44 protein-coding genes and 1 pseudogene (2 of these 45 running past the window's edge) are annotated in these 57,671 nt (G+C 73.2%); 18 read left to right on the top strand and 27 right to left on the bottom strand.

All coding sequences use genetic code 11. The features are described from left to right. Both SM573_RS28965 and SM573_RS28960 read left to right on the top strand, forming a co-directional pair. Positions 1 to 570 carry the 3' portion of a response regulator transcription factor gene (locus tag SM573_RS28965; RefSeq protein ID WP_474614904.1) on the top strand. The gene continues 87 nt to the left of window position 1, outside the view, so only the last 570 of its 657 coding nucleotides appear in the window; the start codon falls outside the window, past its left edge; its stop codon occupies positions 568 to 570. Between the two features lie 9 nt (positions 571 to 579). Then, entirely contained in the window at positions 580 to 2,016 is a 1,437-nt protein-coding gene (locus SM573_RS28960; protein WP_474614905.1) for a sensor histidine kinase, read from the top strand. 16 nt (positions 2,017 to 2,032) lie between these two features. Here the strand turns inward: SM573_RS28960 and SM573_RS28955 are convergent, their stop codons facing one another. Further along, complete coding sequence (locus SM573_RS28955) at positions 2,033 to 2,941, bottom strand: TAXI family TRAP transporter solute-binding subunit (protein ID WP_474614931.1); 909 nt, start codon at positions 2,939 to 2,941, stop codon at positions 2,033 to 2,035. A 168-nt stretch (positions 2,942 to 3,109) separates the two neighbouring features. Next, positions 3,110 to 4,021 (bottom strand): cupin domain-containing protein, encoded by a 912-nt coding sequence (locus SM573_RS28950; protein ID WP_474614906.1) that lies wholly within the window; start codon positions 4,019 to 4,021, stop codon positions 3,110 to 3,112. 84 nt (positions 4,022 to 4,105) lie between these two features. Here SM573_RS28950 and SM573_RS28945 point away from each other — a divergent pair, with 84 nt between their 5' ends. Next, entirely contained in the window at positions 4,106 to 5,071 is a 966-nt protein-coding gene (locus SM573_RS28945) for an SDR family NAD(P)-dependent oxidoreductase (protein ID WP_474614907.1), read from the top strand. 18 nt (positions 5,072 to 5,089) lie between these two features. On the opposite strand, the gene SM573_RS28940 is transcribed toward SM573_RS28945, so the two are convergent. The 3 genes from SM573_RS28940 to SM573_RS28930 form a co-directional block, all read right to left on the bottom strand. After that, positions 5,090 to 5,764 carry a hypothetical protein gene (locus SM573_RS28940; protein WP_474614908.1) on the bottom strand — a complete coding sequence of 225 codons (675 nt, stop codon included), beginning with the start codon at positions 5,762 to 5,764 and terminating at the stop codon, positions 5,090 to 5,092. A 103-nt stretch (positions 5,765 to 5,867) separates the two neighbouring features. Then, positions 5,868 to 6,665, bottom strand: coding sequence for a peroxide stress protein YaaA (gene yaaA / locus SM573_RS28935; protein ID WP_474614909.1), 798 nt, complete (start codon positions 6,663 to 6,665; stop codon positions 5,868 to 5,870). 10 nt (positions 6,666 to 6,675) lie between these two features. Continuing rightward, positions 6,676 to 8,295, bottom strand: coding sequence for a hypothetical protein (locus tag SM573_RS28930; RefSeq protein WP_474617496.1), 1,620 nt, complete (start codon positions 8,293 to 8,295; stop codon positions 6,676 to 6,678). A gap of 133 nt (positions 8,296 to 8,428) precedes the next feature. Between SM573_RS28930 and SM573_RS28925 the strand changes: the two genes are divergently transcribed. Then, positions 8,429 to 9,469, top strand: coding sequence for an App1 family protein (locus SM573_RS28925; protein WP_474617495.1), 1,041 nt, complete (start codon positions 8,429 to 8,431; stop codon positions 9,467 to 9,469). A gap of 150 nt (positions 9,470 to 9,619) precedes the next feature. On the opposite strand, the gene glgB is transcribed toward SM573_RS28925, so the two are convergent. From glgB to glgA, 3 genes are read right to left on the bottom strand one after another with little or no spacing between them, the layout of a single operon-like run. Beyond that, positions 9,620 to 11,737 (bottom strand): 1,4-alpha-glucan branching protein GlgB, encoded by a 2,118-nt coding sequence (gene glgB / locus SM573_RS28920; RefSeq protein ID WP_474617494.1) that lies wholly within the window; start codon positions 11,735 to 11,737, stop codon positions 9,620 to 9,622. After that, positions 11,725 to 13,821 carry an alpha-1,4-glucan--maltose-1-phosphate maltosyltransferase gene (locus tag SM573_RS28915; protein ID WP_474617493.1) on the bottom strand — a complete coding sequence of 699 codons (2,097 nt, stop codon included), beginning with the start codon at positions 13,819 to 13,821 and terminating at the stop codon, positions 11,725 to 11,727. Before SM573_RS28915 ends, glgB begins: the two co-directional genes overlap by 13 nt. A gap of 37 nt (positions 13,822 to 13,858) precedes the next feature. Beyond that, a complete protein-coding gene (gene glgA / locus SM573_RS28910) occupies positions 13,859 to 15,079 on the bottom strand; it encodes a glycogen synthase (protein WP_474617492.1) in 1,221 nt (406 codons plus the stop codon). A gap of 70 nt (positions 15,080 to 15,149) precedes the next feature. Between glgA and glgC the strand changes: the two genes are divergently transcribed. Both glgC and pgm read left to right on the top strand, forming a co-directional pair. After that, positions 15,150 to 16,382 carry a glucose-1-phosphate adenylyltransferase gene (gene glgC / locus SM573_RS28905; protein WP_474614915.1) on the top strand — a complete coding sequence of 411 codons (1,233 nt, stop codon included), beginning with the start codon at positions 15,150 to 15,152 and terminating at the stop codon, positions 16,380 to 16,382. Between the two features lie 79 nt (positions 16,383 to 16,461). Beyond that, complete coding sequence (gene pgm / locus SM573_RS28900) at positions 16,462 to 18,105, top strand: phosphoglucomutase (alpha-D-glucose-1,6-bisphosphate-dependent) (protein ID WP_474614916.1); 1,644 nt, start codon at positions 16,462 to 16,464, stop codon at positions 18,103 to 18,105. Positions 18,106 to 18,177: 72 nt separating this feature from the next. Here the strand turns inward: pgm and SM573_RS28895 are convergent, their stop codons facing one another. Beyond that, positions 18,178 to 19,107: an NAD(+)/NADH kinase gene (locus tag SM573_RS28895; RefSeq protein ID WP_474614917.1), complete on the bottom strand. Its 930-nt coding sequence runs from the start codon at positions 19,105 to 19,107 to the stop codon at positions 18,178 to 18,180. A 138-nt stretch (positions 19,108 to 19,245) separates the two neighbouring features. Between SM573_RS28895 and SM573_RS28890 the strand changes: the two genes are divergently transcribed. Next, a complete protein-coding gene (locus SM573_RS28890) occupies positions 19,246 to 20,556 on the top strand; it encodes a phenylacetate--CoA ligase family protein (RefSeq protein ID WP_474614918.1) in 1,311 nt (436 codons plus the stop codon). An 86-nt stretch (positions 20,557 to 20,642) separates the two neighbouring features. Here the strand turns inward: SM573_RS28890 and SM573_RS28885 are convergent, their stop codons facing one another. Beyond that, complete coding sequence (locus SM573_RS28885; RefSeq protein WP_474614919.1) at positions 20,643 to 21,911, bottom strand: hypothetical protein; 1,269 nt, start codon at positions 21,909 to 21,911, stop codon at positions 20,643 to 20,645. Between the two features lie 132 nt (positions 21,912 to 22,043). After that, positions 22,044 to 23,177, bottom strand: a complete 1,134-nt coding sequence (locus SM573_RS28880; RefSeq protein ID WP_474617491.1) for a glycosyltransferase family 4 protein — start codon at positions 23,175 to 23,177, stop codon at positions 22,044 to 22,046. Positions 23,178 to 23,462: 285 nt separating this feature from the next. Here SM573_RS28880 and SM573_RS28875 point away from each other — a divergent pair, with 285 nt between their 5' ends. From SM573_RS28875 to wecB, 5 genes are all read left to right on the top strand, one after another. Next, on the top strand, positions 23,463 to 24,938 hold the full coding sequence (locus SM573_RS28875) for a hypothetical protein (RefSeq protein ID WP_474617490.1): 1,476 nt from the start codon (positions 23,463 to 23,465) through the stop codon (positions 24,936 to 24,938). A gap of 206 nt (positions 24,939 to 25,144) precedes the next feature. After that, positions 25,145 to 26,185, top strand: coding sequence for an SDR family NAD(P)-dependent oxidoreductase (locus SM573_RS28870; protein ID WP_474617489.1), 1,041 nt, complete (start codon positions 25,145 to 25,147; stop codon positions 26,183 to 26,185). Beyond that, positions 26,179 to 27,306 (top strand): polysaccharide biosynthesis C-terminal domain-containing protein, encoded by a 1,128-nt coding sequence (locus SM573_RS28865; protein ID WP_474617488.1) that lies wholly within the window; start codon positions 26,179 to 26,181, stop codon positions 27,304 to 27,306. Before SM573_RS28870 ends, SM573_RS28865 begins: the two co-directional genes overlap by 7 nt. Beyond that, on the top strand, positions 27,303 to 28,541 hold the full coding sequence (locus SM573_RS28860; RefSeq protein ID WP_474617487.1) for a glycosyltransferase family 4 protein: 1,239 nt from the start codon (positions 27,303 to 27,305) through the stop codon (positions 28,539 to 28,541). Before SM573_RS28865 ends, SM573_RS28860 begins: the two co-directional genes overlap by 4 nt. After that, positions 28,538 to 29,662, top strand: a complete 1,125-nt coding sequence (gene wecB, locus SM573_RS28855) for a non-hydrolyzing UDP-N-acetylglucosamine 2-epimerase (RefSeq protein ID WP_474614925.1) — start codon at positions 28,538 to 28,540, stop codon at positions 29,660 to 29,662. The genes SM573_RS28860 and wecB overlap by 4 nt, the downstream gene beginning before the upstream one ends. A gap of 188 nt (positions 29,663 to 29,850) precedes the next feature. Here the strand turns inward: wecB and SM573_RS28850 are convergent, their stop codons facing one another. From SM573_RS28850 to SM573_RS28825, 6 genes are all read right to left on the bottom strand, one after another. Next, the gene (locus tag SM573_RS28850) at positions 29,851 to 31,725 is read right to left on the bottom strand and encodes a polysaccharide biosynthesis protein (protein WP_474617486.1); all 1,875 of its coding nucleotides are present in this window, start codon (positions 31,723 to 31,725) and stop codon (positions 29,851 to 29,853) included. Between the two features lie 148 nt (positions 31,726 to 31,873). After that, positions 31,874 to 32,518: an acetyltransferase gene (locus tag SM573_RS28845; RefSeq protein WP_474617485.1), complete on the bottom strand. Its 645-nt coding sequence runs from the start codon at positions 32,516 to 32,518 to the stop codon at positions 31,874 to 31,876. After that, the gene (locus tag SM573_RS28840) at positions 32,515 to 33,663 is read right to left on the bottom strand and encodes a DegT/DnrJ/EryC1/StrS family aminotransferase (protein WP_474614928.1); all 1,149 of its coding nucleotides are present in this window, start codon (positions 33,661 to 33,663) and stop codon (positions 32,515 to 32,517) included. The genes SM573_RS28845 and SM573_RS28840 overlap by 4 nt, the downstream gene beginning before the upstream one ends. 22 nt (positions 33,664 to 33,685) lie before the next feature. Then, positions 33,686 to 34,369 carry a sugar transferase gene (locus SM573_RS28835; RefSeq protein ID WP_474614929.1) on the bottom strand — a complete coding sequence of 228 codons (684 nt, stop codon included), beginning with the start codon at positions 34,367 to 34,369 and terminating at the stop codon, positions 33,686 to 33,688. A 242-nt stretch (positions 34,370 to 34,611) separates the two neighbouring features. After that, the gene (locus SM573_RS28830; protein WP_474617484.1) at positions 34,612 to 35,064 is read right to left on the bottom strand and encodes a hypothetical protein; all 453 of its coding nucleotides are present in this window, start codon (positions 35,062 to 35,064) and stop codon (positions 34,612 to 34,614) included. A gap of 842 nt (positions 35,065 to 35,906) precedes the next feature. Further along, entirely contained in the window at positions 35,907 to 38,387 is a 2,481-nt protein-coding gene (locus SM573_RS28825; RefSeq protein WP_474617483.1) for a Tex family protein, read from the bottom strand. A 62-nt stretch (positions 38,388 to 38,449) separates the two neighbouring features. On the opposite strand from SM573_RS28825, the gene SM573_RS28820 reads away from it, so the two are divergent. After that, positions 38,450 to 39,961 (top strand): deoxyguanosinetriphosphate triphosphohydrolase family protein, encoded by a 1,512-nt coding sequence (locus SM573_RS28820; RefSeq protein WP_474614932.1) that lies wholly within the window; start codon positions 38,450 to 38,452, stop codon positions 39,959 to 39,961. A 46-nt stretch (positions 39,962 to 40,007) separates the two neighbouring features. Here SM573_RS28820 and SM573_RS28815 read toward each other — a convergent pair whose 3' ends face one another. The 7 genes from SM573_RS28815 to SM573_RS28785 form a co-directional block, all read right to left on the bottom strand. Next, positions 40,008 to 41,153: an MBL fold metallo-hydrolase gene (locus SM573_RS28815; RefSeq protein WP_474614933.1), complete on the bottom strand. Its 1,146-nt coding sequence runs from the start codon at positions 41,151 to 41,153 to the stop codon at positions 40,008 to 40,010. 107 nt (positions 41,154 to 41,260) lie between these two features. After that, positions 41,261 to 42,292: a serine hydrolase gene (locus SM573_RS28810; protein WP_474617482.1), complete on the bottom strand. Its 1,032-nt coding sequence runs from the start codon at positions 42,290 to 42,292 to the stop codon at positions 41,261 to 41,263. Positions 42,293 to 42,378: 86 nt separating this feature from the next. Continuing rightward, positions 42,379 to 43,320 (bottom strand): SDR family NAD(P)-dependent oxidoreductase, encoded by a 942-nt coding sequence (locus tag SM573_RS28805; protein WP_474617481.1) that lies wholly within the window; start codon positions 43,318 to 43,320, stop codon positions 42,379 to 42,381. After that, on the bottom strand, positions 43,317 to 44,501 hold the full coding sequence (locus SM573_RS28800; protein ID WP_474617480.1) for a zinc-dependent alcohol dehydrogenase: 1,185 nt from the start codon (positions 44,499 to 44,501) through the stop codon (positions 43,317 to 43,319). The genes SM573_RS28805 and SM573_RS28800 overlap by 4 nt, the downstream gene beginning before the upstream one ends. Positions 44,502 to 44,627: 126 nt before the next feature. Continuing rightward, entirely contained in the window at positions 44,628 to 45,392 is a 765-nt protein-coding gene (locus SM573_RS28795; protein WP_474614937.1) for a succinate dehydrogenase/fumarate reductase iron-sulfur subunit, read from the bottom strand. Next, complete coding sequence (locus tag SM573_RS28790) at positions 45,389 to 47,326, bottom strand: fumarate reductase/succinate dehydrogenase flavoprotein subunit (RefSeq protein WP_474614938.1); 1,938 nt, start codon at positions 47,324 to 47,326, stop codon at positions 45,389 to 45,391. Before SM573_RS28790 ends, SM573_RS28795 begins: the two co-directional genes overlap by 4 nt. Before the next feature lies 1 nt (position 47,327). Continuing rightward, positions 47,328 to 48,059 carry a succinate dehydrogenase cytochrome b subunit gene (locus SM573_RS28785; protein ID WP_474617479.1) on the bottom strand — a complete coding sequence of 244 codons (732 nt, stop codon included), beginning with the start codon at positions 48,057 to 48,059 and terminating at the stop codon, positions 47,328 to 47,330. 29 nt (positions 48,060 to 48,088) lie between these two features. On the opposite strand from SM573_RS28785, the gene SM573_RS28780 reads away from it, so the two are divergent. After that, positions 48,089 to 49,024: a LysR family transcriptional regulator gene (locus SM573_RS28780; RefSeq protein ID WP_474617516.1), complete on the top strand. Its 936-nt coding sequence runs from the start codon at positions 48,089 to 48,091 to the stop codon at positions 49,022 to 49,024. Positions 49,025 to 49,101: 77 nt separating this feature from the next. Here the strand turns inward: SM573_RS28780 and SM573_RS28775 are convergent. Together SM573_RS28775 and hrpA are read right to left on the bottom strand one after the other, a co-directional pair. After that, positions 49,102 to 49,674 (bottom strand): annotated as a pseudogene (locus SM573_RS28775) (DUF998 domain-containing protein); the annotation flags it as partial. Positions 49,675 to 49,885: 211 nt separating this feature from the next. Next, the gene (gene hrpA / locus SM573_RS28770; RefSeq protein ID WP_474617478.1) at positions 49,886 to 53,920 is read right to left on the bottom strand and encodes an ATP-dependent RNA helicase HrpA; all 4,035 of its coding nucleotides are present in this window, start codon (positions 53,918 to 53,920) and stop codon (positions 49,886 to 49,888) included. Between the two features lie 126 nt (positions 53,921 to 54,046). Between hrpA and SM573_RS28765 the strand changes: the two genes are divergently transcribed. Then, complete coding sequence (locus SM573_RS28765) at positions 54,047 to 54,484, top strand: cytidine deaminase family protein (protein WP_474614941.1); 438 nt, start codon at positions 54,047 to 54,049, stop codon at positions 54,482 to 54,484. Between the two features lie 61 nt (positions 54,485 to 54,545). Here the strand turns inward: SM573_RS28765 and SM573_RS28760 are convergent, their stop codons facing one another. Next, the gene (locus tag SM573_RS28760) at positions 54,546 to 54,905 is read right to left on the bottom strand and encodes a YciI family protein (protein ID WP_474617477.1); all 360 of its coding nucleotides are present in this window, start codon (positions 54,903 to 54,905) and stop codon (positions 54,546 to 54,548) included. Between the two features lie 150 nt (positions 54,906 to 55,055). Here SM573_RS28760 and SM573_RS28755 point away from each other — a divergent pair, with 150 nt between their 5' ends. The 3 genes in view from SM573_RS28755 to SM573_RS28745 are tightly spaced (at most 43 nt apart) and all read left to right on the top strand, a layout consistent with a single transcriptional unit that may run on beyond the window. After that, positions 55,056 to 56,102, top strand: coding sequence for a FecCD family ABC transporter permease (locus tag SM573_RS28755; RefSeq protein ID WP_474614943.1), 1,047 nt, complete (start codon positions 55,056 to 55,058; stop codon positions 56,100 to 56,102). Beyond that, on the top strand, positions 56,099 to 57,193 hold the full coding sequence (locus SM573_RS28750; RefSeq protein WP_474614944.1) for a FecCD family ABC transporter permease: 1,095 nt from the start codon (positions 56,099 to 56,101) through the stop codon (positions 57,191 to 57,193). The genes SM573_RS28755 and SM573_RS28750 overlap by 4 nt, the downstream gene beginning before the upstream one ends. A gap of 43 nt (positions 57,194 to 57,236) precedes the next feature. Then, a protein-coding gene (locus SM573_RS28745; protein WP_474614945.1) for an ABC transporter ATP-binding protein crosses the window boundary here: on the top strand, positions 57,237 to 57,671 show its 5' portion. 513 nt of this gene lie beyond the right edge of the window; only the first 435 of its 948 coding nucleotides appear in the window; it begins with the start codon at positions 57,237 to 57,239; its stop codon lies beyond the right edge, outside the window.

Here is a 57,671-nt window from a genome sequence, read left to right as displayed (position 1 = left end):
GCCGCCACCGCGGAGGCCGCGCTCTCGGCCGCGCCCTGCGACCTGGTGCTGCTCGACCTGACCCTGCCGGACGGGGACGGCACCGACCTGTGCCGGGAGCTGCGTCGGCGCAGCAGTCAGCTGGGCATCATCGCGGTCACCGCCCGGGGTGAGGAGCGGGACCGGGTGCTCGGCCTTCGACTCGGCGCCGACGACTACGTGGTGAAGCCGTTCTCGATGGTCGAGTTGCAGGCCCGCATCGAGGCGGTGCTGCGTCGTACCGCGCAGGCCGTGCCGGAGCGGAACCTGATCGAGGCCGGGGCGGTCCGCATCGACGTCGCCGCGCGGACGGTGAGCGTCGCCGGCCGGGAGGTGACCCTCACCCGCAAGGAGTTCGACGTCCTGCTCTCCCTGGCCCGGCAGCCCGGGGTGGCGGTGCCGCGCGACCGCATCCTGCTCGACGCGTGGGGCACCACCTGGACCGACCGGCACACCGTCGAGGTGCACATCGGGTCGCTGCGCGGCAAGCTCGGCAACCCCGGGCTGGTGGAGACCGTGCGGGGCATCGGCTACCGGCTGCGGAGCGAGTGAGGTGGGTCGGTGCGTCGTCGGCTGGTGATCAGCTACCTGCTGCTCATGGTGCTGGTCCTCATCGCGCTGGAGACCCCGCTCGCGATCACCCTCACCACCCGGGAGACCGACCGCGTCCGGGCCGACCGGCTCGCCGACGCCACCCGGTTCGCCTCGCTCGCCGGCCCGGCGCTGCGCGGCGGCAGCGTCGGCCCACTCGAGAGCGAGCTGCGCAGCTACGACGAGCTCTACGGCATCGGGGCGGCCGTGGTCGACCGGGACCGGAACACGGTGGTCGCCTCGGCGAGCTGGCAGGCCGCCGCGGGCACGCCGGAGGCGTTGGACGCCGCCCTCGCCGGCCAGCAGGTCACCGGCCCCGCCTCGGTGTGGCCGTGGGTGGACGGGCCGGTGGTGGTCGGGGTGCCGATCAACGACGGCGGCGAGGTGCTGGGCGCGGTCGTCACCGTCAGCCCCGCCACCGCCGTGCGCCGCACGGTCACGGCCTGGTGGCTGCTGCTCGCCGGTATCGGTCTGCTCGCCGTGCTGGCCTGCGTGCTGACCGCGTTCGGGCTGGCCGGGTGGGTGCTGCGCCCGGTCACCGAGCTGGACGCGGTCACCCACGAGATCACCGAGGGTGACCGCGACGCCCGGGTGCAGCACCACCTCGGCCCACCCGAGCTGCGCCGGCTCATGGCCAGCTTCAACACGATGGCCGACGCGGTGTCCGATGTGATGGACCGCCAACGCGCCTTCGTGGCGCACGCCAGCCACCAGCTCCGCAACCCCCTGACGGCGCTACGCCTGCGGGTCGAGGAGCTCGGCCCGAGCCTCACCGACCCGCAGGGGCGGGCCGAGCACCGACTCGCCCTGGAGGAGACCGACCGGCTCGCGCTGGTGCTCGACGCGCTGCTCACCCTCGCCCGCGCCGAGCGTCAGGAGAACGAGCGGGTGACCGTCGACGCGGCCGAGGTGGCCGCGTCCCGGGTGGCCGCGTGGCGGCCGCTGGCCCGGCACCGCTCGGTCACGCTCGGCCTGGTCACGACCGACGCGCCGGCCTACGCCCGGACCGTGCCGACCGCCGTCGACCAGGCCCTCGACGCGCTCATCGACAACGCGGTCAAGTTCAGCGGGGCCGGCGGAGAGGTGTCGGTGACCGTGGCCGCCCGCGACGGCGGCGTGGCGCTGGAGGTCCGCGACAACGGTCCGGGGATGACCGAGAGTCAGCTCGGTCAGGCGACGGAGCGCTTCTGGCGGGCGCCGGACGTGCAGAACATGGAGGGTGCCGGGCTCGGCCTGACCATCGCGGCCGTGCTGGTCGACGCCTCGGACGGCCGGCTCACGATGCGGACGGGCACGCCCCGCGGGCTGGTCGCCGGCCTCTGGTTCCCCGGTCCGGACAGCGAGCCGGAGCCCGACCCCACCGGAGCGGACCTCGCGCCGCCGCGGTCGCCGGCCGTTGCCGGCTGAGTGCCCGGCGCCCCGGTCAGGGCTTCGCGGCGCGGTACCAGACCGAGGCACCCGGGTGCAGCGGCAGCGGGGAGGTGGCGATCGCCGAGCGGGGGCTCATCCGGCCGGCCGCCGGGTGCGCCGCCGCCAGCTCCGAGCGGCGCTCCATGAGCAGTCGCGTCACGTCCCGGACCAGCCGCTCCGGCAGGTCCGGGCGGACGATCAGGAAGTTCGGGTTGGCGACGGTGGTGACGGGCTCCACCCCGTACACCGACCGGGGGATGTCCCGGGAGACGTACACCTCCCCGTAGCGCCCCCGCAGCGGCTCGGTCCACTCACCGAGGTCCACGATCCGGGTCGGGCTGCCTTGCGCCAGGTCGGCGATGGCCCGCACCGGCAGGCCGCCGGAGAAGAAGAACGCGTCGATCCGGCCGGAGCGCAGGGCGGCCACCGACTCGTCCAGATTGAGGCGGGTGCGGCGGACCCCGTCACCGCCCAGCCCGGCCACGTCGAGCAGCCGGTTGGCCGTGATTTCCGTGCCGGAACCGGCCGCGCCCACCGAGACCCGCCGGCCGCTCAGGTCGGCGACCGTACGCACCGGCCCGCCGGCGGACGCGACGAGGTGCAGCTGGTCGTCGTAGACCCGGGCGATCGCGGCCACCCGTGGGTCCGCGCCCGGGCCGGTGGGCAGCACGTCGGCCTGCGTGAAGCCGAGCTCGGCCTGGCCGGCGGCGACGAGCCGCACGTTCTCCGCGGAGGCGGCCGTGACCACCACGCTGGCGCGCACCCCGGGCAGCTCCCGGTTGAGGATCGCGGCCAGCGACTCGCCGAAGGCGTGGTAGACCGCCGTCGGGCTGCCGGTGGCGATCCGGATCGTCACCGGCTCGTCCGGCCGGTCCCGGCACCCGGTGAGGCCGGCGGCCACGGCCAGCAGCACCGTCAGCAGCGTCACGGACGGCGCGGCACGCCCCGGCCAGGTAGGACTCACGGGCTGCACTCTGCGCCCAGGATCGGGGCCGCGCAACCCCCGCCGCTCGCAGGCGTCGCTGGACTTTCGGCTGGATGTTGCCCGGCGCTCACCGCCGTGTGACCACCGTGGCCGGTCGGGCGGGATTCAGCCGGTCGGGGCGAAGCGGCTGCGGTAGGCCCGCGGCGAGAGCCCGGTGGTGCGTTTGAAGGCGACGCTCAGGGCGCTCTCCGAGCCGTACCCGACCGCGCGGGCGATGGTGGAGAGGGTGTCGTCGCCGCGGCGGATCCGGTCGGCGGCGAGTTCGATCCGCCAGCCGGTGAGGTACTCCAGCGGGCCGCGGCCGACGATCTCCTTGAACCGGGCGGCGAGCGTGGAGCGAGACACCGCGGCGACGCGGGCGAGCTCGGCCACGGTCCAGGGCTGCGCGGGCCGGGCGTGCATGGCCCGCAGCGCGGGGGCGAGCACCGGATCGGCCAGGCCGGCCAGCCAGCCGCAGGAGCCGGTGCGGGTGAGGTGCAGGCGCAGGATGCGGATCAGCATGACCTGGGCGAGGTGCTCGGCGACCAGCGTGCCGGCCAGTGGCGCCGTCCGCAGCTCGGTGTCGATCTCCCCGATCGCCCAGCGCACGGTCGCCGCCTCCGGTGTCGCGGCGGGCACGTGGACGACCGGTGGCAGCGCGTCGAGGAGCAGGGCGCGGGCTCGCCCGGTGAAGGAGAACGACCCGCCGATGAGGAGCACGTCGTCGCCGGTTCCGGCGCGGGCCACGCCGTCGACGGCCTCGGCGAAGAGCGGCCCGGCGGGTTCGGTCGGCGCGTCCAGGTCGCTGGCGAGCGTGAACGCCGAGGGCCGGGTGAGCAGGAAGCAGTCGCCCTCGGCCAGGTCCACCGGGTCGGGCACACCGTCGACCCGCAACAGGCAGCCGCCCCGCCGGACGGCGTTGAACTTGACGCCGGCCGGCGGATCGAAGCGGACGGCCCAGCGACCTCCGCCCGCCAGCGCGGCGGAGAGGTGGCTGGTCGCGCCGAGCAGCGCGAGCACGTCCTCCAACGGATCCACGACTCGCTCCCTCTGGACTCTCACTAAAGACCGGCGGACCTCAGACTACAGACAGTCCGGATGATCGTTCGTAGCGTGGATGTCATGACCGCTGAGACTCGACTCACGACCCCGTTCACCGCCCGCACCACCGCCGCCGAGATCCTCGACGGCGTGGACCTCACCGGCCGCCGGATGATCGTCACCGGCGGCGCCTCCGGCATCGGCACCGAGACCGTCCGCGCCCTGGCCGGCGCCGGCGCGCAGGTCACCGTCGCCACCCGCGATCCGGCGGCCGCCGCCGACCTGGTGGCCGAGTTCGCCGGGCCGGGACCCGGCGCCGTACGGGCGGCCGCCCTCGACCTGGCCGACCTGGCCTCGGTCGACGCCTTCGTCGCGGCCTGGGAGGGGCCGCTGCACGCGCTGGTCGCCAACGCCGGGGTGATGGCGATCCCGACCCGCCGGCTCACCCCGCAGGGCTGGGAACTTCAGCTCGGCACCAACTATCTCGGCCACTTCGCGCTCGTGCGCGGTCTGCACGACACCCTGCGCGCCGCCGGCTCGGCGCGGGTGGTGATCGTCAGCTCCGGGGCGCACCTGCGCGAGGCGTTCGACTTCGACGACCCGCAGTTCGCGCGGCAGCCGTACGACCCGTGGTCGGCGTACGGCCGGTCGAAGACCGCGGACGTCCTGCTCGCCGTGGGTATCGCCCGCCGATGGGCCGCCGACGGCATCACCGCCAACGCCCTGAACCCGGGCTACATCAACACCAACCTCCAGCGCCACATGGACGACGAGACCCTGCGGGCGTTCGGGGTGCTGGACGAGGCGGGCAACCGGATCGACCTGCCGTACTACAAGACGCCCGCCCAGGGCGCCGCCACGTCCGTGCTGCTGGCGGCCTCGCCGCTGCTCGACGGAGTCACCGGCCGGTACTTCGACGACAACCAGGAGGCCGGAATGGTGGCCGGCGGCCCCGAGGCGACCGGCGGCGTGGCCGCGCACGCCGTGGACCAGGCCGCGGCCGACCGCCTCTGGGCGTACGCGGAGGCGGCCCTCACGTCCCGCTGACCCGGACGGCCGGCCCGGTCAGGCGGATTCGGCGGCGGGCGCGGGGCTCAGCGTGGTGTGCCGCAGAATCCGGTGCCGGTCCGGCCCGTCGGCCACGCTGACCAGGAAACAGCCCGTGCCCGGCCGGAGCTCCGCCGGCACCCCGAGCAGGGCGGCGCTGCGGATCAGCACGGCGGCCAGCTCCCGATCGGTGAGCCGTACGCCCAGGATGTGCCGGCGGACGTGCCGGCCACCGGCGAGCAGCGCCGAGCGCCAGGCCGCCGCCGCGAGCCGGGGCACCCAGACCCGGCGGGGAGTGGACGCGCCCGGTACCGGCGCGGAGAGCAGCTCCCGGCGCCCCTGCCACCATCCGGCCTCCACGAGATGCGTGTAACGCGACCGGTGCGCGGCGGGCACCCGGAGCCGGTGCAGCTCGTAGCGGCGGCGCAGCCCGCCGACGGCCGTCTCGTGCTCGACCGGGACGTCCAGCCGCTCCAGCAGCTGCCGCATCCGCTGGGCGGCGTCCTCCCGGTTGAACTCGACCACCGGCGACGGGTGCGCGCCCGCCCCGCGCTGCGGGCGCGGGCCGGCCGGTGGTGGCATGCAGCGCAGCAGACAGGCGGCCTCGAACGCGTCGGCCAGGGTGAGCCAGTCGAGCGGAGGCGGCGTCGATGGGCGACGTGGCCGGTCGAGCAGGGCGGGTTCGCGGGCCAACGAAGGCACTCCCTTGTCGGAGTCGGGGTTCTCCTACCGTGGCCCGTGCACCCCCGACGCGGAACCGATCCGGCCCAGCCTTGAGGAAATCTTGCGCACGCCCCTACAGCTGGGTGACCACGAGATCCACCTGGCGTGGTCGTCCGGCCGGCGCCGGCTGCTCCACCACCGTGTGCTTCAGGTCCCGCACCGCCGCGATCAGTTCGTCGACGGTGCGCGGTCGGGCCCCGGAGAGCAGCAGATCGCGGACCAGCCGGCCCTTGGTCGCCTTGTTGAAGTGGCTGACCACCGAGCGGACCGGAACCCCGTCGACCTCGCGCTCGTGCAGCACCCGCACGGTCAGCGTTCGGGCCGCCAGCTCACCCCGCGGCGTCCAGGTGGCGGCGTACGCGCCGGAGCGCAGGTCGAGCACGGGCCCGTCGCCCGCCGCGCCGGTCAGCTCCGGCGCCAGCCGTCCCCGCCAGTACGCCCCGAGCGCGCCCGGGCCGGGCAGCCTCGCCCCGATGGGGCAGCGGTAGGGCGGGATGCGGTCGGTGAGGCGTACCACGCCCCAGAGCCCGGAGCTGACCAGCACACAGCGGTGGGCGGCCCGCGTCGCGGCCGGGGGCAGCGACGCGAGATCCAGGGCCTCGTAGAGGACGCCGGTGTAGATCCGTGCGGCGGGCGCGCTGGCCGCCACCCGCAGCCGCGCGTTGCGCCGCACCTCGTCGCGCTGGCCCTCGCTGAGCCCGAGCACGGCCCGGGCCGCGGCCTCGTCCGGCCCGGCGCAGAGCGCGACCAGGGCGGAGAGCACCTCCTCGCGGGCCGGGGTCAGCCCCGGCAGGGAGAGTCGGGCCAGGTCCAGCCGCCGGCCGGTGCCGGCGTCGGCCTTCCCCTCTGAGGGCGGCAGCAGGATGAGCACCCGGTGGAATCTACCGCCAGGGCCGCACCGGGGTCTCCGGGTGGTAGACGCGGTAACCGCCCACGTCGCGTACCGGGGTGGTGCCGGCGCGATCCCCGAGCAGCCGCAGCAGCCGGTGCTCCGCCGCCGAACCGGCCTCGACCACGTAGCCGGGGCGGTCCGCCCGGCCCACCTGCCGCCAGTAGGGCAGGTACCGGTTCTGCCCCGGTGTGAGGTTGGCGTCGAGCACCCCGCAGACCACCTCCTCGGCGGTGTTGAAGACCAGCCGGTTGCAGATCCAGTAGTCCCCGTACACCTCGTGCGGCCCGTCGGCGCGCAGCGCGGCGGCCAGGTCCCGGGCCTCGCGCTCCTCGACGCGGGACGCCTCCAGGCCGGTGGTGGCGAACTGCACGGTCACCACCGCGCTGGTCGCGGCCAGGCCCGCCAGCAGGACGGTGGCCACCGCGCCGGTCAGCCGGCCGAGCACCCCCACGGTCCCCCGCCAGCAGGCCACCGCGGCCAGCCAGAGTGGCCACAGCACCGCCGGCAGGGAGATCTGGAGCACCGACAGGTACCGCGCGTTGCCCAGCGGGTCGATGGCGGACAGCGGGCTGCGCACGTACGACAGCAGGGTCAGCGCCGCGCCGAGGAGCAGCGCGAGATGGGCGACGGGGCCGACCCGGACCTGGCGCGGTGCCGCCGCGGCGCGGCGGTAGAAGACGAGCGCGAGGGCCGCGGCGACGACGAGCAGCGCCGGGTAGACCGGCCCGAACCACTCCTGCCAGCGGGCGCACCCACCGATCGGGCACAGCCCACTGGCCAGGGGAATCCCCTCCAGCACCCCGCCCTGGAGGCGATCGTGCCACGGCGGCGACGGCCCCGCGCGCGTGCTGATCTCCCGGAACACCGACAGGGAGTCCTCACCGGCGGGCGCCACGAGGTTGTCCCGGATCATCGGGGCGACCCCGAGCGCGAAGCCCGCCACCAGCAGCCCACCCGCCCAGCCGAGCAGCTCCCGGCGGGCCGCGTAGAGCAGCAGCAGCGCGGCCACGACCAGGTACGGCACGATCAGCCAGTCCGACCAGAGCGCCAGGCCGGCGAGCAGCCCGAACAGCCCGATGGCCAGCCGGCGGCGGCGGATGGTGCCGGCGGCGAGCCCCACCCCGATCAGCAGCATGAGCAGCACCGCCGGCTTGACCTCCGGCCGGCCGCCGACCACGGTCAGCTGGTCACGGACCACGCGCTCCGGGCCGAGCGCCAGAAGGCCCACCACGAACGTGGCGAACCACGGCGAGCAGATCCGCCGGGTGAGGCGGTGGATCAGGTAGAGAAAGACCGCGTAGAGGACGAGCATGGGCAGCCGCAGCACCGACCAGCTCGGCCCGGCCAGCGCGATCAGCGGCGCGGCGAGGTACGACTCCAGCATCCCCATGTAGCGCTGGCCGTAGAGGAACACCGGGTGCTCCCGGCCCTGCGCGATGTGCAGGGCGGCCAGGCCGAAGGTGGCCTCGTCACTGTTCGACACGGGCACCGTGAGCAGCGTCAGGACGAGCCGGTACCCGACGCCGGCCAGCCCGAGCAGCAGCGCGACCAGCGCCGGCCGGTCGAGCCGCGGACGCCACCGCCCACGGTGCTGCACTGGTTGCGACACGACCACGCCCCCGTCGTCGTCCCGACCGGAGTGTTTCACGCCGCGCGGTGCGGGCGGGGTGGATCGCGGCAGACCGGCTCGACGAAGATCGCCTCGCGTGGCCGCGACCGCGCCCGTGTGGCAGGGTGTCACCGTGCCACCGACTCCCGCCGGCCAGTTGGCCGTCCCGCGCCTGCACCGGGCCGCGCGGATCGAGGACGCCGTGCACCAGTTCGTGGAGCGTCGCCTGCGGCGCACCGGCTGGCGGATCAACATCGTCGCCTACACCGGCTACGGTGCGCCGAGCTGGGTGCGGGTGCTGTGCCGGGTGCTCCTGGGCCGCCCGGACACCCGCCAGCGGGCCCGGCTGGAGAAGGTCCGCGGCTGGCGGAGCTTCACCACCCTGCCGGCCAAGCACGTCACGGTCAGCATCGAGGCCGGCGGGGTGCGGCACGAGGCCCGCACCGACCGCAGCGGCTTCATCGACACACTGGTCGAGGCGGAGCTGCCGCCGGGCTGGGGGTCGGTCCGGCTCAGCATGCCGGACACCGAGCCGGTCGAGGCGCCGGTGCGGATTCTCGACCCGGCCGTCCGCTTCGGCATCCTCTCCGACATCGACGACACGGTGATGGTGACAGCGTTGCCCCGGCCGCTGCTGGCCGCCTGGAACACGTTCGTCCTCGACGAGCACGCCCGGGCCGCCGTGCCCGGGATGGCGGTGCTCTACGAGCGGCTGGTCACGGCGCATCCCGGCGCGCCCGTCTTCTACCTCTCGACCGGGGCGTGGAACGTGGCGCCCACGCTCACGCGGTTCCTGTCCCGGCACCTGTACCCGGCCGGTCCGCTGCTGCTCACCGACTGGGGCCCGACGGCGGACCGGTGGTTCCGCAGCGGCCAGGAACACAAGCGGGTCACCCTGGCCCGGCTGGCCCGGGAGTTCCCCCACGTGCGCTGGCTGCTGGTCGGCGACGACGGCCAGCACGACCAGGAGATCTACCGGGAGTTCGCGGCGGCCCACCCGGAGAACGTCGCCGGGGTGGCGATCCGCCAGCTCTCGCCCGCCCAGGCGGTGCTGGCCGGCGGCCTGCCGGCCCCGCACGGGCGCCCGCTGGAGGGGCCGGTGGGGCAGAAGTGGTTCTCCGCCCCGGACGGCGCGGGCCTGTGGAAGCTGCTGCACGAGGCCGACCTGGTCTGAGCTGACCTCCGCGCGCGGGCACGCCCGACCCGCGGGATCCGTCACCGAGGGCGCGGGTGGCCCGGACCGCCGGATCGGTTCGGCCGGGCCCCGGACGGCCAGCGTGCGGGACCAGTCGCCGGCGGCGCCGGGCGGCCGGGCCCGTGGGGGTCAGTCGCCGGCGGCGCCCGCCGGCCGGAGCCAGAGGACGCCGAGCGGCGGCACCCGCAGCGACGCCGAGGCGACCAGGCCGTGCCACGGGACGTCCTCGGCGTGCACCTCGCCGAGGTTGCCGACCCCGGAGCCGCCGTAGTGGTGGGCGTCGGTGTTGAGCACCTCCCGCCACGTCCCGCCCGCCGGTAGCCCGACCCGGTAGTCGTGCAGCGGCAGCGCCGAGAAGTTCGCGACGCACACCAGGGTCGACCCGTCCGGCGCGATCCGGACGAACGAGACCGTGTTGTTGGCGACGTCGTCCCCGGCGATCCAGCGGAAGCCGGCCGGGTCGGTGTCCTGCGCCCAGAGCGCCGGGGTGTCCCGGTAGACGCGGTTCAGGTCACCGACCAGCCGCTGGACACCGGCGCGCGCCGGATCGTGCGTCAGGTACCAGTCGAGCCCGCGCTCCTCGCTCCACTCCCGGTCGTCGGCCAGCTCGCAGCCCATGAAGAGCAGCTGCTTGCCCGGGTGCGCCCACATGTACGCCAGCAGCGCCCGCACGTTCGCGAGCTTCTGCCAGGTGTCGCCGGGCATCTTGCCGACCAGCGAGCCCTTGCCGTGCACCACCTCGTCGTGGCTGATCGGCAGCACGTAGTTCTCGCTCCAGGCGTACGCCAGGGAGAACGTGAGCTGGTGGTGATGGTGCTGACGGTAGATCGGGTCCTTCGAGGTGTAGAGCAGGGTGTCGTGCATCCAGCCCATGTTCCACTTGAATCCGAAGCCGAGCCCCCCGCCGGAGGTCGGCCGGGTCACGCCCGGCCACGCGGTCGACTCCTCGGCGACCATCAGCACCCCCGGGTGGTGCTTGTAGACGGTCGCGTTGACCTCCTGGAGGAAGGCGATCGCCTCCAGGTTCTCCCGGCCGCCGTACTGGTTCGGCGCCCACTGGCCCTCCTGCCGGGAGTAGTCCAGGTAGAGCATCGAGGCGACCGCGTCCACCCGCAGCCCGTCGACGTGGAACTCCTCCAGCCAGTAGAGCGCGTTCGCCACGAGGAAGTTGCGCACCTCGCGGCGGCCGAAGTCGAAGACGTACGTGCCCCAGTCGGGGTGCTCGCCCCGACGCGGGTCGGGGTGCTCGTAGAGCGGGGTGCCGTCGAAGCGCGCGAGCGCCCACTCGTCGCGCGGGAAGTGCGCGGGCACCCAGTCGAGGATCACCCCGATGCCGGCGCGGTGCAGCCGGTCCACCAGGTGACGGAAGTCGTCCGGGTCGCCGAAGCGGGACGTCGGCGCGTAGTAGCCGGTGACCTGGTAGCCCCACGAACCGCCGAACGGGTGCTCCATCACCGGCAGGAACTCGACGTGCGTGAACCCGAGCTCCGTGACGTACGCGGTGAGCTCCTCGGCCAGCTCCCGGTAGCCGAGGCCGGGCCGCCACGACCCGAGGTGCACCTCGTAGACGCTCATCGGCTCCTGGTACGGCCGCCGCCGGCGCCGCTGCTCCAGCCACGCCGCGTCGGACCACTCGTACGTCGACCGGTGCACCACCGAGGCGGTGGCCGGCGGCACCTCGGCGTACGCCGCGAGCGGATCGGCCTTGTCCCGCCAGTGGCCGTCGGCGCCGAGCACCCGGTACTTGTAGCGGGCCCCCGCCGACACCCCCGGCACGAAGATCTCCCACACGCCCGTCGAGCCGAGGGAGCGCATCGGCCAGCCGTCGTCCGGCGCCCAGCCGGTGAACTCGCCGACCACCCGCACGCCGCGAGCGTTCGGCGCCCACACCGCGAACGCCACACCCTCGTCGAAGACCCGCGCGCCGAGCGCCTCCCAGAGCCGCTCGTGCCGGCCCTCGCCGATCAGGTGCAGGTCCAGCTCGCCCAGGGTGGGCGGGTACCGGTAGGGGTCGTCGGTCACGACGCCGTCGACCTCGACGCGGTAGTCGAGCACGGTGCCCGGCACGGTCGCCTCGAAGACGCCGGCGTCGTGGACCCGCTTCATCGGGTGGCGCTCGCCGTCGACCAGCGCCGCGACGTCACCCGCGCCGCGCCGCAGCGTACGCAGGGTGGTCCGCCCCTGCGCGGGGTGCGCGCCCAGCACGGCGTGCGGGTCGTGGAGGTGGCCGGCGATCAGCTCGTCCATCGGTCGTCGTCCTTCTGGGCGGGGGTGGTCGGGGCGGTGCCGCCCGAGAGGTCGTCGGGGACGGCCTCGGTGGTCAGCTTCACCGGGCCGGCCGGGACGGCGGCCGGCTCCTCGGCCGGGACCGGGCGGCGCACGGTCAGCACGTGCGCCGGTTGCAGGTAGGGGTCGAGCCGCACCGCGTTGCGCTGCCCCCAGTCGTAGCTGGTGCCGGTCAGCTCGTCGTGCACGGTGAACCGCTCGTGCCAGTCGAAGCCGAGCGCCGGCATGTCCAGCGTCGTGTTGCCCCACTGCACCTCGTGCGGGTCGAACGAGCACACGACGATGACCGTGTCGCCGGTGTCGGCGTCGCGTTTGGACCAGCAGAGCAGCGCGGGGTTGTCGATGTCGTGGAAGCGCAGGTTGCGCAGCCCGCGCAGGGCCCGGTTGCCCTTGCGCACCCGGTTGAGGGTGGCGATGAAGGGGGCCAGGGAGCGGCCCTGCGCCTCCGCGCCGGCCCAGTCCCGGGGGCGCAGCTCGTACTTCTCGTTGTCCAGGTACTCCTCCGCGCCGGGGCGGGCGACGTGCTCGAAGAGTTCGTAGCCCGCGTACATGCCCCAGGACGGGGAGAGCAGCGCGGCCAGCACCGCCCGGATCTTGAACATCGGTGGGCCGCCGTGCTGGAGCGACTCGTGCAGGATGTCCGGCGTGTTCGGCCAGAAGTTCGGACGCATGTAGTCGGCGGCCGCGACCAGCTCCTCGCAGTAGGACCGCATCTCCGCCGCGCTCGTGCGCCAGGTGAAGTACGTGTACGACTGGGTGAAGCCGATCTTGCCGAGGCCGTGCATGATCGCGGGACGGGTGAACGCCTCGGCGAGGAAGAGCACGTCCGGGTCGACCTTCTTCACCTCCCAGATCAGCCAGTGCCAGAAGTCGAACGGCTTCGTGTGCGGGTTGTCCACCCGGAAGATCCGGATGCCCTCGCCGACCCAGTGCCGCACCACCCGCAGGATCTCTGCCCGGATCCCCTCCGGGTCGTTGTCGAAGTTCAGCGGGTAGATGTCCTGATACTTCTTCGGCGGGTTCTCCGCGTACGCGATCGACCCGTCCGCCCGGGTGGTGAACCACTCCGGGTGCTCGCGGACCCACGGATGGTCCGGCGCGCACTGCAACGCCAGGTCCATCGCCACCTCCAGGCCCTGCTCGGCGGCGGCCGCGACGAAGTCCCGGAAGTCCTCCGCCGTGCCCAGGTCGGGGTGGATGGCGTCGTGGCCACCCTCCTCGGCGCCGATCGCCCACGGCGAGCCGACGTCGTCGGGCCCGGCCGTCAGCGAGTTGTTGCGGCCCTTGCGGTTGACCCGGCCGATCGGGTGGATCGGCGGCAGGTAGAGCACGTCGAAGCCCATCGCGGCGACGCCCGGCAGCCGGTCGGCCGCGGTGGCGAACGTGCCGGAGCGGGCCGGCGCGTCGACGGTGGCCGGGACCGCGCCCTCCGAGCGGGGGAAGAACTCGTACCAGGCGGAGAAGAGGGCCCGCTCGCGGTCCACCCAGAGCGTGTGCTCCGCGCCGGCCGTGACCAGCTCCCGCACCGGGTGGGCCCAGAGCAGGTCGGCCAGCTCCAGCGCCGGCGCGACCCGCCGCGACAGCTCCCGGTCGGTGTCCCGCAGCGCGGCGGCGGCCCGCGTCACCCGCTCCCGCTGCGCGGGCGGCACCAGCGGCGCGGCGGCGTCCAGCACCCGCGCGCCCTCGGCCAGGTCGTTGGCCAGCTCCGCCGGCCCCTGCCCGGCCGCGAGCTTCTTGCTGACCGCGTTCTGCCAGGTCAGGTAGGGGTCGTGGAACGCCTCGACGGCGAACCGCCACTCGCCGACCGAGTCCGGGCGGATCGTGGCGTGCCAGCGGTCCTGGCCCGGCTCGCCGGGCCGCATCCGGGTGAACGGGCGGGCCGCGCCGTCCGGACCGACCCAGACCACGTTGCAGCCGAGCGCGTCGTGCCCCTCCCGGTAGGCGCGCGCCGACACCGGCACCAGCTCGCCCACCACCGCCTTGGCCGGGTAGCGACCGCACGAGACGACGGGGGAGACGTCTTCGATCGGGAACCGTCCAGTCACCGGTTCAACCTACTGCGCGAGATCGCTTCGCGCTCGGTCAGCCGGCGGCGCCCACCGACCGGTAGACCTCCATCGTCCGGGCCGCGATCGTGTCCCACGAGAAGTGCTCCACGGCGCGGCGCCGCCCCGCCCGGCCGAACTCCGCGATGCGCTCCGGGTCGGCCAGCAGCTCGTTCAGCCGGGCCGCCAGGTCGGCGACGAAGCGGCCCGCGTCCAGCGGCCGGCCGGAGCCGTCGGTGGCCTGCTCGATGGGGACCAGCAGCCCCGTCTCGCCGTCGGCGACCACCTCGGGGATGCCCCCCGTCGCGGTGGCCACGACCGCCGTCTCGCAGGCCATCGCCTCCAGGTTGACGATGCCCATCGGCTCGTAGACCGACGGGCAGACGAAGACGGTGGCGTGCGTGAGCACCTGGATCACCTCGTGCTTGGGCAGCATCTCGGCCACCCAGACCACCCCGGAGCGGTTCGCCCGCAGCTCGGCGACCAGCCCCTCCACCTCGGCGGCGATCTCCGCGGTGTCCGGCGCGCCGGCCAGCAGCACCAGCTGGGTGTCGGCCGGCAGGTCGCGCGCCGCGCGCAGCAGGTAGGGCAGCCCCTTCTGCCGGGTGATCCGGCCGACGTAGACCACGCTGGGCAGCGCCGGGTCGACGCCGAGCCGGTCGAGCACGTCGGTGCCCTGGTCGGGCGCGTACTGCCGCGTGTCGATGCCGTTGTAGACCACCCGCACCCGCTCCGGGTCGACCTGCGGGTAGGCGGCGAGCACGTCCCGCCGCATCCCCTCGCTGACCGCGATCACCGCGTCGGCGGCCCCCACCGCCGTGCGCTCGCACCACGAGGAGAGCGAGTAGCCGCCGCCGAGCTGCTCGGCCTTCCAGGGCCGCAGCGGCTCCAGGCTGTGCGCGGTGACCACGTGCGGCACCCCGTGGAGCAGCTTCGCCGTGTGCCCGGCCAGGTTCGCGTACCAGGTGTGGCTGTGCACGACGTCCGTGCCGGCGCAGCCCGCGGCCATCTCCAGGTCGACGCCCATCGTCCGCAGCGCGGCGTTCGCCCCGGTCAGCCCGGGCGGCTCGGCGTACGCGGTGACGCCCGGCTCGTCGCGCGGCACGCCGAAGCAGTGCACCCGCACGTCGGCGAGGCGGCGCAACTCCCGGGCCAGGTACTCGACGTGCACGCCGGCCCCGCCGTAGACCTCCGGCGGGTACTCACGGGTGAGCAGATCGACGCGCAGCTGTCCGGTGGCGGGGGAGGAGTCGGTCATGCCCGCACCCTAGTGCAGAAGTCCGACCGTACGAGTGGTGAAGTTGCACGTGGGTGGTTAGCGTCTGACCATGGCTGCCAAGGTGCTCGCGATCGTCCTGGCCGGCGGAGAAGGCAAGCGCCTGATGCCGCTGACCGCGGACCGGGCCAAGCCGGCCGTCCCGTTCGGCGGGATGTACCGCATGGTCGATTTCGTCCTCTCCAACCTCGCCAACGCCGGCTATCTCAAGATCGTCGTGCTCACCCAGTACAAGTCGCACTCCCTGGACCGGCACATCACCAAGACCTGGCGGATGTCGACCCTGCTCGGCAACTACGTCACCCCCGTGCCGGCGCAGCAGCGCCGGGGGCCGTGGTGGTTCGCGGGCTCGGCGGACGCCATCTACCAGAGCTTCAACCTGATCAACGACGAGCAACCCGACTACGTGATCGTCTTCGGCGCCGACCACATCTACCGGATGGACCCCCGGCAGATGGTGGAGGACCACATCGCCTCCGGCGCCGGTGTCACGGTCGCCGGCATCCGCCAGCCCCTGTCGACGGCCGACCAGTTCGGCGTGATCGAGGTGGCCGAGGACGGACGGCGGATCCGGGCGTTCCGCGAGAAGCCCACCGACGCCGTCGGGCTGCCCGACGCCCCCGACCAGATCTACGCCTCGATGGGCAACTACGTCTTCACCACCAGGGCGCTCTGCGAGGCGGTGGAGCGCGACGCGGAGGACAAGACCAGCAAGCACGACATGGGCGGGAGCATCATCCCCATGCTGGTCGAGCGGGGCGAGGCCAACGTCTACGACTTCAAGGACAACGAGGTGCCCGGGAGCACCGACCGCGACCGCGGCTACTGGCGCGACGTCGGGACGCTCGACTCGTTCTACGACGCGCACATGGATCTGATCAACGTCCACCCGGTGTTCAACCTCTACAACTTCGAGTGGCCCATCTATACCGAGCAGCCGCCCTACCCGCCGGCGAAGTTCGTGCACCAGTGGGGCGAGCGGGTCGGCCGCGCGGTCGGCTCGATGGTCTCGCCCGGAGCGGTGATCTCCGGCTCGCTCGTGGAGAACTCGGTGGTCTCCCCGAAGGTCAAGGTGCACTCGTGGGCGCACGTCGACGGCGCGGTGCTCATGGAGGGCGTGGAGATCGGCCGGCACGCCGTGGTCCGGCGGGCGATCCTGGACAAGAACGTCTACGTCCCCGAGGGCGCCGAGATCGGGGTCGACCTGGAGAAGGACCGGCAACGCTATGTTGTCTCCGACAACGGGATCGTGGTGATCGGCAAGGGCCAGCGCGTCGAGCCGTGACGCCGCTCGCCGTACGCATGGAAGCGGGCGCCGCCGGGAAGAAGGCGGCGTCCGCCCCGTCCTCGAGGAGGTTGCCGCAGTGACCCACCCCCGTGCCGGCCAGCCGGCCGAGCCCGCCGACCTGGTCGACGTGCCCCGGCTGGTGACCGCCTACTACGCCGAGCACCCGGACCCGCGGGACCCGGCGCAGCAGGTCTCCTTCGGCACCTCCGGCCACCGGGGGTCGAGCCTGCGGCGCGCGTTCAACTCCGACCACATCGTGGCGGTCACCCAGGCGCTCTGCGACTACCGCCGCGCCCAGGGCATCGACGGCCCGCTCTTCCTCGGCCGGGACACGCACGCCCTCTCCACCCCCGCCGCCGTCGACGCGCTGGAGGTGCTCGCCGCCAACGGCGTCACCGTGCTGCTGGACAGCCGGGACGGCTACACGCCGACGCCCGCCGTCTCGCACGCGATCCTCACCCACAACCGGGGTCGCACGAGCGGCCTCGCCGACGGGATCGTGATCACCCCGTCGCACAACCCGCCCGACGACGGCGGCTTCAAGTACAACCCGAGCCACGGCGGGCCGGCCGACAGCGACGTCACGAAGCAGATCCAGGAGCGAGCCAACGCGATCCTCGCCGGCGGGCTCGCCGAGGTCCGCCGGATCCCGTACGCGCGGGCGCGGGCCGCCGACACCACCGGGACGTACGACTTCCTCGGCCGCTACGTCGACGACCTGCCCGCGGCGATCGACGTCGACGCGATCCGCGCCGCGGGCGTCCGCATCGGTGCCGACCCGCTCGGCGGCGCGAGCGTGGCCTACTGGGGTGAGATCGCCGAGCGCCACCGCCTCGACCTCACCGTGATCAACCCGACGGTCGACCCGACATGGCGGTTCATGACCCTCGACGGGGACGGCAAGATCCGCATGGACTGCTCCTCGCCGAACGCGATGGCCTCGCTCATCGCGGCCCGCGCCGACTACCAGGTCTCCACGGGCAACGACGCGGACGCCGACCGGCACGGCATCGTCACCCCCGACGGCGGGCTCATGAACCCCAACCACTACCTGGCGGTGGCCATCGGCCACCTGTTCCGCACCCGGTCGCAGTGGGGCCCGGCCGCCGCCGTCGGCAAGACCCTCGTCTCGTCGTCCATGATCGACCGGGTGGCCGCCGACCTCGGCCGGCCGCTGCTGGAGGTGCCGGTCGGCTTCAAGTGGTTCGTTCCCGGGCTGCTCGACGGCGCGGTCGGCTTCGGCGGCGAGGAGAGCGCCGGGGCGTCGTTCCTGCGCCGGGACGGGAGCACCTGGACCACCGACAAGGACGGCATCCTGCTGTGCCTGCTCGCGTCGGAGATCATCGCCACCACGGGCCGGACGCCCAGCGAGCACTGGGCCGAACTGGCCGAGCGCTTCGGCGCGCCCGCGTACGCCCGCATCGACGCCCCGGCGACCCGCGAGGAGAAGGCCGTGCTCGGCAGGCTCTCCCCGGAGCAGGTGACCGCGACCGAGCTGGCCGGCGAGCCGATCACCGCGACGCTCACCACCGCGCCCGGCAACGGCGCGCCGATCGGCGGGCTCAAGGTCACCACCGAGTCGGGCTGGTTCGCCGCCCGCCCCTCCGGCACCGAGGACGTCTACAAGATCTACGCCGAGTCCTTCCAGGGCCCGGAGCACCTCACGAGGATCCAGCAGGAAGCGAAGAACCTGGTAACCGAGGTGCTGGCAAAGGCGTGACCGGTCGCTGCTGCGATCTTGGTCGGAGCCGGCCCCGCCGGGGGCGCACTCCGACCAAGATCCGTGGCGATCTCAGCGGGGCGGGGGGAGTTCGCGGCGGCTGAGCTGCTCGCGTAGCCCCTCGGGGAGCAGTTCGCGGAGCTGTTCGGGCAGCAGCGGCAGGTCCAGGAGACTCAGCTTGAGCTGGTTGCGCTCCTGGTAACGGCGCGGGTCGAGGCGTACCACCAGGCCCGCCTCGCGGCGGAAGCTGATGTCGACCGCGCCCTCGGTGGACGCCTCCCGGAACACCACGCCGTCCACCTCCACGGCCACCGGCCCGGAATCGGACGTCAACTCCAGCCGGATCTTCTCCTCCGGGGAGAGCACCACCGAGCGGCTGATGCCGGCCATCGGTGCCGAAGGGGTGACGACCACGGCCTCGGAGGCGGGGGAGACCAGCGGCCCGCCGGCGGCGTAGCTGTACGCCGTCGACCCGGTGGGGGTGCTCACCACGATGGCGTCGCAGCGGTAGTAGCCGTAACGCTGGCCGTCCACCGCCAGGGTGGCGACGGCGAACCCCTTCCCGGGCTGACGGACCAGCGCGATGTCGTTGAAGGCGACCACGTCGTCCCCGCAGACGTCACAGACGAGGCAGCTGTGCGCCTCCACCGTGAAGTCCTTGTTGGTCAGGCGGTCCAGCGCCTCCGGCAGCTCCGGCGGCTCCACCTCCACCAGGAAGCCGAGCCGGCCCAGGTGCACCCCGAGCACCGGCTTCGGGTTGCCGACCGTCGACCGGAGCGCGCCGAGCATCGTGCCGTCACCACCGATGCTGATGAGCGCACTGACGTGATCGACCAGCTCGTCGGCGGGGAACGCCTCGACGCCGGAAGGCACCCGGTGCCGGTCCTCCTCGCGGACGGCGAGGCCCTTGCCGTGCCGGGCCGCCCACTCGGCGATGATCTCGATGATCCCGGAAGCGTCCCGTGTCGGGTGCAGCACCAGCCCGAGCAGGGTACGGTCCATCGATTCCCCCTGCCTGGATGCAACGCCTCGTAACTGACATTTTGTCCCATCGTTGAGGTGGTTGCCGAATGAACGGGCGTGCTGGTCGAGATCGACCTCGCTCCCAACAGGATCGACAGCGGGCCAGGAGGCGATCAGGTGAGTGCACCCATCCGGCGCGGAATTCTGCTCGCGGAGCGTCGCCGGCGCCTCGATCGGAAGATCGCCCTCTACCACGAGCCCTTGTCCCGAGCGCAGATCGAGCGGATCCAGGTCGAGCGGTTCAACAAGATGTGGGCCTACTGCCTGACCCGGGTGCCGTTTTATCGCTCCTGGCGGAGCGAGCACCACCTGCCCACCAGCATCGACCGGCCGTCGGACCTCCGCCACTTCCCGCAGCTCGACAAGGAACTGCTGATCAGCCGGTCCGCCGAGGTCTTCGCCGGAGGCTCGACGAAGCAGGCCTACAGCACCGGTGGCAGCACCGGTCAGCCCACCCGGTTTCCGCGCGGAGACGACGAGACGACCGACCGGTGGGTGAACAACTATCTCGGGCGAGCATGGTGGGGCGTGCGACCGTTCGATCCGCAGGTGCTCCTGTGGGGGCACGCCCACCTCTTCGGCAGTGGGTTGCGCGGTCAGGTCGCCCAGGCCAAGCGCGCCGCCGCCGACCGGATCTTGAACATCACCCGGCTGAACGCCTACGACCTCAGCGAACCGGCGCTTCGGGCGCACCACGAGGCCATCCACGCCCGGAATCCGGCGTCGATCGTCGGTTACACGTCGGCGGTCTTCAAGCTCGCCCGCTACATCGAGCGCGAGGCCCTGGACCTGGGAGACACGGATCGCCTTCGCGCCGTGGTCCTCAGCGCGGAGAGCGCCAGCGACGCGGATCTCGCCCTGATCGAGCGGGTCTTCGGGGCCAGCGCCGTCATCGAGTACGGTGCCGCGGAGACCGGCCTCATGGCGATGTCTCGGGGTCAGGCGCGGGCGATCCAGGTCCTCTGGGACAGCTTCGTCTGCCTCGTCTCCGAGGACGGCTCGCTCGCGGTGACCACTCTCGACGACCGGCTGTTCCCCCTCGTCAACTACTCGATCGGGGACCGGGTCGAGCCGACCGACATCGTGGACGGCAATGCGCTGTGGCTCCGTTCGATCCTCGGGCGTCGGCAGGAGATCGTCCAGGTCGCATCCCGCCACGGGATCCTCGACCTCTCCCCGATCCTGCCGGTGCACATCCTCAAGAGCTACGCGGGGATCGTCGGCGTGCAGTTCCGCCAGGAACGCCCGGACGCGCTGCACATCTACCTGCAGGCTGACCACGCGCTCGACCTGGACGCGGTCGGCCAGTTCTTCGCGCGGGAGCTGATGAAGGACCACCCGGATCTCCTCGCCGAATCGATCACGTTCCACCAGGTCGCCGACCAGACCAGCACCCGCGCCGGCAAGCACGCCCTGTTCGTGTCCTGACCGGGGCGTAGTGCCGCCTCGGTGGCCGGCGAAGCGGTGGGCCGGCGGAACGGGTCCACCGAGCGGGCTCGGTGCTCGACCGACGTTCAGCCTCCGGTGACGCCGGCGGGTGGAACAGGCTCCCGCTCCCGATCCGGCCGGACGGCGTGCCGGCCGCCCGGTCCGCCTCGCCGGTGCCGGCGTGACAACGCGACCAGCAGGAGCGCTCCCGCCACGAGCACCTCCGCTGTGGTCGCGGCGGCGGCGGCGCCGGTCGGGCCGAGCGCTGTCGCCTGAACGAGCAGGCCGGCGCCCAGCAGCCCGGCGACGGAGACGGCGAGCCGGGTTGCGGCCCCGTAGTCGCCGTCACCGATGCGGTTGAGCGCGAAGGCCCGGTTCATCGTCGCGAACGGGAGCGCGAGCGCCAGCAGCTGCAGCCAGAGGGCGGACTCGGGGATCGGCAGTCCGAGCACGGTGGTGGCGAGCCACGGCGCGGTGACGATGACCCCCACGGTGATGACGGTCGCGCCGGCGACCGCGATCATCTCGCTCTCGCGGCTGACCGCCACAGCCGGCCCGAGGTTGTGCCGTCGCCGGGTGCGGACCGCCATCGGCACCCGCAGCCCGCTGAACGTGACGGCGACCAACGCCTGGTAGATGCTCGTCAGTGCGCCGAAGCAACCCACCACCAACGGGCTCGCGACCAGCGAGAGGGCGATCGTGCCGGCTCGACCGGTGAACGCCTCCGCGACGCTGTAGGTGAACAGTTGCCGGGTCAACCGGAAGGCCCGGCCAGCCGCCCGTAGCGACAGCCCGCGCCACATCGGAAGTGCGGCGGCGGGACCCCGGCAGGCGAGGACCTCCGTGCTGATCAGGTACGTTGCGGCGCCGACCAGCAAGGCGCTGGTCAGCGGCGCGCCGGCGACCAGCAGCACCATGGACAGGAGCCGGGTGCCGGTCACCGCGACGGACGCCGCGACGAAGCGCATCTGCCGAACGAGGTCGCCGAACCGCAGGTCGGCGAGGCTGTTCAACATCGTCACGCTGCCCGCGCTGACCAGCGCCGCCATCCCGTACCCGCGGTCCACGTAGAACGCCGCGATCACCATCGTGGCGGTCGCCATGGCCGGCAGGGCCACGAGGATGCGCTGGCTGTGCGCGGCCCGGCGTTCCTCGTCGTTACCGGACACGTACAGCAGCGACGATCCTCCCATGACCATGTTGGCCACCCAGGTGAGCGCCGCGGTCATGACGCTGTAGGCAGCGATCTCGACCGTCTGCCCCTGCCGCGCGCTGTAGGCGAGCATCGCGGCGTTCAACAACCCGCTGAGCAGGCCGGAGACCGTCGCCACGATCGTGTTGGAGCGAACTCCCACCCCACGCTCTCCGCGATGGCGGGCGGACTCGGCGGGCTCGGGGAGCGTCTGCTCCGGCGAGCGCTCCTTCAATGTGGTCCTTTCGCGGCACCGCGACCTGGCCGCCGTCGCCTCGGGCGAGGGCGGTGGGGGTCAGCGTTCGGAGATGGTCAACCTGACCCGGTCGAGGATGTTCGGCCCGGCGGCCTCGGCCCGCCAGGAACGGTAGGCCTCACCGGCGGCGCGGCGCGCCCGGAGCCGTTCGGTGGGCGTACGCGCGGCGAACTGCTCGATCTGGTGAGCCAGGGTCGCTGGCGTGACCTCCGTGAGGACGGCGCCGCCACCGGTTCGGAGCAGGCCACTCCACGGTGTTTGGTCCGAGCAGACGACGGGGCATGACGCCGACAGGCTCTCGGCGATGACATGGCCGAAGTTCTCTCCGCGAGTGGGGAAGACGAACAGGTCGTACCGGGCGAAGGTGGGGCGCACCTCGTGTGGTGCCAGTTCACCCCGGTAGGTGAACGCCACCGAGTCCGGCAGCCGCTGGGCGAGCCGTTGGCACTCGGCCCAGTACGCCGTGTCCTCCAGCGGACCGTAGACGTCGAACACCACCGGGCGGGTCACCCGTGCGAGCGCCTCGATCACCATCGCCAGGTTCTTGATCGGGCTGATGCGGCCGATGAACACGAGACGTGGCGGGCCGCCGTTCTCGCCGGGCGGGATCGGGTCCGGCGGGAGCGAGACCTCGTTGCGCCGGGTCTCGATCCTCGCCTCGGGGAACACGTCTCTGATCAACTTCGCCTCGTGCGCACTGGTCGCGTGCCAGAACACCCGCGGCTGTTCGAGAAACGGTCGCCACAGGCTCAGGAACACCCGCTTCTTCCGGCTCTTGACGCCCAGTGCACTCGCCGCCAGCTCACCGCGCGGTGCGACGAGTACCCGCCGGACCCGGATGAGGCGTACGCGAGCCGCGAGGATCGGCAGAATCGACGACCTGGCCCAGAGACTGTTGACGTAGAGAAGGTCGAACCCGACCGACCGGAGCGTTTTCCACAGTGCGTACCACTGGCGGGGGCGGCGTGGGTTCAGGTAGCAGATGCGCGCCCGGCCACGGCGTACCCACCGTCCGGACAGACCGGGGTACGGCTCGGGCGAGCCGAGGTCCCGATCCCTCGTCACCATCGTCACCTCGATCGAGGGCGACACGGTGTCGAGCACCTGGGCGACCGACCGGATGGGCCCACCGGCACGGAATCCCGGCTCGAAGAAGTCACACGTCAACAGCACCCGAAAGGGCCGTGACCCATCTCCACTTTCGGTGATTCGGGTGCCGTCGTCGACCGTGCGCCATTGGTCGACAGTCACTGCCGACGGCGAATCATGAACCCCGTTCGCGGCTGGTGAAATGCAGTCGTCGCGCGGTACGCCGAGGGTATCAGCCACGTCCGGCTAACGATGCGCGGCGCGGATCGGTGACGTGGTCCCCGACAAGCGGAAACAATGTCGCCGGGACCGAGCCGAATTCCCGGGACAAGCGGATGGACGGTGTTTCTGAATATATGCTCCGCTCCCATGGAGTCATTGACCGGGATGGGTGCGGTGGCAGAGCGAGAGCGGGGTGCGCGTCCGCGCCACGCACGCGACCTGCCCGACGACCGAGGGCCCGCGCGAGACCAGTCCGGGCTCTGGCGGCTCTTCGCCGGGGTCGCCTGGCTCGTGCTGGGCATCGCGTGTCTGTTCCTCGCCGAGAACGCCACGAGCGCCTGGCCCCGGGACGGCAGCCTCGCCATGAGCCTGCTGGCGACTCTCTTCGGCGCGTGGGTCTTCTGGCGCGACGGCGGTCCCAGGATCACGGCGGTGGGGGCCTACAACCTCGCCTTCGCGCTCTTCGTCGGCTTCAGCGGGCTCTACCAGACGGCGAAGGCGTGGACGAACGACCCGGGTGTTCCGCTCTTCACCGCCGTGGCGATCTGTTACTTCGTCCAGGTCGCGACGTGGTGGCTGTTCTGGAGCGGCGGCAGCCCTCGGCGGCTGCCCTCGTACGGCGGGCAGGCCGACGGTCGGACGGCCGGCTGGGCGGTGAAGTGCGGCGCTCTCCTGCTGGCGCTCGCGGTAGCCGTGTCGATGATCGCCCCGGACGCGTTGTCGGTCGCCAACGCGGTCGGCTTCGTCGGCGTGCTGCTTCTCGCGGTAGGGATGCTCAGGGGCCCGGCCGCGCGCCACGTGGTCCTCTGCTGCGTGGTGCTCCTGGTCGCCTTCGCCCTCTACTTCACCTACCTCTTCAACGGCTTCGGACGAATCGTCGTCGGCACCCTCGCGCTCGGACTGCTGCTGATCTCGGCCCACCGCGATCAGCGGCCGTACACGAAGATCATCGTTCTCGCCGGCGCGGCGCCGGTCCTGCTGTTCCTCGCCCGGCTCCGCGCCACCAGCGACCAGGGCTCGCCGTTGCTGCCCGACCAGGACGGATTCGGCTCCGCCATCAGTCCACTCCAGTCGTTCGCCCAACTGCTGCACCTCAACCAGGTGGGCCTGCTGCCGCGAGGCTGGGGCGAGACGTTCGTCAACGCGGCCGTCGGGCTGGTGCCGCGGGCGATCTGGGACGACAAACCGGTGGGTTTCGGCGCCGACCTGGTCATGTTCCTGTCGCCTGAGCTGGCCGGTACCGGGCACTCCGCCGCGGCGCTCTCGCACGGGGAGTGGTTGTACAACTTCGGCCTGCTGGGTCTGGCGTTGATGGTTCCGGTGACCGGTCTCGCCGTCCGGTTGATCGACAGGCTCCTGGTCTGGGCGTCGTCCGGACCGCTGACCACGCCGTATGCCGTGGGTGTCTACACCGGCGCGATCGTCGCCGCCGTCGGCCTGTTCGACCTGCTCTGGGTCGGCAGTTTCACCTACGTGGTCCGCGGTGGCGGCCGCCTGCTGGTGCTGGCCGCGGTCATCCTGGTGGTGGGCTGGCGGGTCAGCGGCGTGGCCGTGCCCCACCATCTCGCCGGCCGGCGGTTGCCGCACCTCGCCCGTGCTCGACCGGTCACCCGCCTGCGCTGAGACCGGGGCGACGGGGGGTCGCCGGCCGGACGGCCGGGGCGCGGGTCGGCCATGTGAACAGTTGCCCCAGGACGTGTCGACACCGTTCTGTTCGTCCTGATCTGGGCGTTTCTCCCGCGCGGCTCCGCTCGTTGCGGCAGTTGGGGTCGTACCTCGACCACGAGCAGCAGTGGCCTGCGCACATCGCACGAACGAACGGAGCATCAGTGAGCTACCCGACCACCGGACGCCGCGTGCTCATCACCGGCGGCACCGGGTCCTTCGGCCAGACCATGGCCCGTCGTCTTCTCGACCGTGGGGTCGGCGAGGTGCGGGTGTTCAGCCGGGACGAGGCCAAGCAGGACGCTATGCGCCGGTCGCTCGGCGACGAGCGGGTCCGCTACTACGTCGGCGACGTGCGCGACTACGACTCGGTGCTCAAGGCCAGCCGGGGGATCGACTTCATCTTCCACGCGGCCGCGCTCAAGCAGGTGCCGTCCTGCGAGTTCTTCCCGTTGGAAGCGGTCCGCACGAACATCCTGGGCAGCGGCAACGTCGTCGAGGCCGCCGAGCGCAACGGCGTCGGCTCCGTCGTCGTGCTCAGCACCGACAAGGCCGTCCACCCGGTGAACGCGATGGGCATGAGCAAGGCCCTCATGGAGAAGGTGGCCCAGGCCCACGCCCGCAACAACCCGCACAGCGCCACCACCGTCTCCTGCGTCCGCTACGGCAACGTGATGTACTCGCGCGGCTCGGTGATCCCGCTCTTCATCGAGCAGATCAAGGCGGGCCGGGCGCTGACCGTGACCGACCCGGGGATGACCCGGTTCCTGATGTCGCTGGCCGACTCGGTGGAGCTGGTCGAGCACGCCTTCGCGCACGCCCGGCCGGGCGACATCTTCATCCGCAAGGCCGCCGCCTGCACCATCTCGGACCTCGCCGAGGCGGTGTGTCAGCTCTTCGACGTGCCGTTCAAGCTCGACATGATCGGCGTACGGCACGGCGAGAAGCTGGACGAGACGCTGGCCAGCCGGGAGGAGCTGACCCGGGCCGAGGACTTCGGTCAGTTCCTGCGCGTGCCGCTGGACGCCCGCAACCTCAACTATTCGCTCTACGTCTCCGAGGGCGAGACCGGCACGGGGCCCATCGAGGACTTCAACTCGGCGAACGCGCCCCGGCTCGGCGTACCCGAGATCGTCGAGCTGCTGAAGACGCTGCCCGAGGTCCGCGCCGAGCTGGCCCTGCGGGACCCGGTGCTGGCGTGCTGAGGCTGGCCGTCACCGGGGCCGGCGGCTTCCTCGGCTGGCACGTCCGGGTGCTGCTGCGCGCCCTCGGCTGGCCCGAGCCGGTCGTGATCACGCGGGGTGACCTCGCCGACCCGGCGGCGGTCGCCGCCAAGGTCGCCGGAGTCGACCGGGTGCTGCACCTCGCCGGTGTCAACCGCGGCGAGCCCGCCGACGTCGCGGCCGGCAACGTGCAGCTCGCCGCGCAGCTCGCCGACGGGCTGCGGCACGCGGCGGCGCCGCCCGGGTCGGTCGTGTTCGCCAACTCGGTGCAGGCCGGCAACGGCACCCCGTACGGCGACTCGAAGGCCACCGCGGCGAGCATCCTGGCCGACACCGGCCTGCCCCTCGACGACCTGCGCCTGCCCAACCTCTACGGCGAACACGGTCGCCCGTACTACAACTCTGCCGTGGCGACGTTCTGCCGGCTCCTCGCCGAGGGCGGGCAGCCGGAGGTGCACGCCGACCGCGAGCTGGACCTCGTGCACGTCACCGACGCCGCCGCGCGGCTCGCGGGGGTGCCGGCCGGCGGGTCGTGGGACCCGGCCATGCCGGCCCTGCGGATCGGCGTACGCGACCTGGCCGACCGGCTCGGCGCGATGGCGGTGACCTACCGCACCGGCGAGGTTCCGCCCCTGACGGACCGGCACCACGTACGGCTGTTCAACACCTACCGGTCACACTGCTTCCCGGCCCACTACCCGATCCCACTGCCGCGGCGGGCCGACGCGCGGGGCGAGCTGGTCGAGACGGTCAAGGTGCACGGCGGCCCCGGGCAGACCTTCTGCTCCACCACCCGCCCCGGCATCACCCGCGGCGAGCACTTCCACCTGGCGAAGGTCGAACGGTTCGTGGTGCTGCGTGGCTCGGCGGAGATCAGCCTGCGCCGGGTCGGCGACGGCGAGGTGCTGCGGTTCCCCGTGAGCGGCGCCGAGCCGGTGCTCGTCGACATGCCGACCATGTGGGTGCACAAGCTGGTGAACACGGGCGCCGACGAGCTGGTCACCCTGTTCTGGACCAACGAGCTGTTCGACCCGGACCGGCCGGACACCTGGCCGGAGGCGGTCGAGGAGACCCGGGCGACGCCCGTGGCGGTGGGCGCGTGAGGGTCGGCCTGATCAGCCAGTGGTATCCGCCGGAGGGCGTGTTCATCCCCGGCAACCTGGCCCGCCAGCTGGCCGAGCGCGGCCACGAGGTGCGGGTGCTCACGACGTTCCCCAGTTACCCGTACGGGCGGATCTTTCCCGGGTGGCGGCAACGATGGCGGCACCGGGAGGCCGACGGGCCGGTGTCGATCCGTCGGGTCCCCGCCTATCCCAGCCATGACACGTCGGCCCTCCGCCGAGCCCTGAGCCACCTCTCCTTCGGCGCCACCAGCGCGACCGCCGGGGTGAGGTGGCTCTCCGGCGTCGACGTCACGTACGTCTACCACCCACCGCCCACCTCCGTCGCGGCGGCGGCCCTGCTGCGGGTCGCCCGGCGCACGCCGGTCGTCCTGCACGTGCAGGACCTCTGGCCCGAATCGGTGGTCGGATCCGGCATGGCGCCGACCGGCCGGGCCGGTCGGGCCCTGGAGCGGAGCATCGGTGGACTCATGCGGCGGACCTACCGGCTCGCCGACACCGTGGTGGCGATCTCGCCGACCATGGCCGAGCAGGTGGTGGCGCGCGGCGCCGACCCGGACAAGGTGCGCGTCGTCTGGAACTGGACCGACGACGCCCTGTTCCGGCCGGTCCCGGCCACCGACGACGCCCGCGCGGCGCTGGGGCACCGCGGCCGGGTCACGGTGATGTTCGCCGGCAACCTGGGTCTGCTCCAGGGGCTCGACACGGCGATCCGGGCGGCGGCCGCCGCCCGGGACCACGTCGACCTGGTGCTGGTCGGGTCCGGCGCCGACGAGGACGCCGCGCGCCGCCTCGCGGCCGACCTCGGCGCCGACAACGTCCGCTTCGTCGGCCGGCGGGCGCCCGAGCAGATGGCCGAGCTGTACGCGGCCGCGGACTGGCAGCTGATCTGCCTGCGCGACGTGCGCGCCCTGCGCGCCGCCGTCCCGTCGAAGCTCCAGGCCGCCCTGGCGTGCGGCGCGCCGGTGATCGCCTCGACACCCGGCGACACCGCCGAGCTGGTCCGGTCGACCGGCGTCGGCCTCACCTGCCCGCCCGAGGACTGGCCGGCCCTCGCGGAGCGGTTCGCGCGGGCCGCGGCCACGCCGGCGGCCGTCCGGGCGGAGATGGGTCGCCGCGCCCGGCAGGTCTACCGGGAGCGGATGTCGCTGCGCGTGGGCGTCGACCAGTTCGAGGACATCCTGACCAAGGCGGCTTCACGGAGAGGACGCGCATGACCCGGATCATGACCGTTGTCGGCACCCGGCCCGAGATCATCAGACTGTCCCGGGTCATCGCCCGGCTCGACGAGACGGTGGACCACGTCCTGGTCCACACGGGGCAGAACTGGGACACCACGCTGTCCGATGTCTTCTTCACCGAGCTGCGGCTGCGCGAGCCGGACCGGTTCCTGCGCGTCGACACGTCCTCGCTCGGTCGGGTGCTGGGCGGCGTGCTGGTCGGGATGGAGGCGGCGATCGCCGAGCACCGGCCCGACGCGCTGCTCGTGCTCGGCGACACCAACAGCTGCATCGCCGCGCTGATGGCCCGGCGGATGCGGGTGCCGGTCTACCACATGGAGGCCGGCAACCGCTGCTTCGACCTGAACGTGCCCGAGGAGACCAACCGGCGCCTCGTCGACCACGTCGCCGACTTCAACCTGGTCTACACCGAGCACGCGCGCCGCAACCTGCTCGCCGAAGGGCTGCACCCGCGGCGGATCCTGCACACCGGCTCGCCCATGCGGGAGGTGCTGGAGCACTACCGCGGGGAGATCGCCGCCTCGACGATCCTGCGGCAGCTCGAACTCCAGCCTGGCCGCTACTTCGTGGTCAGCGCGCACCGCGAGGAGAACGTGGACTCGCCGGCCCGGCTCCAGCGGCTGCTGGACTGCCTCCGGGCCGTCCACGACCGCTGGGGGCATCCGGTGCTGGTCTCCACGCACCCGCGCACCCGCAAGCGCCTGGAGGCGCTGGCGCCCGATGCCACCGCCCTGGAGGGCATCGCCTTCCACGAGCCGTTCGGGCTCATCGACTACGTGCACCTGCAGACGCGGGCCTTCTGCACGTTGTCGGACAGCGGGACGATCAGCGAGGAGGCGGCCATCCTGGGCTTCCCCGCGGTCACCCTGCGCGAGTCGATCGAACGGCCGGAGGCGCTCGACGCCGGCGGCATCATCATGACCGGGCTGGAACCGGAGGGTGTGGTGGAGGCCGTGCAGGTCACCGTGGACCAGGTCGCCGCGCAGGGGGTGCCCTGCCCGGCCGACTACCAGGTCCCTGACACCTCCCGACGGGTGGTCGACTTCATCCTCTCCACCGTTCGTCGCCACCACGACTGGGCGGGCATCCGCCGCTGACCCACCGGCCACCCGCCGCCGCACCAGCACCGTCCGGGCCGGCGACCGCGAACAGCGGTCGCCGGCCCTGGCGTCGGGTCGCCGGAGACGAGCGGGCCCGGGCAGCGAGCGGGCCCGGAGAGTGAGCGGGCCCGGACACGAGCGTCCCGCTCCGGCGTACGTACCGGAGCGGGACGGTGGACGGCGGCTCAGTGCGACGACAGCGGCAGGCCCAGCGGGCTGTCCTCCATGGGGCCGATGGGCTGGGCGGAGAGGAGAGCGAGCTGTTCGATCACCTTCGCCGGCTCGGCGTACGGGTCGAGCCCGGTCGCCTCCATCGGGTCGAGCGCGGGCACGGCCACGTGCGACACCAGCGGGTGGAACGGCCGGGTGTCGACCTCGCCGGTGCCGAGCAGGTCCTCGTGCAGCTTCTCGCCCGGGCGCAGCCCGGTGTACACGATCGGCGCCGAGCTGGACGCCTGCTCGGCCATCTGCCGGGCCAGGTCGGCGATGCGGACCGGCTCGCCCATGTCCAGCACGAGCGCCTCACCGTCACGCCCGATCTCGGCGGCCTGGAGCACCAGGTGCACGGCCTCCTGCACGGTCATCAGGTAGCGGGTCACGTCCGGGTGGGTGACGGTCAGCGGCTTGCCCGACTCGATCTGCCGTTGGAACGCCGTCACCACGGAGCCCCGACTGCTCAGCACGTTGCCGAACCGGACACTGAGGAAGGTCCCCGGGAACCGGGACGCGGCGTGCGCCGTGAGCCGCTCGGTGATCCGCTTCGAGTAGCCGAGCACGCTGATCGGGTCGGCCGCCTTGTCCGTGGAGATGTTCACGAACTTCGCCACGTCCTGGCAGGCGTCGAGCACCGACAGCGTGCCCCAGACGTTCGTCATGACCGCTTCGCCGGGGTGGCGTTGGAGCAGCGTCAGGTGTTTGAGCGCCGCGGCGTGGAAAATGATCTCGGGACGGCGCTCCTGGATGATCCGCCGGATGCGCTCGTCGTCGCGCAGGTCGGCCAGGATCAGCTCCGGCCCGTCCAGAAGTGCCCGTCCGGCGAGCGACATCTGCAGGCTGTGCAGGGCGGACTCGTCCCGGTCCAGCATCATGAGCTCGCCGGGGTCGGCCTTCATCACCTGGCGGCACAGCTCGGAGCCGATCGAGCCGCCGGCGCCGGTGACCAGGATCCGCCGCCCGGTCAGGCTGTTCGTGCTCAGCGGCAGGTCACCGACGACCTGGCGGCGGCCCAGCAGGTCGCTGATCTGCACATCCCGTACGTCGGTGACGGTGATCCGGTGGTCGACCAGGTCGCGGACCGGGGGGAGCACCTTGAACGCCGCGCCGGTCTGGAGGGTGGCCTCGCGGATCTCGCGGATCAACGCGGCGTCGGCGTTCGCCACCGAGAAGATGACGGTGTTGGCGCCGGTGCGCCGCACCGCGGTGGCGATGTCCCGCCGACCGCCGAGCACGCGTACGCCGCCGACGCGCAGGTCGCGCTTGTCCGGGTCGTCGTCCAGCGCGCCGACCGGCAGGTAGCGGCCGCGGGGGTCGCTCAGCATGGCCCGCAGCAGCCCCTGCCCGGCGTCGCCCATGCCGAACAGCAGCACCGGCGTCGACGACCGGACGTCCGGTCGCATGGCGAGGTCACGCCGGTGCCGGTACGCGAACCGCGCGCCGAGCATGAACAGCAGGGCCAGCGCGCCGCCCACCACCGGGGTGCTCGCGGGCACCGGCCGGTCGGCGGAGGGGAGCAGTCCGAGCAGGACGATCGCGGCGGTGGTGAGCGTGGTGCCGGCGACGCCCTGCACCTCCTGGAGGCTGCCGAGCGGATGACGGCCGGAGTAGAGCCGGCGCAACGCCGCGACCGCCACGTACATGACGGCGGCGCCGACGCCGATGATCGCGGCCCGGCTGAACTGGCCGGGGGGAAGGTGGAACTCGTACCGGCTCCAGACGGCCGCGATGAAACCCCCCACCCAGGCGGTGGTGTCGGTGGCGAGGAAACCTGCGGTGCGGCGCCTCGCCCTGGCCCGGCGCGACCGCTGGTCCATCAGTTCGGTGCTCGCTGTTTCCTGCGGCATGTACTGGCTCCCCTGTTCTGCTCCTGGCTCCTCCGCCGCCGTACGCCGGAAGGAGCTTTCATACCCATCGTCCTTGTTACAGGCAGTTGCCTCCTCTTTATGCGTTTTCACGATTCCTGTGCGTGATGTCCGACTTAAGACAGGCAGCTCAGCGCGCCGGCACGCCCTTCACGACGACCTGGTCGGGCACGTCCCGCACCACGCAGGCGCCGGCGCCCACGGTGCTGTCGCGGCCGATCCGCAGCCCCTGCAGCACGGCGGCGGTGGTGCCCACGAGCACGCCCTCGGCGAGGTGGCAGTCGCCGGACACCGCGGCGAGCGGGTTCACCGACACGTAGTCGGCAAGCGTGCTGTCGTGGCCCACGGTGGCGTTCTGGTTGAGGTGCACGTGCCGTCCGATGGTGACGTTCGTGGTCACGCGGGCGCCGGGGAAGGCGACGAAACCCGGCCCGTACCGGGTGTCCGGACCGATCGTCGCGTCCGGATGGACGAGGCTGGCCGCGAGGATGCCGTACCCGTCGATCTGCCGCCCGACCGCCCGCCGGACCCGGGGGTCGCCGATGCCGATGACGTGGTGGACCTGCGGGGGCGCGTCGCGCAGCCAGGCGACGCCACCGAGGTACGGCACGTCGAGCCGCTGCAGCCGCTTCAGGTTCACCTCGCTGGGGCGGTCGTCGAGCACACCCAGCAACCGCCAGAGCGGCTTCGCGGCGGCCTCGTTGACCGCGCGGACGATGGTCGCGATCTCCCGACCGTGTCCGCCGCAACCCACCACCACCAGGTCGACGGTCACCCCGCCGAGCCTTCCGTCCGTACGGTGAGGAACTCGTCGATCGCCGCGAACACCCGGGCGATCTGCGGCTCGGTCAGGGCGCTACCGCTGGGCAGTGTGAGCCCGTCGGCGAAGAGGCGGTCCGCCGCGCCGGTCAGCAGGCTCTCCGCGCCCGCGTGCACCGGCTGCAGGTGCATCGGTTTCCACACCGGCCGGGTCTCGATGTCCTGCTGCGCCAGGTGCTCCGCCAGCTCCGACGCACGCCAGCCGGATTGCTCCCGGTCGACCGTGATGACGGTGAGCCAGCAGTTCGAGTCCGTGTCCTCCACGGCGAGCAGGCGGACGCCGGGAACCGGCGCGAAGAGCTTGGCGTACCGGTCGCGTAGCTGTCGCCGGCGGCCGATCATGCCGTCGAGCCTGACCAACTGGGCGCGGCCCAACGCGGCGAGGAGGTTGCTCAGCCGGTAGTTGTAGCCGGTCTCCCGGTGCTCGTAGTGCGGCGTCGGTTCCCTGGCCTGGGTGGCGAGGTGCCGTGCCCGCGCGAGCAGCGCGACGTCGTTCGACACCAGCATCCCGCCGCCGGAGGTGGTCATGATCTTGTTGCCGTTGAACGAGATCGCGCCGACCTGACCGAACGAGCCCGCGGGGCGCCCACGGTGGGTCGCGCCGAGCGCCTCGGCCGCGTCCTCCACCAGCGGCACCCCGGCGGCCGCGCACAGCGGCTCCAGCGTCGTGTAGTCGACGCAGCTGCCGAACATGTCCACCGGGACCACCGCGCCGATCCGCTCGCCCCGCGACCGCAGGCGTCGCAGCAGCTCGTCGACGAGCTCGACGTCTACGTTCCCGGTCTGTGGGTCGCAGTCGACGAAGACCGGCCGCGCCCCGATGTAGTGCACCGCGTTCGCGGTGGCGATGAAGGTCAGGGTGGGCACGATGACGACGTCTCCGGGCCGGACGCCGACGCCGAGCAGGGCCAGGTGCAGCGCGGCGGTGCCGGAGCTGACCGCCACGGCCCCCGCCGTGCCGGCGCGGTCGGCGACCTCGCGTTCGAACGCCTGCAGGTCCGGGCCGGTCGGAGCCACCCAGCCCGAGCGCAGGGCCGCGGTGAGGTACGACTCCTCGAGCGGTCCCACGTCCGGCGGGGACAGGTGGATGGTCGCGTTCATTGCTCGCCCCATTCCCCGGTGGTCACACCGGTGTCCGATCCCGCTGCGCCGGCGGCTGCTGCGTACCGAGGAACTCGGGTGCCGTGGCGCTGCCCTCGGCGGTGATCCCTTCCCGCCGGAGCACGGTCCGGACGGTCGCGGCGAGGATCGAGAGGTCGGCGCCGAGGCTGCGGCTGTCCACGTACCGCACGTCGAGGTCGAGCTTCTCCTCCCAGCTGAGGCTGTTGCGCCCCCGTACCTGGGCCAGACCGGTGACGCCGGGCCGCACCTCGTGCCGTCGGAACTGGGTGGGGGAGTACCGCTCCAGGTACTCGGTGAGCAGGGGCCGCGGGCCGACCAGGCTCATCTCCCCGCGCAGCACGTTCCAGAGCGTCGGTAGCTCGTCGAGGCTGGTGGCGCGCAACCAGCGGCCCAGCGCGGTCAGTCGCTCGCCGTCGCCGGCCGGGCCACGATCGAGCGCGGGCGGGTGCATGGTCCGGAACTTCACCAGGACGAAGGGGTCGCCGTGCCGACCGGCCCGGCACTGCCGGAACAGCACCGGCCGGCCGAGCGACGTGGCCACCAACAGCGCCACCACCGCCATCAGCGGGGCGGTCACCAGGAGCAGAACCGCCGCGGCGACCACGTCGATCACCCGCTTCGTGCGGTCGTACGGCCTGCTCCGGGCCGAGCACGGGGGATCGATCACGCTACTGGGCACAGGCACCGCCGGCCTCCAAGACACTTCGCTCAACCAGTCAAAGAGGTTGTATCAGGACAAAGCTTCTCAGCAGCCGTGAATGACGACAGTCCCGCTGCTACGACCCGATCAACCCCGAAACTCCACAGGTGGAAACGGCCCGAGGCGTGGCTCTCGGCACTTCACCCGATCAGCGCGCCGAGCGGGCCGACGAACCCGCCGGACGGGGGAGGCGCGCCGTCCGGTCGGGCGAGGCGAACGGGAGGTCGTCAGGCGCTGGCGGCGGAACGCGGATCGTCGTCGCCCGCGTCGAGCCGACGGGTGAGCAGGGTCCGCAGCGGAACGGACTCACCGTCGCGCCCGCCCTCGCCGACGATCAGCGGCGGTGGGCCGGGCTCCGGGTCGGCGCCGAACAGCCGGGCACCCAGGCCACCCGGCACGGTCAGCAGGTGCCATCGCCCGTCGACGTCGACCGCCCGCGTGCGTGCCCGGTCCACGTACCAGCCGGTGAGCCGCGTCCGGTACCGCCCCCGGCCGTCGTAGGAGCGTGCCGTGAGCCGCGTCGGGCGCAGGCCCCGCCGCTTCGCCTCGGCCAAGAACCAGGCCACGATCCGCGCCGCCTCGGCGTGCTCCGCGGCGCGCCGCCGGGCGTCGGCCTCCGCGTGGGCGAGCGCCGCCCGCCGCTGCCGCTCCGCCCAGTCCAGGCCGTCGTCACCGCGCACGCCCCGACGGTACGCCCCACCGCCCGCTCGCCCGCCAGCCCGCCCGCTCGCTCGCCCTCCCGCTCGCCCGCTCACTCGCCCTCCCGCTCGCTCGCCCGCCCTCCCGCTCGCCCGCTCGGCCGCACGGTGCCCGGCCGACAGCCTTGAGTGGACGCTGTCGAGCTGCCCCAGATTTGGGGTCGCGCCCGACGCTGACCGGGTCGCCCTGCCCACACCGATCGTGTTTCTGCCTGACTGATCCCACTCTGGGCCGGAGTCGGTGGCCTGGCGGTGTCGGCGCGTGCCCCACGTTTGGGGCAGGTCGACAGGGCTCCGTTGCCCCATCCGCGAGGCGACGATTCGAGGCCGGCGTGGCGGGAGTCGGTGGCCTGGCGGTGTCGGCGCGTGTCCCGTGTGTGGGGCAGGTCGACAGGGGCCTGTGGTGCGTGTCCGAGCCGGGACGATTCGGGGCCGGCGTGGCGGGAGTCGGTGGCCTGGCGGCGTCGGCGGGTGTCCTGTGTGTGGGGCAGGTCGACAGGGGCCTGTGGTGCGTGTCCGAGCCGGGACGATTCGGGGCCGGCGTGGCGGGAGTCGGTGGCCTGGCGGTGTCGGCGCGTGCCCCACGTTTGGGGCAGGTCGACAGGGGATCTGGGCCGCACCCGGGCCGCGACCATCCGGGAGCCGACGCGGCCGGAGTCCGGATCGGGGCCAAGGCGGAGCCGGAGCTAGGGCTGGAGTCGGGGTCGGGCCGGGGCCGGAGGGGGGTCGGGGCCAGCATCGGGGTCGGGGTCGGGGTCGGGGTCGGTCGGAGCGTCGCTGCGACCGACCCCGGTCATGCCAACCCGTGCACGGGCCCGGAGGGCTCAGGCCAGGCCGGCGCGGCGCAGCGCGTCCGCCATGGCGCTGTTGGCCGGTGGCGTCGCACCGCCGCGGCCCTGCCGCGCGCCGCCGCGGTCGCCCTGGCCGCCCCGCGCGCCGCCGCGGTCGCCCTGGCCGCCCCGCGCGCCGCTGCCCTGGCCGCCGCGACCAGCGCCGCCGGCGCCACTGCCGCCGCGACCAGCGCCGCCGCCCTGGCCGGCGCGACCACCGGCGTCGCCCCGGCCGGTCGCGTCTCCCCGGCCGCCGCGGGCCGGGCCCCGCCGCTCGGCGTCGGCGCCGGGCTCGTCCTCCAGGCGCAGGGTCAGCGAGATCCGCTTGCGCGGCACGTCGACGTCGAGCACCTTGACCTTGACCACGTCGCCGGACTTGACCACCTCGCGGGGGTCCTTCACGAACGTCCGGGACATCGCCGACACGTGCACGAGGCCGTCCTGGTGCACGCCGACGTCGACGAAGGCGCCGAACGCCGCCACGTTCGTGACCACGCCCTCCAGGATCATGCCCGGCCGCAGGTCACCGAGCGTCTCCACACCCTCGGCGAAGGCGGCGGTGCGGAACTCCGGGCGCGGGTCCCGCCCCGGCTTCTCCAGCTCCGCGAGGATGTCGGTGACCGTCGGCAGGCCGAACGTCTCGTCGACGAAGTCGGTGGCCTTGAGCCCGCGCAGGATCGTCGACTTCCCGATGAGCGAGCGCAGGTCCTGCCCGGTGCGGGTCAGGATCCGGCGCACCACGGGGTACGCCTCCGGGTGCACGCTGGAGGCGTCCAGCGGGTCGTCGCCGTCGGGGATCCGCAGGAAGCCCGCGCACTGCTCGAACGCCTTCGGGCCGAGCCGTGGCACCTTGCGCAGGTCCCCCCGGGTGCGGAACGGGCCGTTCGCGTCCCGGTGCAGCACGATGTTCTCGGCCAGCCCGGCGCCGATGCCCGACACCCGCGTCAGCAGGGGTGCCGACGCGGTGTTGACGTCGACGCCCACCGCGTTCACGCAGTCCTCCACGACGGCGTCCAGCGACCGGGAGAGCTTGGCCTCGGCGAGGTCGTGCTGGTACTGGCCGACGCCGATCGAGCGCGGGTCGATCTTCACGAGCTCGGCGAGCGGGTCCTGCAGGCGTCGGGCGATGGAGACGGCGCCCCGCAACGACACGTCCAGGCCGGGCAGCTCCTGCGCGGCGTACGCGGACGCCGAGTAGACCGACGCGCCGGCCTCCGAGACCACCACCTTGGTCAGCTTCAACTGCGGGTGCCGCTTGATGAGGTCGCCGGCCAGCTTGTCGGTCTCCCGGGAGGCGGTGCCGTTGCCGATCGCGACCAGCTCCACGCCGTGTGCCCCGGCCAGCCGGGCGAGCGTCTCGACGGACGCGTCCCACTGTCGGCGCGGCTCGTGCGGGTAGATGGTGTCCGTGGCGACCACCTTGCCGGTCGCGTCGACCACGGCCACCTTCACGCCGGTGCGCAGCCCCGGGTCGAGGCCCATCGTGGGGCGGGCGCCAGCGGGCGCGGCCAGCAGCAGGTCGCGCAGGTTGGTGGCGAAGATCCGCACCGCCTCCTCCTCGGCGGCCTGCCAGAGCCGCATCCGCAGGTCCGCGCCGAGGTGGATGAGGATCCGGGTACGCCACGCCCAGCGCACGGTGTCGGCCAGCCACCTGTCGGCCGGGCGGCCGGCGTCGCTGATGCCGAACCGGCCCGCGATGGCCGCCTCGTACCGGCTCGGGCCGGTCGGCGCGGCGTCGGCCTCGCCGGTCTCCTCCGGCTCCATGGTCAGGTCGAGGACGCCCTCCTTCTCACCGCGGAACATCGCCAGGATGCGGTGCGACGGCAGCGTCGTGTACGCCTCGGCGAAGTCGAAGTAGTCGGCGAACTTCGCGCCCGCCGACTCCTGCCCCTCGCGTACCCGGGCGACCAGCCGGCCCCGGTTCCACATCTGCTCCCGCAGCGTGCCGATCAGGTCGGCGTCCTCCGCGAACCGCTCGATGAGGATGGCCCGCGCGCCGTCCAGGGCGGCCGCGGCGTCGGCGACCCCCTTCTCCGCGTCGACGTAGCCGGCCGCCGTGGCCTTCGGATCCTGCGTCGGGTCGGTGAGCAGCGCGTCGGCGAGCGGCTCCAGCCCCGCCTCGCGGGCGATCTGCGCCCGGGTCCGCCGCTTCGGCTTGTACGGCAGGTAGATGTCCTCGAGGCGGGACTTCGAGTCGGCCGCCATGATCTGGGCTTCGAGCGCCTCGTCGAGCTTGCCCTGGCCGCGGATCGACTCCAGCACGGCCGCCCGCCGCTCGTCCAGCTCGCGCAGGTAACGCAGCCGCTCCTCGAGCGTGCGCAGCTGCGTGTCGTCGAGCAGGCCGGTGGCCTCCTTGCGGTAGCGGGCGATGAACGGCACCGTGGCGCCGCCGTCGAGCAGCTCCACGGCCGCCCGTACCTGCCGCTCGGCAACGCCGAGTTCCTCGGCGATCCGCTGATGAACAGTGAGGGTCACGATCTCGATCCGCCTTCGCGTGTGGTTTCCGCCCAGCATTCTGCCGCGCTAGCGTGGCGATCATGGAACCACCTGTGGAGCCCCGGGCGCGGCGGCTCTTCGGGGGCAGCGCCCGGGCCCTCGGCGACCTCGCCGCCAGCCCGTTCCGTGCCGACCGGGACCGGATCGTCGGCTCGCCGTTCTTCGCCCGGCTGGGCGGCGTCACCCAGGTGATCAGCCCGGTCGGCTCCGGCCTGCTGGTGCACAACCGGCTCACCCACAGCCTGAAGGTCGCCCAGGTCGCCCGGGCGATCGCCGAACGGCTCACCGCCGACGAGGGCCGGCGCGACCTGCTCGACAAGCTCGGCGGCTGCGACCCGGACGTCGTCGAGGCGGCCGCGCTCGCCCACGACCTCGGCCATCCGCCCTTCGGGCACCTGGGGGAGCGGGTGCTCGACCGGCTGGCCCGGGAGCGGCTCGGGCTCGCCGACGGCTTCGAGGGCAACGCCCAGTCGTACCGGATCGTGACCAGCACCGAGATCCGTGGTGCGGCCACCACGGGCCTGGACCTCACCGCGGCGGTGCGGGCCGCGATGCTGAAGTACCCGTGGACCCGGCTCGACCACCCGGACCCGCACCCCCGGTTCATGGATCCGCCGCCCCGCGGGGCGACCCCGCCGCCGGACGACCCGGGGAGCGGGTCGGCGAAGTTCGGCGCGTACCGGACCGAGATCGACGACCTGCGGCAGGCCCGGGAGCCGTTCGCCGGCCGGATCCCGGACTGGCAGCAGACCGTCGAGGCCTCCGTCATGGACACGGCCGACGACGTCGCGTACGCCATCCACGACGTGGAGGACTTCTACCGGGTCGGTGTCCTCCAGCAGGGCGAGGTCGCCGCCGAGCTGATGGCCTGGCAGCGGGAGGGCGGGCACTTCCGGGCGATCACCGACGGCGCCCTGGCCACCTCGGCCCGTCGCCCCGGCGCGGCGATCGAGCGGCTGCGCCGGCAGCTGCACCGCAAGGACGCCTGGGTGGCCGACGACGACGCCTTCGCGGCCGCCGTCGAGCACGTCCGGGAGGAGCTGGTGGAGGGGCTGCTGGCGGTGCCGTTCGACGGGTCGATCGAGGCCGAGCAGTACGTGGCCCGGTTCTCCGCGCGCTGGTCGACCCGGTTCGTGGACGCGATCACGGTGACCGAGCAGCCCGCCGTGCGCTCTGGGCACGTGCTGCTCGCCCCGGCGCAGTGGCACGAGGTGCAGGTGCTCAAGTTCGTGCACCACCGGTTCGTGCTGGCCCGCCCCGACCTGGCCCTGCACCAGCGCGGCCAGGCCCGGCTGCTGGGCACCCTCGTGGAGGCGCTCTGGGAGTGGCTGCTCGACCCCGAGGAGGAGTCCCGGCTGCCGCGGCGCCTGCACGACCTCGTCGAGCTGGCGGAGGCGGAGCTGCACCCGCGTACCCCGGACCGGATCGGACGGGCGCGGGGCCGGGCGATCATCGACTTCGTCGCGCAACTCACCGACAACCAGGCGGTGGCCATGCTCGACGCGCTCTCCGGCCGCTCCGGTGCCCTCTGGACCGACGCGTTCGTGCTCTAGGCGGCGCGACTCCGCCCGGGACCGAGCCGACGCCGGGCGGCGCCGCTCAGGCGACCGCCTGCCACCAGCCGTCGACCGGCGGCGGGTCGTCCACGACCACCCGCTCTCCGGGCCGGGGCACGGCGAGGCGGACGTCGCGAGCCTTGGCCTCGGCCCAGAGCCGGTCCACCGGCTCGGACCAGTCGTGCAGGGCGAGGTTGAACGTCGCCCAGTGCACCGGGATGAACAGGCCGCCCCGCAGGTCGAGGTGGGCGGTGACCGCCTCCTCCGGGTACATGTGGATGCTCGGCCAGGCCCGGTCGTACGCGCCGATCTGCATCAGCGTCACGTCGAAGGGGCCGTGCTCGGCGCCGATCGCCGAGTAACCGGCGAAGTAGCCCGAGTCGCCCGTGTAGAACACCTTCCGCTGGGCGCCCGCGATCACCCACGAGCTCCACAGCGTGCCGTCGCGGCGCAGCCCCCGGCCGGAGAAGTGCTGCGCGGCGGTGGCGGTCAGCGTCAGCGCGCCCACCCGGTGGCTCTCCGACCAGTCCAGCTCGACGATCCGCTCCGCCGGTACGCCCCACCGGTCGAGGTGCACGCCCACGCCGAGCGGCACCACGAACGGCGCGCTCTGGCTGGCCAGCAGCCCCTGCACGGTGGGCAGGTCGAGGTGGTCGTAGTGGTCGTGGGAGATGAGGATCGCGTCCAACGCGGGCAGTTCGTCGAGGCTGACCGGTGGCTCGTGCAGGCGGCGCGGGCCGACGAGGGCCGACGGCGAGCAGCGCTCGCTCCACACCGGGTCGAGCAGCACCCGGTGACCCTCGATCTCGATCAGCGCCGAGGCGTGCCCGTACCAGACCACGTTGAGTTCGCGGCTCACGTCGTCGCCGGTCGTGGGGGCGGGCCGCAGCAGCGGCACCGGGGCGCTGGGGCGGCGCTTCTGCTTGCCGAAGAGCAGCTCCCAGAGCAGGTTGCGGCCCGGCTCGGCGAGGGTGGAGCGGGCGCCCGTCGGGTTGTGGAACGTGCCGTCGCGGAACTGCGGCGACCGCGCCGCACGCTCGGCACGCGCGCCGGCCAGCCGCCCGCCCAGGGCCAGCGGCACGTCCCGGGCCACCCACGCCAGACCGGCGAGCGCGGCCAGGCCGGCGAGCCCGCCCAGCCGCCGGCCGAGGGACCGATCGAGTTCCTGTCGTTCCGCTGCGTCGCGCATGCCCGTCCCCTTCGGCTCTCCCGTACTACACGGTAGTCACCGCGGCGCCGCCGCGCGCCGGGGAACCGACCCGGGCACGCGGCGGCGCGAACGCGACGAGGCCCTGCTCAGCCGCCGTTGCTGGGCCGTCTGGGGCTCGGCCGGTGCCGCAGGCCGGTGCCGCTGAGGCGTGCTGTGGCGTTCATCATCTTCCGGCCGAGCCGGGCGCGGGCCTCCACCGCGGGGTGGGTGGCGCCGAAGTCGTCGGGGTCGGCCTGGCCGTCGGCGAAGAGGGCGTACGTGAGCACCGCGGCGCCGCTCGGGTCGAAGATGACCCCCGCCTCGTGGCGGGCGCTGCCGAACCAGCCGGCCTTCGTGGCGACCCGCGCCCGCTCCTGCGACGACATGGTGCGCCGGATCCCGTCGGTGAACGCGATCGGGGAGCGCAGCAGGTTGAGCAGGAACGCCGTGGACGCCGGGGAGAGCAGGGTGCCGGCGACCAGCGCGCGCAGCAGATCGTGGGTCTCCCGGGGGGTGCTGGTGCCGAGGAAGAAGCGGTTGGGGTTGGCCACCGGCTCGACCTGGGTGTTCGGGAAGCCCTTGGCGACCAGGATGCTGTTCAGCTCGGCGGCGGGGCAGACCAGGCCGCACAGCCGTACGGCGGTGTCGTCGGAGACGGTGAGCAGGGCGGCGAGGGCGTGCCCGAGGGTGACGGAGCTGGGGTAGGCGTTGTCGAGGCTGAAGATGCCGTCCCCGCCCGGGACCACGATCGACGCGGTCACGTCCACCCGCTGGTCGACCGTGAGCAGGCCCCGGTCCACCTTGTCGAGCACCGCCGTGGCCACCGCGATCTTGTTGACGCTGTAGGCCTCGAGCCGCTGGTCGGGGTCGTCCGCCACGGCCACCACAGGTGTGCCGCCGGCGGCGTCGACGACGCTGACGTACGCCTGCCAGTTGCCCCCGGCCAGTGTCGTCTCCCGCCGGTACGCCTCCGCCACCCGCGCGGCGACCCGCTCCGGCGTGGCGGCCGCCTCGACGTCGGGGCCGGAGCCGGTGTCGCCGGTCGCGGCGGACGCCGGGGTGGCGACGCCCAGCACCGTGCCGGCGGTCGCCACCGTGCCGAGCCCGAGGGCCGTCCTGCGGTTAACCCTGATAGTCAATCGTCTCTCCCGTCGTGGTGCACCGGAGTGATCTCCGGCCCACCACACTAGGCGAACGGATCGACTGGCGTGATCCCGTGGCGCGCTCACCGCGCCCGTCGCAGGACGCGCGCACCGACCGCCGTGGGCAGCGCGACGGCCGTCCGCAGCAGGTGACCGAGGTCGGGCCGCCAACCCCCGCCGACCGACTCGCTGGTCGGGTCGGGGGCGAAGACCACGCCGTCGTGCGCGGCCGACGGCCCGGCCAGGCCGAGCCGCCGCATCAACGGGCCGACCAGGAGGTCGTAAACGCCGGGCAGGCCGGTGAACCCGATCCGCATGATCGGGTTGAACGGCCCCACCGACACCTCCCGCCGGGGTCGGTCGGCGCACTCGACGACGGCGCGGGCGACCCGGTCGGCCGTGGCGATCGGCGGCGGTGGGCGGCCCACGAGGCCGAGGTGATTGGCGGCCCGCTGGTAGATGGGGGTGTCGACGCTGCCGGGGCTGACCAGGCACACATGGATCCCGGGTGCGTCGCGCAGCTCCTGCTGGAGCGTACGGACCAGGCCGGTGATCCCCCACTTGGCGGCCACGTAGCTGCTCATGTAGGGCGCCGTGATGTGCCCGAGCACCGACCCGGTGAGGATCAGGGTGCCCGAGCCGGTGGACCGGAAGTGCCGCAGCGCCACCCGGGCCGCCGTGGCCGCCCCGAGCAGGTCGGTGCGGACCACCTGGTCGAAGAGCTGTCCGGGCAGCTCGTCGAAGCGCCCGTACGCGGTGACGGCGGCGGTGTGCGCCCAGACGTCGATGCGGCCGAAGCGGTCGAGCGCCGCGGCGGCCAGGGCCTCCAGCGCCGCGGGCTCGGTGACGTCGGTCGGCACCACGAGCACGTCCGCGCCCTCGGCGGCGCACTCCGCGCGTACGGCGTCGAGGGCCTCGGGGGCGCGGGCGGCGAGCACCAGGCGGTCGCCGCGCCGCGCGAACCTCCGGGCGGCCGCCCGGCCGATGCCGCTGCTGGCGCCGACCGCCACCACCACCCGGCTCACGGTTCGAGCACGACCTTCACGCAGCCGTCCCGCTTCTGCTGGAACATCTCGTACGCCTCCGGCGCCCGCTGTAGCGGCAGGCGGTGGGTCCGCAGGTCCTCCACGCCCAGCGGGTCGTCGTCCCGGTCGAGCAGCGGCATGATCTCGTCGACCCAGCGGCGCACGTGGCACTGGCCCATCCGCAGCTGGATGCCCCGGTCGAACATCTCCATGAGCGGCATCGGGTCCTGCTCCCCGCCGTATACGCCGGAGAGTGAGACGGTGCCGCCGCGGCGGACGGCCTTCAGCGCGGCGTGCAGCACGCTGAGCCGGTCCACGCCCGCGCGGTCGATCATCTCCTGGGCGAGGCGGTCCGGCAGCAGGCCCGCGGCGGCCTGGGCGAGCTTGCCGGTGGGGGAGCCGTGCGCCTCCATGCCGACCGCGTCGATCACCGCGTCCGGGCCGCGACCGTCGACCATGTCGATGAGCGTGCCCGGCACGTCGTCGAGTTCCCGCACGTCGAGCACCTCCACGCCGTGGCGGCGGGCCAGCTCCAACCGCTCGGGCACCAGGTCCAGCCCGATGACCCGGCCGGCGCCGAGGTGCCGGCCGACGCGGGCGCAGAACTGCCCGACCGGGCCGAGCCCGAAGACGGCGAGCGTCCCGCCGGGCGGGGTGTCGGCGTACTTCACCGCCTGCCAGGCGGTGGGGAGGATGTCGGAGAGGTACAGCCAGCGCTCGTCCGGGCCGGTCGGGGGTACGACGATCGGGCCGAAGTCGGCGTGCGGCACCCGCAGGTGCTCGGCCTGGCCGCCCGGCACGGAGCCGTACAGGCAGGTGTAGCCGAACAGCGCGGCGCCCTTGCCCTCGGCGCGGACCTGGGTGGTCTCGCACTGCGCGTAGAGCTGTCGTCGGCACATCCAGCAGGTGCCGCAAGCGATGTTGAACGGGACGACCACCCGGTCGCCCGGCTTGAGCCGGGTCACCTCTGGCCCGACCTCCTCGACGATGCCCATCGGCTCGTGGCCGAGGATGTCGCCCGGTTTGAGGTACGGCCCGAGCACCTCGTAGAGGTGCAGGTCGGAGCCGCAGATCGCGGTGGAGGTGATGCGGACGACCGCGTCGGTCGGCTCCTCGATCCGCGGGTCGGGCACCTCCTCCACCCGCACGTCGCGCCTACCCTGCCAGGTCAGTGCCTTCATGTCCGGTTCCCTCCGCTGGGAGTTCTCCCCGGCACTGCTACCCGTGGTGACGGCGTTGAACCGGGGAGACGAGCGGGCCGCCGCCTCCTTCACGGAGTGCGGCGGCCCGTCGGTGGAGCCGGACGCTCAGGCGCCGGGGGTGTTGTCGGCCCGCTTCGTGGTGGCCTTCAGGTAGTCCCGGTTGAGCCGGCCGATGGTGTTCAGCGGGATGCCCTTCGGGCAGGCCACGGTGCACTCGCCGGCGTTGGTGCAGCCGCCGAAGCCGGCCTCGTCGTGGGCGTCGACCATGCCGATCACCCGGGTGTACCGCTCCGGCTGGCCCTGGGGCAGCAGCGAGAGCTGGGTGACCTTGGCGGCGGTGAAGAGCATGCCCGAGCCGTTCGGGCAGGCCGCGACGCAGGCGCCGCAGCCGATGCAGGCGGCCGCCTCGAAGGCCGCGTCGGCGTTGGCCTTGGCGACCGGCACCGAGTGCGCCTCGGGCGCACTGCCGGTCGGGGCGGTGATGTAACCGCCCGCCGCGATGATCTTGTCAAAGGCGCCCCGGTTGACGACCAGGTCCTTGATGACCGGGAAGGCCCGGGCGCGCCACGGCTCGATGTCGATCGTGTCGCCGTCGGAGAACTGCCGCATGTGCAGCTGGCAGGCGGTGGTGCCGCGCTGCGGCCCGTGCGCCTGACCGTTGATCATCATGCCGCACATGCCGCAGATGCCCTCGCGGCAGTCGTGGTCGAACGCCACCGGGTCCTCACCGGCGAGGATCAGCCGCTCGTTGAGCACGTCGAGCATCTCCAGGAACGACATGTCCGGGGAGACGTCGTCGACCTGGTAGGTCACCATCCGACCCTTGTCCTCAGGGCCGGACTGGCGCCAGATGCGCAGGGTCAGGTTCACTTGTAGCTCCGCTGCGTGGGGTGGACGTATTCGAACTTCAGGTCTTCCTTGTGCAGCACCGACGGCTGACCGGTGGCGGTGAACTCCCACGCCGCGACGTACGAGAAGTTCTCGTCGTCGCGCTGGGCCTCGCCGTCCTCCGTCTGGTGCTCGGCCCGGAAGTGGCCGCCGCAGGACTCCTCGCGGTGCAGGGCGTCGATGCACATCAGCTCGGCCAGCTCGAAGAAGTCGGCCACCCGGCCGGCCTTCTCCAGCGACTGGTTGAGCCCGTCGCCGTCGCCGAGCACGCGGACCCGCTGCCAGAACTGGTCGCGCAACGCCCGGATCTCGTCGATCGCCTTGCGCAGCCCGGCCTCGCTGCGCTCCATGCCGCAGTGGTCCCACATGATCTGGCCCAGCTCGCGGTGGAAGGAGTCCACGGTCCGGTCGCCGTTGACGGCCAGCAGCCGCTGGATCCGGTCCTCGACGTCGCGGCGGGCCTCGACGGCCGCCGGGTGGCTCCCGTCGAGCTTCTCGAACGGGCCGGCCGCCAGGTAGTTGGCGATGGTGTTCGGCAGCACGAAGTAGCCGTCGGCGAGGCCCTGCATCAGCGCGGACGCGCCCAGGCGGTTGGCGCCGTGGTCGGAGAAGTTCGCCTCGCCGATCACGAACAGGCCGGGGATCGTCGACTGGAGGTCGTAGTCGACCCAGAGGCCGCCCATCGTGTAGTGCACGGCGGGGTAGATCCGCATCGGGACCTCGTACGGGTCCTCGCCGGTGATCCGCTCGTACATCTCGAAGAGGTTGCCGTACTTCGCCTCGACGGCCTTGCGGCCCAGCCGCCCGATCGCGTCGGCGAAGTCGAGGTAGACGCCGAGCCCGCCGGGCCCGACCCCACGGCCCTGGTCGCAGACGGCCTTCGCCGCCCGGGAGGCGATGTCGCGGGGCACCAGGTTGCCGAAGGAGGGGTAGATCCGCTCCAGGTAGTAGTCCCGCTCGTCCTCGGGGATGTCCTTCGGGTTGCGGTCGTCGCCCTTGGCCTTCGGCACCCAGACCCGGCCGTCGTTGCGCAGCGACTCGCTCATCAGCGTCAGCTTCGACTGGTGGTCGCCGGAGACCGGGATGCAGGTCGGGTGGATCTGCGTGTAGCAGGGGTTCGCGAAGTACGCGCCCTTGCGGTGCGCCCGCCAGGTGGCGGTGACGTTGCAGCCCTTGGCGTTCGTGGAGAGGTAGAAGACGTTGCCGTAGCCGCCGGAGGCGAGCACCACCGCGTCGGCGAACTCGGTCGTGATCTCGCCGGTGACCAGGTCGCGGACCACGATGCCCCGGGCCCGGCCGTCGACGACGATCAGCTCCAGCATCTCGTGCCGGGAGTTCATCTCCACGTTGCCCAGGCCGATCTGCCGCTCCAGCGCCTGGTACGCGCCGAGCAGCAGCTGCTGGCCCGTCTGGCCGCGGGCGTAGAAGGTGCGCTGCACCTGGGCCCCGCCGAAGGAGCGGGTGTCGAGCAGGCCGCCGTACTCGCGGGCGAACGGCACGCCCTGCGCCACGCACTGGTCGATGATGTTGACCGAGACCTCGGCCAGCCGGTGCACGTTCGACTCGCGGGAGCGGAAGTCGCCGCCCTTGACCGTGTCGTAGAAGAGCCGGTGCACCGAGTCGCCGTCGTTGCGGTAGTTCTTGGCGGCGTTGATGCCGCCCTGCGCGGCGATCGAGTGGGCCCGGCGGGGGCTGTCCTGGTAGCAGTAGGACTTGACCCGGTAGCCCTGCTCGGCGAGCGTGGCGGCGGCCGAGCCGCCGGCCAGGCCGGTGCCGACCACGATCACGGTCATCTTCCGGCGGTTGGCCGGGTTGACCAGCTTGGCCTCGAAGCGACGGCGTTCCCAGCGGGTCTCGATCGGGCCGTCGGGAGCCTTGGTGTCGGCGATCGGGTCGCCCTCGATGTAGAGATCCATGTCAGGACACCAATCCGGTGAGTACGGCGAACGGAACCACCAGGAAGCCGGCGCAGAGCACGACGGCGAAGACCAGGGCGGCGGTCCGCGCCCGGCGCTCACCCTTCGGGGTCTGCTGCCCCAGGCTGCGGAACGCGCTGAACGCTCCGTGCCGCAGGTGGAAGCCCAGCGCGACGATCGCCAGCGTGTAGAAGAGCGTGACGTACCAGCGTTCCGGCGCGAAGTCGGCCACGACGTTGGCGTACGGCGTGGCCGGGTCGCCGACCGGGTTCAGGTGGCCGGTCGTCAGGTCCAGCAGGTGGTAGATCACGAAGAGCAGGATGATGACCCCGCCCCAGCGCATCGTGCGGGCCGCGTAGCTGCCCTGGACCTTCGCGCGGTGGGCGTACCGGACGGGGCGGGCGGCGCGGGCGCGCCGCGCCAGCGCGGTGGCGGCGGCGATGTGCCCGATCAGGGCGAGGGTCAGCACGCCCCGCTGGATCCAGAGGTACCAGACACCCGGGAGCAGCGGCTTGCCGATGTCCCGCAGCCAGTGCGCGTAGTGGTCGAACGACGTCTCCCCCGTGAAGACCTTCAGGTTGCCGAGCATGTGCAGGATCAGGAACAGCACCAGGACGATGCCCGTCACCGCCATGACGGCTTTCAGGCCGACGTTGGAGCGGATGGGCGAGCGAGTTCTCGTGACTACCACAGGGCCGACGCTAGGAGGAGTTTGATCAGTCGTCCAATGCATCGACCTCGTAGCCTTGATAGCCATAAGCTATAGAGATGCAGCTGCACCAGCTGAGGTACTTCGTTGCGGTGGCCGAAGTAAGACATTTCACCCAAGCCGCCGACATCGTCGGCATAACCCAGCCCTCACTCAGTAAGCAAATTCACGCTCTGGAGACCGACCTCGGGGCGCCGCTGTTCGAACGGGTAAGGGGCAACATCGCCCTCACCGCGGCCGGCGAGGTCCTCCTGCCGTTGGCCAAGCGCATCCTCGCCGACGTCGACACCGCCACCCGCGAGGTCCAGGAGCTGGTGGGCCTGCGGCGCGGGCGAGTGCGACTCGGCGCCACCCCGAGCCTGGCCACCTCGCTCGCGCCGCCGGTGCTGCGCCGGTTCCGCGACGCGTACCCGGCCGTCGACCTGCGCGTCGAGGAGGGCGGCTCCCAGGACCTGGTCCGCGACCTGCTCCGCGGCGACCTGGACCTGGCGCTCATCATCATGCCGGCCCAGGGCGCGGACCCGGGCCTGCGCGCCGACCCGATCCTGCGGGAGAGCCTCGTGGTCGCGTCGGTGCAGGAGCTGCCGGCCACCACGTCGACCGGTGAGCTGCGCATCACCGACCTGCGCGACCGGCCGATGGTGATGTTCCGGGAGGGCTACGACCTGCGCGACGCCACCATTCAGGCCTGCCGGGCCGCCGGCTTCGAACCGACCTTCGCCGTCGACGGCGGGGAGATGGACGCGGTGCTCAGCTTCGTCGAGGCCGGGCTCGGCGTCGCGCTGGTGCCCGGCATCGTGGTCGCCCGCCGTCCGGGCGTCCGCGTCACCCGGCTCGCCCCGCCCGGCGTCACCCGCACGATCGCGGTGGCCCGGCGCCGCGACGTGGTGCCCACCCACGCCGGCCGGGAATTGCGCCGCATCCTGCTGGAGTACGTCCGCGGCGCGACCGGCGACGGAGAGCTTCCGCCCGGCGTGGAGCCGCTGTAGCCATCGCTGACCGCCGGGGCGGGCGCGGCCGGCACCGGGCCGACCAGCCGGCCGCGCGGCAGGTGGGCGACGAGCAGCAGCAGGCAGACCTCACCGAGGCAGACGAGGCGTTCGAGCAGACCGACGAACGGGCGCAGGGGCGAGCCCACCAGGTAGGCGGCCACGAAGGGGACCATGGCGACCACACAGGCCGCCGCGCCCACGACCACGGCGCGACCGAGCCGCCCCGGATGCCGTACGGCCGTGAGCAGCGCGCCCACCGGCAGGCCGGAGAGGGCGACCACCGCGGCCCAGCGGTGGATCTCACCGGTGACCGTCACCGGCACACCGACCGGGTCGCGGGGGAAGACCACCAGCACCACGAGGCCCAGGCACCAGCCGGCCAGTCCCACCGGCCCCACGGCCGCCAGCAGCCGCCCCCACCCGGCGGCGGGCCCGCCGAAGCGTCGGACGGCCGGGGCGAGCAGCAGCGCCGAGCCGACGGCCAGCGCGAGGACGGCCGTGTCGAACAGCCACCCGTGGCGCGACAGGGCGTAGTCGCTGACCGTGTCCCGCACCGGATGGACCGGCTGCCCCGGCAGGTGCAGGACGCCGAACAGGAGCAACGCCAGCCCGGTGACGACGAGGCCGGCGACGCGGGCGGCGCGCACCGCGGGGTGCGGCCCGCGGCGGGAGGCGCTCCCGGCGGCCGGGGTTGATCCGGTGGTGGCACGGGCAGTGGGCACGGGACGCTCTCCTCACCCCGGTGGCGCACCCGGTGGCACGCGAGGGCGACCGGTCTTCCCGGTCCGCTCCGCGCCACACCACCCGATCCGGTTCCACCGCGCCCCGGTCCGCCCGGCCGTGCGCGGCGTGGTCGGGTCAGCGCCCCTCGGCCTCGTCCATCGCCCGGTAGATGCGCTGCTCCGACACCGGGTACGGGGTGCCGAGCGCCTGGGCGAACACGTTCACCCGCAGCTCCTCGATCATCCAGCGGATCTGCCGGGCCGCGGCGGACTGCCGCCGTGCGGGCGGCAGCGCGGCCAGCATCTCCTGGTACTCCTTCTGCACCACCGCGATCCGGTCCTGCTGCTGCTTGTCCCGCTGCGGGTTGCCCGGCAGCCGGTCCAGCCTCCGCTCGATCGCGGTCAGGTAGCGCAGCAGGTCGGGCAGGCGGGCGTACCCGGCCTCGGTGAGGAACCCGGCGTGCACCAGCCCGGTGAGCTGTGCCCGGATGTCGGCCAGCGCGGCCACCACGGCCAGGTTCTGCGTCCGCCCGAGCCGCTGCTCCACCGCGTACGCGGCGGCGAGCACCCGGCGCGCCCGCTCCATCACCTCGACCACCGTGTCCACCAGGTCGGCCCGGACCCGGTCACGCAGCGCGGCGAAGCCGTCGGCGTCCCAGGCCGGGCCGCCGGCGTCGGCGATCAGCTTGTCGATGGCCGCGCCCGCGGCGTCCTCGATGAGCGCCTGCACCCCGCCGTGCGGGTTGCGGGAGAGCGCCAGCTTCGCCTCGTTGGACAGCCGCCCCTGGAGGAACTTCGCCGGTGACGGCACGGTGAGACGCAGCAGCCGGCGGGTGCCCGCCCAGTGCGACGCCTCCGCCTCGGCCGCCGAGTCGAAGACCCGTACGCCGACCGTGGCGCCCTCGTCGACCAGCGCCGGGTACGCGGTCACCGCGTACCCGGCCCGGACCTGCTCGATGGTGCGGGGCAGGGTGCCGATGCTCCAGTCGCGCAGCCCGGTGCGGGCCACGTCCGGCGCGGCGGCCGCCACCACCTGGCGCACCTCGGTCTTCAGCTCGCGTTGCAGGGCGGTCAGGTCCTTGCCCTCGGCGACCGGTTGGTCGTCCTCGCCGAGCACCCGGAAGGTGACCCGCAGGTGCGGCGGCAGCTTGCCCGGGTCCCAGGCGTCCCGCGGCACGGTGACCCCGGTCATCCGGCGCAGCTGCCGGGTCAGGGCGTCCAGCAGCGGCTCCTCGCCGGCGGGCATCGCGGCGAGCGCCGCCCGCGCGTAGTCCGGAACCGGGACGAAGTTGCGGCGCAGCGCCTTGGGCAGCGAGCGGATCAGCGCGACGACCAGTTCCTCGCGCAGCCCCGGCACCTGCCAGTCGAAGCTCTCCGCCGGCACCTGGTTGAGCAGCGGCAGCGGGATGTCCACCGTGACGCCGTCGGTCTCGGTGCCCGGCTCGAAGCGGTAGGTCAGCGGTAGCGCCACCCCGTCGGCGCGCCACTCGTCCGGGTAGTCGGCCTCGTCGACGCCGCCCCGGCCGGCGTTGACCAGCAGTTCGCGGGTGAACGTGAGCAGGTCCGGCCGCTCCCGCCGGGTCTTCTTCCACCAGGCGTCGAAGTGCCGCCCGGACACCACGTCGGCGGGGATCCGCGCGTCGTAGAAGTCGAAGATCGTCTGGTCGTCGACCAGGATGTCCCGGCGCCGGGCCCGGTTCTCCAGCTCCTCGATCTCGGCCAGCAGCCGCTGGTTGTCCCGCCAGAACTGGTGGTGGGTCTGCCAGTCGCCCTCGACGAGCGCGTGCCGGATGAACAGCTCCCGCGACAGCGCCGGGTCGATCCGGCCGAAGTTGACCTTCCGGGAGGTGACCAGCGGGATGCCGTAGAGGGTGACCTTCTCGTAGGCCATCACGGCCGCCTGCTTCTTCTCCCAGTGCGGCTCGCTGTAGCTGCGTTTCACGAGGTGCTGGGCGAGGGGCTCCACCCACTCCGGCTCGACCCGGCCGGCGATGCGCCCCCACAGGCGCGAGGTCTCCACCAGCTCCGCGGCCATCACCCAGCGCGGCGGCTTGCGGAACAGCGCCGAGCCGGGGAAGAGCGCGAACTTCGCCCCCCGCGCGCCCAGGTACTCGTTCTTCTGCGCGTCCTTGAGGCCGACGTGCGAGAGCAGCCCGGCGAGCAGGGACTGGTGCACGCGTGGCGTGTCGATCTCCTCCGGCAGATCCGCGCCGCCGCGCCGGCCGCCGTCGTCCGCGCCGGCCTCCCTGCTCGGGCGCCCGCCGCGCCCGCCGCCCTGCTCGGGGGTACGCAGCACCTGGCGCAGCTGGCTCACGATGTCCTGCCACTCGCGTACCCGCAGGTAGTTGAGGTACTCGGCCTTGCACATCCGGCGGAAGGCGCTGGAGGAGAGGGCCCGCTGCTGCTCCCGCAGGTAGCGCCAGAGGTTCAGCAGGGCGACGAAGTCCGACTCCCGGTCGGTGAACCGGGCGTGTGCCTGGTCGGCCTGGGCCTGTTTGTCCGCCGGCCGTTCCCGCGGGTCCTGGATCGACAGCGCCGCCGCGATGACCATGACCTCGGTGGCGCAGCCGTTGCGCTCGCCCTCGACGACCATCCGGGCCAGCCGCGGGTCGACCGGCAGCTGCGCCAACCGCCGCCCGAGCGCGGTGAGCCGCTTCGCCGGGTCGGTCTCGGCCGGGTCCAGCGCGCCCAGCTCGTGCAGCAGGTTGACGCCGTCGGTGATGTTTCGGCGGTCCGGCGGATCGATGAACGGGAAGGCCGCGATGTCGCCGAGCCCGATCGCGGTCATCTGGAGGATGACCGAGGCGAGGTTGGTGCGCAGGATCTCCGGGTCGGTGAACTCGGGGCGCGCGAGGAAGTCCTGCTCGTCGTAGAGGCGGATGCAGATGCCGTCCGACGTACGGCCGCAGCGCCCCTTGCGCTGGTTCGCCGACGCCTGGGAGATCGGCTCGATGGGCAGCCGCTGCACCTTGAGCCGGCTGCTGTACCGCGAGATGCGGGCTGTGCCCGGGTCGACCACGTACTTGATGCCGGGGACGGTCAGGGACGTCTCCGCCACGTTGGTCGCGAGCACCACCCGCCGACCGCCGTGGGGGGCGAAGACCCGGTGCTGCTCGGCGGCGGAGAGCCGGGCGTAGAGCGGGAGGATCTCGGTGCCGCGCAGCGCCGGCTTCTTCTCGACCAGCCGGCCCAGCGCGTCGGCGGTGTCGCGGATCTCCCGCTCGCCGCTGAGGAAGACGAGGATGTCCCCGGGGCCCTCGGCGGCCAGCTCCTCGACGGCGTCGCCGATGGCCTGGATCTGGTCGCGGACGTTCTCCTCGTCGCCGTCCTCCTCGTCCGACCCGGTGATCTCCACGAGCGGCCGGTAGCGCACCTCCACCGGGTATGTCCGGCCGGAGACCTCGATAACCGGCGCCGGGTTGCCCTCGGCGTCGGCGAAGTGCCGGGCGAAGCGGTCCGTCTCGATGGTCGCCGAGGTGATGACCACCTTGAGGTCGGGACGGCGGGGAAGCAGCTGCTTCACGTAGCCGAGGATGAAGTCGATGTTGAGGCTGCGCTCGTGCGCCTCGTCGATGATCAGCGTGTCGTACTGCCGCAGCATCCGGTCGGTCTGCAACTCGGCGAGCAGGATGCCGTCGGTCATCAGCTTCACGAGGCTGCGGTCGCTCACCTGGTCGGTGAAGCGGACCTTGTAGCCGACCACGTCGCCCAGTTCGGTGCCGAGCTCCTCGGCGATCCGGTCGGCCACCGTCCGCGCGGCGAGCCGGCGGGGCTGGGTGTGCCCGATCAGCCCGTTGATCCCCCGCCCCAGCTCCAGGCAGATCTTGGGTAGCTGGGTGGTCTTACCGGAGCCGGTCTCGCCGGCCACGATGACGACCTGGTGGTCGCGGATCGCGGCGGCCAGGTCGTCCTTGCGCTCGCTCACCGGCAGGCCGACGGGATAGGTGATCGCCGGCACCGCGGCCCGCCGCTCGGCCAGCCGCTGCTCGGCGCGTTCCACCTCGGCGGTGATCTCGGTCAACGCCGCGGCCCGGCGGTGCGGGTCGCGCAGCTTCCGGACGCCGTCCAGCCGGCGCTGGAGCCGGCGCTGGTCGCGGAACATCAGGGGGGAGAGGCGGCGGTGCAGCTCGCGGACGGTGTCGGGCGCGGCGGGTGCGGCTGGATTCTGCATGTCGTGGCCAAGATTAGTCCGCGGCCCCGCAGCCGCCTCCTGGTTTACGGCCCGGGCCGATCCGGCACCCGGCTGCCGATCCGGCACCCGGCTAGAGTGGCGGCCGGACGAGCACGGGGGAGCGGGATGGACACGCGGGACACGGACCGGGCACTGGTGCAGGCCGCCACGGCCGTCGCCAAGCTGCGCTGCCGCAGCGAGAACCACACCGTGGCCGCCGCGGCCCGCAGCGCCGACGGTCGGGTCTTCACCGGCGTGAACGTCTACCACTTCACCGGCGGGCCCTGCGCCGAGGTGGTCGCCATCGGCGCCGCCGCCACCCAGGGCGTGACCGAGCTGGAGACCATCGTCGCGGTGGGGGACCGGGGACGCGGCGTCATCGCGCCCTGCGGGCGCTGCCGCCAGGTGCTGCGGGACTACTTCCCGTCGATCCGGGTGATCGTCGGCCCGATGGAGGCGCTCCGCGTGGTGCCGATCGGTGACCTGCTCCCCGAGACGTACGTCTGGGCCGACCACCAGCTCGACGGCGCGGACGCGGTGCCGGCACCGCGCCCCGGCGACTGACGCCGCCGCTCAGTCCCCGCGACTGACGCCGCCGCTCAGTCCCCGCGACTGACGCCGTGGCTCAGTCCCCGGCGGCCGCCGCCAGCATCGAGCGTGGCACCGCCACCCTTTCGAACCGGATGTTCCCCTGCGGCACCAGCCAGCTCATCACCCGGACCTCCAACAGCCCGGCGCGCACCGCCGGGTCGTTGTGGAACAGCTCGCGTGCCATGTCCGGGTGGACGGAGAGCACGACGAAGCCGCGGAGCCGGTCGTCGTCCGCGTCCAGGAACGGGCCGGCGGCGAGGACCAGGTCCTGCTCCACCAGCCCCGCCTGGTGGGCCAGGTGCGCGTCCTCCAACCGGTCGACGGCGTCCGGCGGCAGGGCCGGGGCGTCCGCCGGGCGGGCCAGGAGGACGACCGTGTGCTGGTCGAAGTCCATGCCCTCACCCTAGGTGCGCGGGCCGTCGCGCGCCGCTGCTCCACGGTGTCCGCCCAGGTCAACGAGGTTCGATGGATGACCGCCCGATCCGATTCGCCGGCCGGGTCGGATAAGGTAAGGCGAACCTAAGCGCGAATCCGCAGGAGTTTCGTGACCACCCTCGTCAGCCGGCCGGTCGCCGCCGGCCGCCGCAGCGGCGCCCGCAGTGGCCGCCGGCTCGCCGTCACCCTCGCGGCCGCGCTGGTGCTGCTGCTCGCCGTGCTGGCCAGCTTCGCCCTCGGCAGCCGGCAGCTCCCCGTCGACCAGGTCTGGCACGCCCTCGTGGCGCCGGACGGCGGCGAGGCGAGCACCATCGTCCGCGAGCTGCGGCTGCCGCGTACCGCCCTCGGCCTCGCCGTGGGCGTGGCGCTCGCGGTGGCCGGCGTCCTCCTCCAGGCCCTCACCCGCAACCCGCTCGCGGAGCCGCGGATCCTCGGCATCAGCGCCGGGGCCTCGTTCGGCGTCGTGCTGTCCATCTCCGTCTTCGGCGTGAGCACCCTCGCCGGGTACGTCTGGTTCGGCATCGGCGGGGCCCTCGTCGCGGGGCTGCTGGTCTTTGCCGTGGCCGCCCGCGCCCGGGAGGGCGCCAGCCCGGTCACCCTCGCGCTGGTCGGCGCCGCGCTCGACGCCAGTCTCGGCTCCGTGGTGTACGCGCTGCTCAGCATCGACGCCCGCACCTTCGAGGAGTACCGGTTCTGGGTGGTCGGCGGGCTCACCGGTCGGGACCTGTCGGTGGCCGTGCAGGTGCTGCCGTTCGTACTCGCCGGGCTGGTCCTGGCCGCCCTCGTCGCCCGTGGCCTGGACGCGCTCGCCCTCGGCGACGACGTGGCGCGCGGCCTCGGTCACCGGATCGGCCTCGTCCGCCTCGGCGGCGGGGTCGCCGCGGTGCTGCTCACCGGCGCGGCCGTCGCCGCCGCCGGACCGATCGCGTTCGTCGGTCTGGCCGTGCCGCACCTCGCCCGGGCCCTGGTCGGCGCCGACCACCGGTGGACGCTCGCGGTCTCCGCGCTGCTCGGGCCGGCGCTGCTGCTCGGCGCCGACGTCGTCGGCCGGTTGATCGACCCGCCCGGTGAGGTGCCGGCCGGCATCATCACCGCGCTGATCGGCGCGCCGCTGCTCGCCGTCCTCGTCCGCCGCGCGAAGGTGGTGACCGCGTGACCGCCGCCGCCCGTGAGAAGACCGGCCTGGACTCCCCGGCGTCCGCCGCGCCCGACACCACCCGCCTGCCCGGCCGTTCGCTGCTGCGGATCGGCCCGCTCAGCGTGCAGATCCGCCGCCGCTCGGTGCTGGTCGCGGCCGTGCTGATCGTGCTGCTGGCCGCCGCCTTCGTGCTCAGCCTCTCGCTCGGCACCCCGTACGTCGCGCCGGCCGACGTGCTGCGCGCGCTGTCGGGCGCCGGAACCCCGTACGACCTGGTCGTCTTCGAGCTGCGACTGCCCCGGATCGTGCTCGCCGCGGTGGCCGGCGCGGCGTTCGGCGTGGCCGGCACGCTGGTGCAGAGCGTGGCGCGTAACCCGCTGGCGAGCCCCGACGTCATCGGCATCACCCAGGGCGCCGGCCTCGCCGCCACGGTGGCGCTGACCACCGGGGCCGCCGCCGTGCTCGTCGCGCCGGCGGCGCTGGCGGGCGGGCTGGTCGCGGCCGCGCTGGTGCTCGCCCTCGGCGCCCGGCACGGGCTGGCCGCGCAGCGGTTCGTCCTGGCCGGGGTGGCCGTGGCGTTCGCCCTGCGGGCGCTCACCGAGATCGTGATGCTCACCGCCGACCCGATCGACGGGATGCGCGCCCAGATCTGGCTCATCGGCACGCTCGCCGGCAAGGGCTGGGGCGAGGCCACCTGGATCGCCGGCACCCTGCTCGTGCTCCTGCCCGTGCTCGCCTGGGCCGGGTGGGCGCTGAACAGCAGCGCGCTGGACGACGACACCGCACGCGGCATCGGGCTGCGGCCGGTGGCCCGCCGCGTCGGGTTCGCCGGCACCGGTGTGCTCGTCGCCGCGATGGTCACCGCCCAGGTCGGCGCCGTGGACTTCGTGGCCCTGGTGGCGCCGCAGGTGGCCCGGCGGCTCGTACGCGCCGAGCGCCCGCCGCTGTTCTGCGCCGCGCTGGTCGGTGCGCTGCTGCTCGTCCTGGCCGACCTCGCGGGGCGGCGCCTGCTGGCGCCCACCCAGCTGCCGGCCGGTGTCCTGACCGCCGCCATCGGTGGTCCGTACCTGATGTACCTGCTGCTGCGAGGCCGCCGGAGGTCGTCGTGACCGGGCGCTCCCACCCTTCGTTGACCACCCCTCGGGAGGCGTGATGCTCTCCACCCGCGACCTGGTCGCCGGCTACGACGAGCGGACCGTGCTGGACGGGCTGGACCTGGACCTGCCCGCCGACGCGTTCACCGTGATCGTCGGGCCGAACGCCTGCGGCAAGTCGACGCTGCTGCGGACCCTGGCCCGTCTGCTCGCGCCGCGCCGCGGCAGCGTGCTGCTCGACGGCAAGGCCATCCGGGACCTGCCCACCCGCGAGGTGGCCCGGCGGCTCGCCGTGCTGCCGCAGAGCCCGCTGGTGCCCGAGGGCGTCACCGTCGCCGACCTGGTCGGCCGGGGCCGGCAGCCGTACCAGCGGTGGTGGCGGCAGTGGTCGGAGGAGGACAGCGGCGCCGTCGACCGGGCGATGACGCTCGCCGACGTCGCCGGCCTCGCCGACCGGCCCGTGGACACCCTCTCCGGCGGCCAGCGGCAGCGG

The sequence above is a fragment of the Micromonospora xinjiangensis genome (assembly GCF_056150165.1).
The sequence above is the reverse complement of the archived record's forward strand: the minus strand, read 5'-3'. Positions and strand labels throughout refer to the sequence as shown.

Bases quoted from the DNA above. Each gene is read 5' to 3' on its own strand.
- hrpA (WP_474617478.1), bottom strand. From the start codon at position 53,920: ATGCAGAATCCAGCCGCACCCGCCGCGCCCGACACCGTCCGCGAGCTG.
- SM573_RS28895 (WP_474614917.1), bottom strand. From the start codon at position 19,107: ATGGACCGTACCCTGCTCGGGCTGGTGCTGCACCCGACACGGGACGCT.
- SM573_RS28875 (WP_474617490.1), top strand. From the start codon at position 23,463: ATGGAGTCATTGACCGGGATGGGTGCGGTGGCAGAGCGAGAGCGGGGT.
- SM573_RS28840 (WP_474614928.1), bottom strand. From the start codon at position 33,663: ATGAACGCGACCATCCACCTGTCCCCGCCGGACGTGGGACCGCTCGAG.
- SM573_RS28765 (WP_474614941.1), top strand. From the start codon at position 54,047: ATGGACACGCGGGACACGGACCGGGCACTGGTGCAGGCCGCCACGGCC.
- SM573_RS28850 (WP_474617486.1), bottom strand. From the start codon at position 31,725: ATGCCGCAGGAAACAGCGAGCACCGAACTGATGGACCAGCGGTCGCGC.
- glgC (WP_474614915.1), top strand. From the start codon at position 15,150: ATGGCTGCCAAGGTGCTCGCGATCGTCCTGGCCGGCGGAGAAGGCAAG.
- glgA (WP_474617492.1), bottom strand. From the start codon at position 15,079: ATGACCGACTCCTCCCCCGCCACCGGACAGCTGCGCGTCGATCTGCTC.
- wecB (WP_474614925.1), top strand. From the start codon at position 28,538: ATGACCCGGATCATGACCGTTGTCGGCACCCGGCCCGAGATCATCAGA.
- SM573_RS28760 (WP_474617477.1), bottom strand. From the start codon at position 54,905: ATGGACTTCGACCAGCACACGGTCGTCCTCCTGGCCCGCCCGGCGGAC.
- SM573_RS28815 (WP_474614933.1), bottom strand. From the start codon at position 41,153: ATGCGCGACGCAGCGGAACGACAGGAACTCGATCGGTCCCTCGGCCGG.
- SM573_RS28945 (WP_474614907.1), top strand. From the start codon at position 4,106: ATGACCGCTGAGACTCGACTCACGACCCCGTTCACCGCCCGCACCACC.
- glgB (WP_474617494.1), bottom strand. From the start codon at position 11,737: ATGGACGAGCTGATCGCCGGCCACCTCCACGACCCGCACGCCGTGCTG.
- SM573_RS28785 (WP_474617479.1), bottom strand. From the start codon at position 48,059: ATGCATTGGACGACTGATCAAACTCCTCCTAGCGTCGGCCCTGTGGTA.
- SM573_RS28800 (WP_474617480.1), bottom strand. From the start codon at position 44,501: ATGAAGGCACTGACCTGGCAGGGTAGGCGCGACGTGCGGGTGGAGGAG.
- SM573_RS28820 (WP_474614932.1), top strand. From the start codon at position 38,450: ATGGAACCACCTGTGGAGCCCCGGGCGCGGCGGCTCTTCGGGGGCAGC.
- SM573_RS28790 (WP_474614938.1), bottom strand. From the start codon at position 47,326: ATGGATCTCTACATCGAGGGCGACCCGATCGCCGACACCAAGGCTCCC.